This window comes from Nocardiopsis nanhaiensis (genome assembly GCF_054778635.1).
Map to the genome: position 1 here is coordinate 1 of NZ_BAAGZJ010000042.1, position 57,671 is coordinate 57,671.

At 69.4% G+C, this 57,671-nt stretch carries 45 protein-coding genes, 2 tRNA genes and 1 pseudogene (1 of these 48 running past the window's edge); 22 read left to right on the forward strand and 26 right to left on the reverse strand.

Annotated elements, in window-relative coordinates:
- Positions 1 to 395: 395 nt before the first annotated feature.
- The 4 genes from ACYVD1_RS19925 to ACYVD1_RS19940 all read right to left on the reverse strand — a co-directional run bounded on the left by ACYVD1_RS19925 (position 396) and on the right by ACYVD1_RS19940 (position 3,078).
- Positions 396 to 471 (reverse strand) — tRNA-Lys (locus tag ACYVD1_RS19925).
- A gap of 230 nt (positions 472 to 701) precedes the next feature.
- Positions 702 to 777: transfer RNA gene (locus tag ACYVD1_RS19930), tRNA-Lys, on the reverse strand.
- Positions 778 to 959: 182 nt separating this feature from the next.
- The gene (locus ACYVD1_RS19935; protein WP_460762268.1) at positions 960 to 1,145 is read right to left on the reverse strand and encodes a hypothetical protein; all 186 of its coding nucleotides are present in this window, start codon (positions 1,143 to 1,145) and stop codon (positions 960 to 962) included.
- Between the two features lie 184 nt (positions 1,146 to 1,329).
- A complete protein-coding gene (locus ACYVD1_RS19940; protein ID WP_460762271.1) occupies positions 1,330 to 3,078 on the reverse strand; it encodes an AfsR/SARP family transcriptional regulator in 1,749 nt (582 codons plus the stop codon).
- Positions 3,079 to 3,280: 202 nt separating this feature from the next.
- Here ACYVD1_RS19940 and ACYVD1_RS19945 point away from each other — a divergent pair, with 202 nt between their 5' ends.
- Both ACYVD1_RS19945 and ACYVD1_RS19950 read left to right on the forward strand, forming a co-directional pair.
- Complete coding sequence (locus ACYVD1_RS19945) at positions 3,281 to 4,273, forward strand: MurR/RpiR family transcriptional regulator (protein ID WP_460762275.1); 993 nt, start codon at positions 3,281 to 3,283, stop codon at positions 4,271 to 4,273.
- Between the two features lie 72 nt (positions 4,274 to 4,345).
- Positions 4,346 to 5,344, forward strand: coding sequence for an N-acetylmuramic acid 6-phosphate etherase (locus ACYVD1_RS19950; RefSeq protein WP_460762279.1), 999 nt, complete (start codon positions 4,346 to 4,348; stop codon positions 5,342 to 5,344).
- 58 nt (positions 5,345 to 5,402) lie between these two features.
- Here the strand turns inward: ACYVD1_RS19950 and ACYVD1_RS19955 are convergent, their stop codons facing one another.
- A complete protein-coding gene (locus tag ACYVD1_RS19955) occupies positions 5,403 to 6,968 on the reverse strand; it encodes a DUF885 family protein (protein ID WP_460762282.1) in 1,566 nt (521 codons plus the stop codon).
- A 119-nt stretch (positions 6,969 to 7,087) separates the two neighbouring features.
- Between ACYVD1_RS19955 and ACYVD1_RS19960 the strand changes: the two genes are divergently transcribed.
- On the forward strand, positions 7,088 to 8,305 hold the full coding sequence (locus ACYVD1_RS19960) for a flavin monoamine oxidase family protein (protein WP_460762286.1): 1,218 nt from the start codon (positions 7,088 to 7,090) through the stop codon (positions 8,303 to 8,305).
- 49 nt (positions 8,306 to 8,354) lie between these two features.
- Positions 8,355 to 9,122 carry a SanA/YdcF family protein gene (locus ACYVD1_RS19965; protein ID WP_460762291.1) on the forward strand — a complete coding sequence of 256 codons (768 nt, stop codon included), beginning with the start codon at positions 8,355 to 8,357 and terminating at the stop codon, positions 9,120 to 9,122.
- A gap of 19 nt (positions 9,123 to 9,141) precedes the next feature.
- On the opposite strand, the gene ACYVD1_RS19970 is transcribed toward ACYVD1_RS19965, so the two are convergent.
- From ACYVD1_RS19970 to ACYVD1_RS19980, 3 genes are all read right to left on the reverse strand, one after another.
- Complete coding sequence (locus tag ACYVD1_RS19970; protein ID WP_460762294.1) at positions 9,142 to 10,587, reverse strand: hypothetical protein; 1,446 nt, start codon at positions 10,585 to 10,587, stop codon at positions 9,142 to 9,144.
- Between the two features lie 77 nt (positions 10,588 to 10,664).
- Positions 10,665 to 11,297, reverse strand: coding sequence for a SanA/YdcF family protein (locus tag ACYVD1_RS19975; RefSeq protein ID WP_460774950.1), 633 nt, complete (start codon positions 11,295 to 11,297; stop codon positions 10,665 to 10,667).
- 166 nt (positions 11,298 to 11,463) lie between these two features.
- Positions 11,464 to 12,105, reverse strand: a complete 642-nt coding sequence (locus ACYVD1_RS19980) for a DUF1707 SHOCT-like domain-containing protein (protein ID WP_460762302.1) — start codon at positions 12,103 to 12,105, stop codon at positions 11,464 to 11,466.
- A 730-nt stretch (positions 12,106 to 12,835) separates the two neighbouring features.
- On the opposite strand from ACYVD1_RS19980, the gene ACYVD1_RS19985 reads away from it, so the two are divergent.
- Complete coding sequence (locus tag ACYVD1_RS19985) at positions 12,836 to 14,683, forward strand: UvrD-helicase domain-containing protein (protein WP_460774952.1); 1,848 nt, start codon at positions 12,836 to 12,838, stop codon at positions 14,681 to 14,683.
- A gap of 121 nt (positions 14,684 to 14,804) precedes the next feature.
- On the opposite strand, the gene ACYVD1_RS19990 is transcribed toward ACYVD1_RS19985, so the two are convergent.
- Together ACYVD1_RS19990 and ACYVD1_RS19995 are read right to left on the reverse strand one after the other, a co-directional pair.
- A complete protein-coding gene (locus ACYVD1_RS19990) occupies positions 14,805 to 16,238 on the reverse strand; it encodes a DUF6114 domain-containing protein (RefSeq protein WP_460774954.1) in 1,434 nt (477 codons plus the stop codon).
- A gap of 4 nt (positions 16,239 to 16,242) precedes the next feature.
- Positions 16,243 to 16,890, reverse strand: coding sequence for a DUF6230 family protein (locus ACYVD1_RS19995; RefSeq protein WP_460774957.1), 648 nt, complete (start codon positions 16,888 to 16,890; stop codon positions 16,243 to 16,245).
- A 217-nt stretch (positions 16,891 to 17,107) separates the two neighbouring features.
- On the opposite strand from ACYVD1_RS19995, the gene ACYVD1_RS20000 reads away from it, so the two are divergent.
- On the forward strand, positions 17,108 to 19,048 hold the full coding sequence (locus tag ACYVD1_RS20000; RefSeq protein WP_460774959.1) for a GMC oxidoreductase: 1,941 nt from the start codon (positions 17,108 to 17,110) through the stop codon (positions 19,046 to 19,048).
- 176 nt (positions 19,049 to 19,224) lie between these two features.
- Here the strand turns inward: ACYVD1_RS20000 and ACYVD1_RS20005 are convergent, their stop codons facing one another.
- Positions 19,225 to 20,025 carry a MerR family transcriptional regulator gene (locus ACYVD1_RS20005; RefSeq protein WP_460774962.1) on the reverse strand — a complete coding sequence of 267 codons (801 nt, stop codon included), beginning with the start codon at positions 20,023 to 20,025 and terminating at the stop codon, positions 19,225 to 19,227.
- Positions 20,026 to 20,196: 171 nt separating this feature from the next.
- Between ACYVD1_RS20005 and ACYVD1_RS20010 the strand changes: the two genes are divergently transcribed.
- From ACYVD1_RS20010 to ACYVD1_RS20035, 6 genes are all read left to right on the forward strand, one after another.
- Complete coding sequence (locus ACYVD1_RS20010) at positions 20,197 to 21,108, forward strand: AurF N-oxygenase family protein (protein ID WP_460774965.1); 912 nt, start codon at positions 20,197 to 20,199, stop codon at positions 21,106 to 21,108.
- A 264-nt stretch (positions 21,109 to 21,372) separates the two neighbouring features.
- Complete coding sequence (locus tag ACYVD1_RS20015) at positions 21,373 to 22,227, forward strand: SDR family NAD(P)-dependent oxidoreductase (RefSeq protein ID WP_460774968.1); 855 nt, start codon at positions 21,373 to 21,375, stop codon at positions 22,225 to 22,227.
- Positions 22,228 to 22,253: 26 nt separating this feature from the next.
- A complete protein-coding gene (locus ACYVD1_RS20020; protein ID WP_460774972.1) occupies positions 22,254 to 23,168 on the forward strand; it encodes an AurF N-oxygenase family protein in 915 nt (304 codons plus the stop codon).
- Between the two features lie 229 nt (positions 23,169 to 23,397).
- Positions 23,398 to 24,924 carry a flavin-containing monooxygenase gene (locus ACYVD1_RS20025; protein WP_460774975.1) on the forward strand — a complete coding sequence of 509 codons (1,527 nt, stop codon included), beginning with the start codon at positions 23,398 to 23,400 and terminating at the stop codon, positions 24,922 to 24,924.
- Positions 24,925 to 24,989: 65 nt separating this feature from the next.
- Entirely contained in the window at positions 24,990 to 25,334 is a 345-nt protein-coding gene (locus ACYVD1_RS20030) for a DUF4873 domain-containing protein (protein WP_460774978.1), read from the forward strand.
- 170 nt (positions 25,335 to 25,504) lie between these two features.
- Positions 25,505 to 26,419, forward strand: a complete 915-nt coding sequence (locus tag ACYVD1_RS20035) for an alpha/beta fold hydrolase (protein WP_460774982.1) — start codon at positions 25,505 to 25,507, stop codon at positions 26,417 to 26,419.
- Positions 26,420 to 26,559: 140 nt separating this feature from the next.
- On the opposite strand, the pseudogene ACYVD1_RS20040 reads toward ACYVD1_RS20035, so the two are convergent.
- Positions 26,560 to 27,228: pseudogene (locus ACYVD1_RS20040) on the reverse strand (GntR family transcriptional regulator); the annotation flags it as partial.
- Between the two features lie 275 nt (positions 27,229 to 27,503).
- Here ACYVD1_RS20040 and ACYVD1_RS20045 point away from each other — a divergent pair.
- Together ACYVD1_RS20045 and ACYVD1_RS20050 are read left to right on the forward strand one after the other, a co-directional pair.
- Positions 27,504 to 28,670: an enolase C-terminal domain-like protein gene (locus ACYVD1_RS20045; protein ID WP_460774985.1), complete on the forward strand. Its 1,167-nt coding sequence runs from the start codon at positions 27,504 to 27,506 to the stop codon at positions 28,668 to 28,670.
- Positions 28,671 to 28,768: 98 nt separating this feature from the next.
- Positions 28,769 to 30,466 carry an SLC13 family permease gene (locus ACYVD1_RS20050; protein ID WP_460774987.1) on the forward strand — a complete coding sequence of 566 codons (1,698 nt, stop codon included), beginning with the start codon at positions 28,769 to 28,771 and terminating at the stop codon, positions 30,464 to 30,466.
- Positions 30,467 to 30,623: 157 nt separating this feature from the next.
- On the opposite strand, the gene ACYVD1_RS20055 is transcribed toward ACYVD1_RS20050, so the two are convergent.
- From ACYVD1_RS20055 to ACYVD1_RS20090, 8 genes are all read right to left on the reverse strand, one after another.
- Positions 30,624 to 33,890, reverse strand: coding sequence for a family 43 glycosylhydrolase (locus ACYVD1_RS20055; RefSeq protein ID WP_460774991.1), 3,267 nt, complete (start codon positions 33,888 to 33,890; stop codon positions 30,624 to 30,626).
- Between the two features lie 409 nt (positions 33,891 to 34,299).
- The gene (locus ACYVD1_RS20060) at positions 34,300 to 35,658 is read right to left on the reverse strand and encodes a four-carbon acid sugar kinase family protein (protein ID WP_460774993.1); all 1,359 of its coding nucleotides are present in this window, start codon (positions 35,656 to 35,658) and stop codon (positions 34,300 to 34,302) included.
- 108 nt (positions 35,659 to 35,766) lie between these two features.
- Positions 35,767 to 36,825 (reverse strand): Gfo/Idh/MocA family oxidoreductase, encoded by a 1,059-nt coding sequence (locus ACYVD1_RS20065; RefSeq protein WP_460774997.1) that lies wholly within the window; start codon positions 36,823 to 36,825, stop codon positions 35,767 to 35,769.
- A 46-nt stretch (positions 36,826 to 36,871) separates the two neighbouring features.
- A complete protein-coding gene (locus ACYVD1_RS20070; RefSeq protein ID WP_460775001.1) occupies positions 36,872 to 37,804 on the reverse strand; it encodes a fructosamine kinase family protein in 933 nt (310 codons plus the stop codon).
- A gap of 4 nt (positions 37,805 to 37,808) precedes the next feature.
- A complete protein-coding gene (locus ACYVD1_RS20075; RefSeq protein WP_460775003.1) occupies positions 37,809 to 38,336 on the reverse strand; it encodes a low molecular weight protein-tyrosine-phosphatase in 528 nt (175 codons plus the stop codon).
- Between the two features lie 108 nt (positions 38,337 to 38,444).
- A complete protein-coding gene (locus ACYVD1_RS20080) occupies positions 38,445 to 38,879 on the reverse strand; it encodes a response regulator (RefSeq protein ID WP_460761798.1) in 435 nt (144 codons plus the stop codon).
- A gap of 8 nt (positions 38,880 to 38,887) precedes the next feature.
- Positions 38,888 to 40,891 (reverse strand): sensor histidine kinase, encoded by a 2,004-nt coding sequence (locus ACYVD1_RS20085; protein WP_460775006.1) that lies wholly within the window; start codon positions 40,889 to 40,891, stop codon positions 38,888 to 38,890.
- Entirely contained in the window at positions 40,888 to 42,147 is a 1,260-nt protein-coding gene (locus ACYVD1_RS20090) for a PP2C family protein-serine/threonine phosphatase (RefSeq protein WP_460775059.1), read from the reverse strand. Before ACYVD1_RS20090 ends, ACYVD1_RS20085 begins: the two co-directional genes overlap by 4 nt.
- 447 nt (positions 42,148 to 42,594) lie before the next feature.
- On the opposite strand from ACYVD1_RS20090, the gene ACYVD1_RS20095 reads away from it, so the two are divergent.
- The 3 genes from ACYVD1_RS20095 (at position 42,595) to ACYVD1_RS20105 (ending at position 44,656) form a co-directional block, all read left to right on the forward strand.
- Positions 42,595 to 43,272: a biliverdin-producing heme oxygenase gene (locus ACYVD1_RS20095; RefSeq protein WP_460775010.1), complete on the forward strand. Its 678-nt coding sequence runs from the start codon at positions 42,595 to 42,597 to the stop codon at positions 43,270 to 43,272.
- A gap of 94 nt (positions 43,273 to 43,366) precedes the next feature.
- Positions 43,367 to 44,026 (forward strand): TetR/AcrR family transcriptional regulator, encoded by a 660-nt coding sequence (locus ACYVD1_RS20100; RefSeq protein ID WP_460775013.1) that lies wholly within the window; start codon positions 43,367 to 43,369, stop codon positions 44,024 to 44,026.
- A gap of 375 nt (positions 44,027 to 44,401) precedes the next feature.
- Positions 44,402 to 44,656, forward strand: a complete 255-nt coding sequence (locus tag ACYVD1_RS20105; protein ID WP_460775015.1) for a hypothetical protein — start codon at positions 44,402 to 44,404, stop codon at positions 44,654 to 44,656.
- Between the two features lie 54 nt (positions 44,657 to 44,710).
- On the opposite strand, the gene ACYVD1_RS20110 is transcribed toward ACYVD1_RS20105, so the two are convergent.
- Positions 44,711 to 45,634 carry a 3'-5' exonuclease gene (locus ACYVD1_RS20110; RefSeq protein WP_460775017.1) on the reverse strand — a complete coding sequence of 308 codons (924 nt, stop codon included), beginning with the start codon at positions 45,632 to 45,634 and terminating at the stop codon, positions 44,711 to 44,713.
- A 192-nt stretch (positions 45,635 to 45,826) separates the two neighbouring features.
- Here ACYVD1_RS20110 and ACYVD1_RS20115 point away from each other — a divergent pair, with 192 nt between their 5' ends.
- Together ACYVD1_RS20115 and ACYVD1_RS20120 are read left to right on the forward strand one after the other, a co-directional pair.
- On the forward strand, positions 45,827 to 46,837 hold the full coding sequence (locus ACYVD1_RS20115; protein WP_460775020.1) for an asparaginase: 1,011 nt from the start codon (positions 45,827 to 45,829) through the stop codon (positions 46,835 to 46,837).
- Between the two features lie 54 nt (positions 46,838 to 46,891).
- Positions 46,892 to 48,157 carry an NAD(P)/FAD-dependent oxidoreductase gene (locus ACYVD1_RS20120; RefSeq protein WP_460775022.1) on the forward strand — a complete coding sequence of 422 codons (1,266 nt, stop codon included), beginning with the start codon at positions 46,892 to 46,894 and terminating at the stop codon, positions 48,155 to 48,157.
- Here ACYVD1_RS20120 and ACYVD1_RS20125 read toward each other — a convergent pair.
- Positions 48,141 to 48,332 carry a ferredoxin gene (locus tag ACYVD1_RS20125; RefSeq protein WP_460761763.1) on the reverse strand — a complete coding sequence of 64 codons (192 nt, stop codon included), beginning with the start codon at positions 48,330 to 48,332 and terminating at the stop codon, positions 48,141 to 48,143. The genes ACYVD1_RS20120 and ACYVD1_RS20125 overlap by 17 nt on opposite strands.
- 214 nt (positions 48,333 to 48,546) lie before the next feature.
- Here ACYVD1_RS20125 and ACYVD1_RS20130 point away from each other — a divergent pair, with 214 nt between their 5' ends.
- Positions 48,547 to 50,598 (forward strand): DUF4153 domain-containing protein, encoded by a 2,052-nt coding sequence (locus ACYVD1_RS20130; RefSeq protein ID WP_460775026.1) that lies wholly within the window; start codon positions 48,547 to 48,549, stop codon positions 50,596 to 50,598.
- Between the two features lie 68 nt (positions 50,599 to 50,666).
- On the opposite strand, the gene pip is transcribed toward ACYVD1_RS20130, so the two are convergent.
- Both pip and ACYVD1_RS20140 read right to left on the reverse strand, forming a co-directional pair.
- The gene (gene pip, locus ACYVD1_RS20135; protein ID WP_460775031.1) at positions 50,667 to 51,623 is read right to left on the reverse strand and encodes a prolyl aminopeptidase; all 957 of its coding nucleotides are present in this window, start codon (positions 51,621 to 51,623) and stop codon (positions 50,667 to 50,669) included.
- 102 nt (positions 51,624 to 51,725) lie between these two features.
- Positions 51,726 to 52,610: a DUF4429 domain-containing protein gene (locus ACYVD1_RS20140; protein WP_460775035.1), complete on the reverse strand. Its 885-nt coding sequence runs from the start codon at positions 52,608 to 52,610 to the stop codon at positions 51,726 to 51,728.
- Between the two features lie 189 nt (positions 52,611 to 52,799).
- Here ACYVD1_RS20140 and ACYVD1_RS20145 point away from each other — a divergent pair, with 189 nt between their 5' ends.
- A complete protein-coding gene (locus ACYVD1_RS20145; protein WP_460775039.1) occupies positions 52,800 to 54,515 on the forward strand; it encodes an AMP-binding protein in 1,716 nt (571 codons plus the stop codon).
- Between the two features lie 208 nt (positions 54,516 to 54,723).
- Positions 54,724 to 55,785 (forward strand): 3-deoxy-7-phosphoheptulonate synthase, encoded by a 1,062-nt coding sequence (locus ACYVD1_RS20150; RefSeq protein WP_460775042.1) that lies wholly within the window; start codon positions 54,724 to 54,726, stop codon positions 55,783 to 55,785.
- A gap of 84 nt (positions 55,786 to 55,869) precedes the next feature.
- Here ACYVD1_RS20150 and ACYVD1_RS20155 read toward each other — a convergent pair whose 3' ends face one another.
- Together ACYVD1_RS20155 and ACYVD1_RS20160 are read right to left on the reverse strand one after the other, a co-directional pair.
- Positions 55,870 to 57,108: a metal-dependent hydrolase family protein gene (locus ACYVD1_RS20155; protein ID WP_460775046.1), complete on the reverse strand. Its 1,239-nt coding sequence runs from the start codon at positions 57,106 to 57,108 to the stop codon at positions 55,870 to 55,872.
- 91 nt (positions 57,109 to 57,199) lie between these two features.
- Positions 57,200 to 57,671, reverse strand: the 3' portion of a protein-coding gene (locus ACYVD1_RS20160) for an AbgT family transporter (protein ID WP_460775050.1). It continues 1,136 nt past the right edge of the window; 472 of the gene's 1,608 nt are visible here — the last part of the coding sequence; its start codon lies beyond the right edge, outside the window; it ends in the stop codon at positions 57,200 to 57,202.

Below are 57,671 nucleotides of genomic sequence, written 5' to 3' on the forward strand. Positions count from 1 at the left end.
AACCCGCCGTCGTAGCGGAGCGGGTCAAGGTGGAGCGCCGTTGACGCGCGAAGCGCTCGATGGCGACGACCTTGAGGCGCGCAGCGGAGACGGCCACAATCACGCGGCGGGAAAGGAGGGAACCCCACCCCGAAAGGCAACCCCAACCGCAGGAGAACACCCCACCCCCGCCTCTCCATCTCCACCGCCACTACAGAAGCTGTGGACATGGAGCTGGCATGGAGCCTGGCACTAAGCTGACACGGAGCTGCCACGGGGCGGGGACGGGGCACCATGTCCAGATACCGACTGTCGAGGGGCCGAATGCCGAGAACCCGAGGTCGAGGGGCCGACCGGGGCGCGCACGACAACGGCCCCGGCGGGACGGATGAACCGTCCGGCCGGGGCCGTTTGGGTGGTGCGTCATCAGGGACTCGAACCCCGGACCCGCTGATTAAGAGTCAGCTGCTCTGCCGACTGAGCTAATGACGCCCGATCACCGCCCGAACCCCCGGAATGCTTCCGGCTCGCTGCGGCAACGGAGATAACTCTACCGGAACTTCGGGGGAGCCTGAGCCATCTTCGGGCTGATGTGCGCCAGAACACCGGACTGGAAAAAGGCGCGCGCGACGCCATGCTGGGCGGACGCGGGAGCGGGGCGGGGGCGCGCACGACAACGGCCCCGGCGGGACGGATGAACCGTCCGGCCGGGGCCGTTTGGGTGGTGCGTCATCAGGGACTCGAACCCCGGACCCGCTGATTAAGAGTCAGCTGCTCTGCCGACTGAGCTAATGACGCCCGATCACCGCCCGAACCCCCGGAATGCTTCCGGCTCGCTGCGGCAACGGAGACAACTCTAGCAGGGCCGCGGGGTGGTCGCGAACCGGTTGTGGGGTCGCCCAGGGGTCGTCCCCGTCACATACCGAACGCCACCCGAAAGGGTCCTTGCGGCCTCCCGGATGGGGTTCATGCAACTTGTCCTATGAGAAGGCCATAACCAGTGCGACGATGATGCCGATGGCGAGGACGACACCGACACCAGCCAGCACTAGCGGCAGGATCGGGCGCCGCGGAGCCACCTCGGGCTCGGGGTTCTCGTCGACGAAACGGCGGAAGTGCTGCGTGGTTCCCGCCGGGTCCTGGTTGGGCTCGTTGTTCTGCGTCATGATCATGACACTAGCGACTCATCAGACCGCTGAGCACCCCCCAAAGCACATCTGGTCGATCTCACGACCGTCCATTGGCGGGACCGGAACCCGGATTTTCCGTTCGGTCCGTATTGTCGCTGTTCCAGGTGTGCGGTCGGTCTCCTCCCGGCTGAAAGCCGCACGTAAGAGCGGTGGCGGAGACTCAGCCCCGGTGGTCGGAGCCCGGTCGGTACTTCCCCGCGGCCGTGCCCGCCCCCAGGGGCCCGGCGCGCAGCACGGCGGCCATCCGGGCCGTGGGCGAGACGCCCTGCGCCGGGTCCACCCTCTCCACCAGCCGAACCAGCTCCGCCGCAGACCGGTCCGGGTGTGTGTCCAGCCAGGCCACCGCCATCCGCAGGGACAGTGGCAGGCAGCCCGCGAGTTCGGAGAGCCGGCGCAGCACATCCGGCGGGCAGCGGTCCGGGCCCAGGAGGGAACCCAGCAGCGAGACCGCATCCTCCTCGGACAGGGCGTCCAGCGGGAGGGCGCGCAGACCGTCCCGCACCAGGAGGTCGGTGAGCCAGTGGCGGCTCGTCACCACCGCCGCGCTTCCCGGACTGCCCGGCAGCAGCGGCCGCACCTGTCGGGCGGTAACGGCATTATCGAGCAGGAACAGCACCCTGCGCCCCGCCATCAGGGAGCGGGCCCGGGCGGCGGCCTCGTCGGGCTCGGCGGAACCGTCGTCCAGGTTCCCGGTGTCCACCGCGTCGGCGGACAGGGAGCGGACGAGACGGTTCAGCACCACGCCGGGTTCGCGCGGGCTGCCGTCCGCGCGGCGCAGGTTGACGTAGATCTGGCCGTCGGGGAAGTGCGTGGCAACCGAGTGCGCCCATCGCGCGGCCAGTGCGCTGCTGCCCGCCCCCGCCGGTCCCCGCACCAGGACGCTGCCGGGGGCCGGTGAGCAGGGATCGACGAGGCGGTCGAGTTCCGACATGGCTTCGGCACGGCCGACCAAGGCGCGGGGCGCCGCAGGCAGCTCGGCGGGGACCAGGGCCTCGGTCGGCCGGGGGCTCTCGCGGACGGCGCAGGGCCGGGTGTCGTGGTGGGCACGCTGCCGGGGGACGAGACCGCCCGGCCCGGTGACGAGCGGCCCGTGGCCGAGGCGGCTGTCCAGGTCACCGCGCAGGATGCCGTGGAAGGTCTCCTGGAGTTCAGCACCGGGGTCCGCGCCCAGGCGCTCGGACAGCACCGAGCGGGTCCGGGCATAGGCGCGCAGGGCTTCGCTCTGTCGACCGGAGCGGTAGAGGGCGATCATCTGGACCCGGATGAGGGGTTCGCGTTCCGGGTGTTCGGCGGCGATGCGTGCGACCCTGGCGGCGACCCGCTCGTGGTCGCCCTTGGCCAGCGCCGCCCCGAACCCCCGCTCCGCCACGCGGAGCAGCTCCTCGTCCAGCACCGCGACGTCCCGTTCGTGCAGGACGGGTGCGACGACGTCGCCCAGGACCGGCCCGCACCAGAGGCCCAGCGCCCGGGAGAGGTGGTCGGCGTGGGTGTCGAGGTCCCCCCGCGCCGCGGCGTGGTCGGCGGCACGGACCAGCCCGCGGAAATGCAGGAGGTCGGACCGGTGCTCTTCGAGGTCGATCCGGTAGCCTCCGTCGGCGCCCTGGATGAGCGGATGTCCCACCTGCTGCTCGAGGAGGGCCCGCGCCCGTGCCACATGGACCTGGAGTGCGCCGCGGGCGGCCTGCCCGCCGGTCTCCCAGACCCGCTCGATGAGGGCGTCGGTGTGGACCGCCTTCCCTGCGTTCAGGAGGAGTGTGGCGAGCAGCGCGCGCCGCCGGTCACCGCGCAAGCGGAGGGGTACGCCGTCGACCTGGACGGTGAAGTGGCCCAGGAGGCAGACGTAGAGGCCCTGGGAGGGGGGTGCGGCGGTCGCCTCGCCCCGTGATTCCTGCGGGTCGAACAGCGACACAGCTCCATCCCCTCTGTGAGGCGGGCACCGGTTCGTCGGGTGGGACGGCGCCGCCCCGCCTTCAAGAGTGCCGCTTGAGCTGGGATCCCGCAATCAGAACGGGGGTACTTGCCGCGCAGGCCGTCCCTTGAAATCCTTGAATCTCCCGGTTTTTCCTGTCGGTGCGTTGACTCTGCACCACGACCGAAAGAAACTTTCCTCCATGGCGCAAATCCCGAAGCCGTCTGGTGACCGCACGGACCGGGGTGACGGCCCTCCGTCACCGGTCCCCACAACGGTTCTCCGGATCAGATCGCTACTCCCCTCACTCGCCCCCGCCGAACAGCGGGTCGCCCAACGGGTCGTCGACGACCCCGAACGAGCCGCTGCCTCCTCCATCACCCAGCTCGCCAAGGACTGTGCGACGTCCGAGGCCACCGTCATCCGGTTCTGCCGCACCATCGACTTCAGCGGATACCGCGAACTGCGCCTGGCCCTGGCCACCGAGGCAGGTCAGGCCAGGGGCGCGCGGACCAACACCCCCGAGCTGGCCAGCGACATCAACCCGGACGACACCCTCGTCACCGTCGTCCAGAAGATCGCCTACACCGATGCGCGCGCCGTGGAGGAGACCGGCGCGGCTTTGGACGTCGAGGTCCTGCACACGGTCATCGGCGCCATGGCCAACGCGCGCAGAATCGACGTGTACGGGGTGGGCGCGAGCGCGTTCGTCGGCGCCGACCTGCAACAGAAGCTGCACCGGATCGGCCTGGCGTCGTTCGCGTGGTCGGACGCGCACGTGATGCTGACCAGCGCGGCACTGTTGGAAAAGGGCGACGTCGCGATCGGTATCTCGCACAGCGGCACGACCATCGACACCGTGCAGGCGCTGTCCGAGGCGGGACGGCGGGGCGCGGAAACCGTGGCGATCACCAACTATCCCCGTTCGTCCATCGGCTTCGCCGACCACGTGCTCACCACCGCGGCGCGGGAGACCATGTTCCGTTCCGGGGCCACGGCCTCGCGGCTGGCCCAGCTCACGGTCGTGGACTGCCTGTTCGTGGGGCTGGCGCAGATCCGCTACACAGACAGCAAGACCGCCTTGGAGACCACCTACGAGGCGGTTCGGGGGCTGCGGCTCAACGACGACCGCAGACGCAGACGGAGCGACCCCGCACGGAGCACCACCGACAGTGACAACGGAAACCACGACTGACCCGCTATGCGCGTCGGCACCGTGGTCCGCTGGGCAACGGCCCGGCGCGACCGGACGGAAGGACGAGCACGGTTGCGGACCGAACAGGAGCAGGAGAGCGCAGTGCGCGGCGGCAGGGAACAGGCCCCCGAAGGCCCGGAGAACGGTGAGGCCGTGATCGTGCGGGCGCCCACCGAGGCCCGTAACTCGGGCACGTACGACATCGACCTGCTTCCGGCGCTGGACATCCTGCGCCAGATCAACGCTGAGGACACCACGGTCGCGGCGGCCGTGAACGCGGTACTGCCGGAGCTGGCCCGTGCGGTGGAGCTGGGCGTGGCCGCCTTGGAAAAGGGTGCGCCCATCCACTACTTCGGTGCGGGCACATCGGGCCGGATCGCGGCCCAGGACGCCGCTGAGCTTCCGCCTACCTACGGCGTCCCCGCCGAGTGGGTGGTGGCCCACCACGCGGGCGGCGGCGACGCGCTCGTGCGGGCCGTGGAGGGGATCGAGGACGACTGGGAGTCCGGCCGAACGGACGCGGCCGCGCTACCCGCGGGGTCACTGGCGGTCGGCCTCGCCGCGAGCGGGCGGACCCCGTACGTGGGCGGGGCGTTGGAGGCGGCCCGTGAGTGTTCGGCCAGCACGGTGCTCATCAGCGCGAACCCCGACGCTCCGCTGGCGCAGAGTGCCGATGTGCACGTGGGGGTGGCGACCGGGGCCGAGGTGATCGCCGGATCGACCCGCATGAAGGCGGGCACGGCCCAGAAGCTGCTGCTGAACGCGTTCTCCACGGCGGTGATGGTGCGCATGGGGCGGACCTACTCGAACCTGATGGTGGGCGTGGACGCCACCAACGGCAAGCTGCGCGGACGGGTGGTGACGATTCTGGTCGAGGCCACCGGTCTGGACGAGGAAGAGTGCGCGGAGGCGCTGACCGCGGCGGACGGCGACACCCGGGTCGCTCTGGTCTCGCTGTTGGCCGAGGTGGACGCCGGACGGGCCGCGCGGGCCCTGGAGAAGGGCCGGGGCCGGGTTCGGGTGGCCCTGAACGAACTGGGGCTGCCCGGTGAAGGGCCGGAAAGCGCCTGAGGGAGCCTTGGGCCGGTTCCCCACCCGTGGGAACCGGCCTGTGGGAACCGGTCCCGCGCTATTCGTCGAGGATCGCCCCGATCAGGCCGATCGGCGGCGAACCCAGTTCCAGCAGGGCGCGGTGGAAGCGCGGCAGAGTGAACTCACTCCCCCACCGTTCCCGGGCGCGCTCGCGCAGCGCCAGGATCTCGAGCTTGCCCCACGTGTACCTTCCGTAGGTGGGGTCGAAGGTCGCCCGCCGGGCCTCGGACAGCGCCGACGGTCCCTGCAGCGGGGTGTCTTCGGAGAACCTTTCCGCCGCTGCCCCGACCGTCATCGTCCCGGTGTGCATACCGATGGCCACGGACAGCCGGGTGACGCGGATCAGTGCCTCCAGCCAGACACCGATCTCGTAGTGGTCGGCCGTCCACTCGGGATCCCCGAGCCGCGCGGCGGCGTACTCGCCGAAGCCCTCCTCCAGGCACATCTCCTCGGCGTAGTGCGCCCAGCCTTCGGCGAAGGTCATGGACTCCAGGGCCCGCCGCACCGGGCTGGCGACCCGGCGAAGCGCGCGTCCGTGTGAGTAGTGGCCGGGCGCCGCCTCGTGGACGCTCACCGCGGGCAGGGTGGTGTGGCTGAACATCTCCAGCCATTCCTCGGCCTCCGCCTCGGACAGCTTCGGGTCGGGCGGAGTGATGTAGTAGAAGGACGGGGTGTCCCGCTCCCACGGCCCGGACCAGACCATCATCGCGGTGGCCCAGCGCATGGCGGGCGGCGGCACGTCGACTCGGCACTCCCCGTCGCTGTAGGGCGCGAGCTGACGCTCCTCGGTGAAGTCGACGGCGATCCGGGTCCACGTTCGGGCGGCTTCGAGGACCCCGTCGGTGTCGGGGTGCCGACGGGTGAGTTCGCGGCTGAACTCCATGGGGTCGCGTCCCGGGGCCAGCCGCTCGGTGGCCTCGGCCAGGTTGGCCCGCAACCGGTCCCGCTCGGTTTCGGCCCGTGCGGCCAGGTCGTCGAGGTCGACCTCCATGGCCTCGCCGATGCCCATCAGCCCGCGGAGCACCTCGGCGCCCAGCTTCGCGCTCTCCGGACCGCTCTCCGCTGCCCTCTCCACGTGCGCGACCAAGCGGGCGTGCGCTTCGAGGGCGTCCCGCCGCACGTCCTCGGGCAGGTCGTCCGGCAACCCTTCCGCCACCCCGACGACCGCGCCGAGGAGGGAGGCCGCGACCGGTGCGGGGATCCGGTCCAGTGCGGCCAGCGCGTTGTCGACCAGAGCCGGCCAGAGCTTCAGGTGCTCGATCCGGGCGGCGGCGCGCTCCGCCTTGGGCGCGTAATCGCGCTCGTAGCCGGAGACGTCCATCTGACCCGCGTGGTAGAGCGGGTTCGAGCGGTACAGCTCCAACTCCTCGAACTCGTAACGCAACGCGCTCTCGAAGGCGGAGAGGTGGGCCTCGTCGTGCGCGTCGTCCAGGGGTCGGCCCCCGATCCGGAGGAGCCCGTCGCGCACACCCTCCGGGGAGAGGTCAGCGGCCTTACCGTCGTACTCGTGCATCCCCGAACTCTCACGCATGGACCCGGGCAGGAGGTCTGCGAGGACCCGCAGTCGCGCGGGGAGTTCGTCATGGTGTGGCTGTGCAGGCATGCGGCGACTCTAACCGGCCCGGCCCGACCCTCCGGTCGACCGGCCCGGTAATACGATGGCCCGACTGCCCGCGGTCCGGGACGTTGTCCGCGTCCCGCCCCAGCGAACAGAGGACTCTCGTGATCCCCGCACCCACACGCCACCTGCGCACTTCCTGGTCGTCCGACCCCTTCGCCCTGGGCTCCTACTCCTACCTCCCGCCGAACCCGCTGGGTACCGCCGTCCGCGGTCACCTCGCCGCTCCCGTCGGACGGCTGCACTTCGCCGGCGAGGCGACGTCCGACGAGGCCCCCGCGACCACTGCGGGCGCCCTCCTCAGCGGCCGGCGGGCCGCAGCCGAGGTGCTCCGGACTGCGGGGCAGGGGCAGACCGTCACCGTGGTCGGTGCCGGGTTCGCCGGACTGGCCTGCGCGCGGGCGCTCGCGGACGCGGGTCTGCGGGTCACCGTCCTCGAGGGTCGCCAGCGCACCGGCGGCCGCGTGTGGACCGAGCGGGTCGACGGCATGGCCGCGGACATGGGCGCCTCCTGGATCCACAAACACGAGGGCAACCCGATCACAGAGCTCCTCCAGGCGAGCGGCGGGCGCCGGATCCGCTTCGGCTACGACGAGGTCTTCGGCCAGGACGACGGCGCCTACGAGGAGCTGGAACAGTACACCGAGCGCATGGACCTCGTGCCCGACCCCGACTCCACACCCATCTCAGCGGTGTTCCCCGACAACCCCTCCGCGCGGCTGCTCAACGCCGCCAACGCGGTCTACACCCAGGAGTACGGCGCGGAGCCCCACCAACTCTCGATCACCGCCGACAACGAGGGCGTGGGCGGGCACGGTGACGACCTCCTGCTCCCTGACGGCTACGACCAGCTGGTCGAACAGGCCCGCGGCGGGGTACCGGTACGCCTCGGTGCGGTGGTAACCGCCGTCGAGCACGGCGCCGAGGAGACGATCGCGCGCCTGGCGGACGGAGAGGCGGTTCGGGGCGAGTACTGCGTGGTCACGCTGCCCTTGGGGGTGCTCAAAGCCGGCTCCGTCACCTTCCACCCGGAACTGCCGAGTGAGAAGCGGGCGGCCGTCGAGACGCTGGGCATGGGCCTGTTGGACAAACTGTGGCTGTGGTTCCCCAGCGTCTTCTGGGACCGGGAGGCGCACCTCCTCGAATGGTCCGACCCCGACACCCCCGGCCTGTGGTCCTGGTGGGTGAACGGCCACAAGGCCTTCGGGCAACCGGTCCTGCTCGGCTTCAACGGCGGCGACCACGCGCACCGGCTCGCCGGATACAGCGACCAGGAGGTCGTCGACAGCGCCATGGACGCCCTCCGCCGCATGCACGCCTGAACCCCGGATCGCGGGGAACTCCCGTCCCACCCCGGTCGTCTCCCCCTGTGTGACGACCTCGGACCCCGCCCCCGGCCAGACGCCCGACGACGTTTCCGACGACCGGCCCCGCGGCACTGCCCGCCGTCGGCGCCGACTCGTCCTGTTCGCCGCGGCCACCCTGGTGCTGTTGTGCGCGCCCTTCGTGTGGATCCTGACCGCCACCAGCGAACAGCGCCACGCTGCGGACGAGGTGCCCGACCGGCCCGTGGCCATCGTCCTGGGCGCGGGTGTGCGCCCCGACGGCCTGCCCAGCTACATCCTGGCCCAGCGCTTGGACCTGGCGGTCGAGCTGTACGAGGCGGGCAGTGTCCAGGCGGTCCTGGTGACCGGCGACAACGGTGCCGATCACTACAACGAGACCGACACCATGCACGACTACGTCGTGGCGGCGGGGGTGCCCGAGGACCGGGTGGTCGGCGACTATGCGGGGTTCTCCACCTGGGACTCGTGCGCCCGGGCCAGCGAGATCTTCGGGGTGACCGAGGCGACGGTCCTCACCCAGGAGTTCCACCTTCCCCGCGCGGTGCGCCTGTGCCAGGCCGCGGGGATCGACACGGTGGGCGTAGGCGGCTCCAGCCTGGAGGAACGCGGGTTCGCCACGGTCTACGGGTGGGCCAGGGAGGTCCCCGCCGCGGTGGCGGCACTGCGCACGGTGCTCTTCCAGCCCGACCCGACCCTGCTCGGCGACTACGAGAGCGGCGTGGACGACGCCCTGGCCGGGGCTGCCGAGGACTCCTCAGACCCGGACGGTTCCGGGGAGCCGCGCGACAGCTGACCGGCCAGGGCCGGGACACCTACCGGCCGCCGAACAGGCGGCCGAGGAGACCGGTGGGAACATGCTGCTGGGGCTCCGCGAACTGCTGGGGCTGCGGGGCGGCGGCCTCCGACTCCTCCTCGGCCTCCGGCTCGGGCTCGACGCCGACCAGGGCGCAGAACTCCTCGGCGTTGTCCGGAAGCGACCAGGCGCTGAGCGTCGAGGTGAACTCCTCGTCCTCCCATGCCGAGGCGGGCAGCTCCGCGATGGCCCACAGGACCTTCAGGGTCTCCTCGTCGTAGTCGGCCTGGGCGTGCTCTTCGGCCGAGTACCCCTTGCTGCGGGGGCCGAGGACGATCTCCAGGCCGACCCCGGTGACCAGGGCGCGCGAGTCGTCCTCCCCCTTGATGAGGCCGGGCAGGATGTCCAGGCGCAGGCGGCGGGCGCGGTCACCGGCGCGTCCCAGCGCCAGGAAGCCCAGGACCTGCGGGGAACGGCTGCCGCAGTGCGGCCACGACTCGTTGAACAGGCCTTCGTAGCCCACGGACGTGCCGCCGCCGCGGCCGATCCGGCGCAGACCCTCGCGCGGGGTGTTCTCGCCGTGGATCAGGACCGCGGCGACCGAGGCGGCGAAGGAGTTGTAGAGGTTGCCGCCGGCCATCTGGTGGGTGAGGCCGATGGTGGTGTCGACGTCACTGGGGTCGGCGACCAGTCCGAGGGCGAACAGTTCGGCGGGCAGCGGATCACCGTTGTCCGTCGCCTGGTTCATCGCCTCGCGCATGGTGGTGGGTGCCTTGGGCGCGGGGCGCAGGTCCTTGGCGAGAAGCATCTGGGAGGCGCCGGTGATCTCGGCGGCGATGCGCTCGGCGTCCGCGGTCAGGAAGCCCAGCAGGTAGCTGACCCACTCCCCCGCGCGGTCCAGGCCGCCCCGGTTGGCGCCGCCCTTGAGCAGGGTGAGGAGGTCGGGAACCCGGGCGATCACCGCCTCGTAGGTGTCCAGCTCGGCTTGGATCAGCTCGGCGCCGTCGTCGGACTCCATGACGGCGAGGCGGTTGCGCATCCGGAGGTACTGCTGCTCGTCTGGCGCCTCCTCCAACCAGGTGCGGTACTGCGCCCGGACCTTCTCCGCGTCGTTCGCGCCGACCCAGGCCACTTCGTCGCGCCACTGGCCGAGGTCGCGCTGCTGTGGGAAGCGGTCCTCCGCGTGCGCGCTGACCAGCTCGAGCAGGAGGCTGAGCGGACGCCAGCGGTCGGACGGCGGGGTCTCCTCCGCGGTCGCGATGTCGATCAAGCGGCCAGCGGCCTTGGGCGCCGCCCGGTGGCCCGGCGCGGGGAAGTGGATGATGTCGTGGAGGTCGGACACGGCACTGTCACTGGACGCGACCTGTTCGAGCAGCTGAGGGATGCGGTCCCCGCCTTCGGGGGCCAGAGCTGCCCAGTCCACGTTCTCCGTGTTGTCTTTGTCTTCGTTTCCCGTCGCGTTCATGGGGCGATTATCCCCGCTATGCGCCGCTGCGCGAATCGGCCTCCGGGCCGTCCTTGTCACGGGCCCGCCGGGAACGGTCAGGGCTCCTGTGGGTCCCTCGGGTCGGGGCGGCCGTCCTGGGCAGGAGCAGGCCGCAGGAGGGCGTCGCGCAGTGCTTTGGCGGCGGCCGGGACCTCCCGTGCGTAGCCGATCGCGGTGGACCGGCGGCGGGCGCCGAGGCTGTGGTCGCCCACACCCACGGCGTCGATGCCCGCGGCGCGGGCCAGGGCGATGGTCCGGGGCAGGTGGAAGGACTGCGTGACCATGACCGCCGCGTCCACCCCGTAGAATCCCCGGACCCGCACACAGGTGTCCCAGGTGCGGAAGCCGTACGGGTCCGCCTCGACCAGGCCTGCGGGGACGCCGTGCTCCACGAGGTAGTCGGTCATCGTGTCGGTCTCACGGCGGGAGACCTCGCGGTTGTCACCGGAGACGACGACGCGCTCGACCTTTCCCGCCGCTACCAGCTCCACGGCCAGGTCCAAGCGGCGGGCGAGCAGCGGGGAGGGGCCGTCGCGCCAGGCGGCAGCGCCGAGCACCACCGCTGCGGGCCGGGATGCGACGGAGTCGACGGTTCCGCGGCGGCCCGCACTGGCGAGGCGGGTCCAGGTATAGGGTCCTGCCGCCAAGGCGCACACACCCGCTCCGATCACCGCGATCCAGATTCCCAAAGCCCCGTGTCCTCCCGCTTTCTCGCACGGCCCCTGCGGCGTGCCCCACCATCATGGCGTACGGCGGAGGCAGGCGGGTCGGCCCTCCGCTCCCCTGCGCGGGGCGGGAGGGGTGGTGCCCCGTGGGCCCGGGCACCGGTACGCGTACGGGCCCGGCGCCGGTACCTCAGCCGAAGATGCCGGCCCAGCCGCCGGACTTCTTGTGGCGCACCCGGAGGCTGCCGCCCTGGCAGGCACCGGTGATGACGAAGTGGGGGGCGTTGGCCTTGCGGATGGAGTCGATGTCGGAGCGCAGCGTGCCGAACCAGGAGGCGTCGACATCGACCTCGGCGGTGGCGTCCTCCGGCAGGATCAGGTCGGCGCCGCCCCAGGAGGTGTCCACCCACACCTCGATCACGGGGGTGGTGAGCCGGGCCTGGCGGAAGTCGAGCCTGGTGCTGCCGAAGCGGGCGTCGACCTCGACGCGGTGGGGGACGGTCCACTCCCCCCTGCGGACCACGGGGCTGCCTTTGGCCTTGATGACCAGGGGCTGGCCACCCGCGACGGGGTTGTGGGGCACAGGTGAGACCGTGCCGCGCCCGCCCGCGGCCCCGGAGGCCGAGCCTCCGAACCCTCCGGCGCCGGCGGGAAGGTCGGCCACGATGGGTTCCAGGTCCGCGTAGGTCTTGGCCGCGTAGACGGCGGTGAGGCGGTCGTCGAGTTCGTCGAGGTCGAGGCGTCCCTCGCCCGCCGCCTCACGCAGGATCTCGGCGACCTGGTCACGCTCGGTGTCCGAGATGCGCATCCGGCTCATGTCATTGGGGGCCACGTGCTCGTCCCGCTCCTTCCGCCCTGTTTGTCACACCCACGTTAGAGCATGCGGGGTGGCTCACACAGCGGCTGGGAGAGGGAAGACGAAGGTTGCCGAAGCTGTCGCGCTTTGGACGGGAGGGGGACTGGGTAACGCTTCTCTAGGGTGGTTGAGGACTCTGCCGGGGTAGGACGGACCCCGGCAGAGTCCTGAACCACGCGTGTACCTCCCCCAGGTAGGTACACGATCCCCCAATGCCCAACGCCCTGCACAGAGCGTGTCCACATCCGGCCAGAACGTCAGCCCGGCGCGGACTGGGTTTCGGTCTCACCCGACCCATCTCCCAAGTTCGCCCCCGGCTCCCCAGCAACCCCGGTCGAACCACTCGAACCAGGGGGATGGCTGCCAGTTCCCCCACTTTCGGTCGGATACCTAAACCATGTTTCGGACCTTGGGCGTCGGGACAGAACCGCAGGTCGCGCAGCTACCGCCCCCGCCGCACGAAAAACGCGGGAAACCTCTTCGAACACCCCTCCGGAAAGACCGCTTCGAGCTGCATAGACACAGCTCGAAACACAACCAGGCCACCTGTCGGCAATCGCCCCCTGAGCTGCGTTTGCCCAAATTCCGCCGGGAGCATGTTTCCAGTGCAAGCGAAGCCCAGCCGGCTTCCCCGAACACGACACCATCCGCTCCGACCACCCACGGAAAAGCCGCCATCAGGTCGAAGACCGGAGGAACCCACGACGTGTCCGCCCTCGCGATCGCCCCGACGTTTCTCAGCGACTTCACCCGCCTCACGCCCGACGTCCAGCTCGACACCCTGGCCGTGATGCGCGCCTACCAAGCCGGTGACCACACCGGGCTGGAGGCCGTCGCGGGCGCCGCCGACCCCCGGGTCCGGGTCGTCAGCATCGCCCCCGACTGGTCCGGCGTCGTCGTCCCCAGCCCCGAAGCCGACCCCGATCAGGACGGGGAGACCGGTACCGGGGAGAACAGTGCCGAGGATCCGCCCTACCGTCTGCTCACCGTGCGGCCGCACGCCGAAGCCGTTCGCTACGCCCAGAACCTGCGTCCGGACACCCTGACCGACATCTTGGCCGGACCACTGGCCGGGGCGGGCCACGGCCACGCCGACCCCACACCCGCCGGGCCGCCCGAACTCGCCGGCGCGCTCAACTCGCCCTTCGCCCAGTGGCAGATCACCCTGCACCCGGACCAGTACCGAGTGGTCGAAGCGCACTTCAACGGCTCCGTCCAGGTCACCGGCGGCCCCGGCACCGGCAAGACCGTGATGGCCCTCTACCGGGCCGCACACCTGGCCGAGCTGGACGCCGCGGCCCACCCCGAGGACACCGCCGAGTCCGTCCTCCTCACCACCTTCAACCGCGGCCTGGCCCAGTCCCTGGCCGACCGCCTCGACCAGCTGCTACCCGACCCCGGCACGCGCTCCCGGGTCCGGGTGGCCACCATCGACAGCCTCGCCAGGTCGGTCGTCCAGGCGCACTCCAGCATGGCCCCGCGCATGGCGGGCAAGGACGAGCTGGCCCAGCGCTGGCGCGCGGTCGCCCTCGCCGACGGCCTGCCCTTCTCCGGGCGCTTCCTCGTCGACGAATGGGAACAGGTGATCCTGGCCAAGGGCCTGGACATGCTGCCCGACTACATCCGGTGCGAGCGCAGCGGCCGCGTCCAACACCTGGCGCCCGAACACCGGCGACAGGTGTGGGAGACGGTTCGGCGCTACGTGGGCGCGATGCGGGTGGAGGGCCTGTGGTCCTATCCGCAGCTGGCCGGTGAGGCGGCCCGTCTGCTGTCGCGCTCCGGCCCGCGGTACCGGCACGTCGTGGTCGACGAGGCCCAGGACCTGCACCCGGCGCAGTGGCGGATGCTGCGTGCTGCCGTACCGGAGGGCCCCGACGACCTGTTCATCGTGGGCGACCCGCACCAGCGGGTGTCCGACAACCGGGTGTCCCTGGCTTCGCTGGGCATCAACGTGCGCGGCCGGGGCCACCGGCTGCGGGTGAGTTACCGGGTGACCCAGGAGATCCTGGACTGGAGTATGCCGATCCTGGGGCGGCGGGCCGCTCTGGGGATGGACGACGATGCCGACACCCTGGCGGGATTCCGTTCGCTGCTGCGCGGTCCGGTACCGGTCGTGCGCGGCTGTGACAGCCGCGCCGAGGAGCTCACCGCGCTGGGCGAGTGGGTTCGGGTGTGGTTGGAGGCCGGGGTGAACCCGAGAGAGATCGCGGTCGCCGGACGCAACCACTGGGTGGTGCGCGGCCTCGCGAAGGAGTTGGAGGCGCGCGGTGTGGCCACCACGCCGTTGGAGGGTGCCGGTGGCACCTCGGCGGTCCGGGTCGGCACGATGCACCGGATGAAGGGACAGGAGTTCCGCTGTGTGGCGTTGGTCGGGGTGAGCGACCACCTGCTCCCGCCCAAGGCGGCCCTTGAGGCGGCCGACGGCGACCAGGTGGCGCTGGAGCACGCCTACCAGCAGGAGCGGACGCTGTTGTTCGTAGCCTGCACCCGCGCCCGGGACGCGCTGTACGTCTCACACGTGGGTCGGCCGAGCCGCCTGATCGCGGAGCGCTGACCGCAGCAGTGCCGCCTCCTTAGGGCTGGGCACGGCAACGGGGGCGCCGCTGGGTGTGCGGCGCCCCCGTCCGGTGTCTCTGTGCCCTCCCCTCGGGTTCGCCGGGGAGGGCGGGAAAGCGCTAAGCGCCCCCGTTGTGCTGGGCGTTGAGGTTCGGGATGGTCATGGACTCGGTGGAGCCGAGCGGGCTGCTCACGTCGACGTCGGTCACGATCATGAACGGGAGCAGGAGCGGGGGCGGGAAGTCCGGGGTGAAGGTCAGCGGGATACCCAGGATCCGCACGTGCATGCGGGTGACATGGAGCTCCACGTCACCGGTCATGTTCATGGTGGGCAGTTGGAGGGACATCCGGGATCCGGCGTCCTCGAACCACAGTTCACCGCCGCTGAGATCGCTGCTGCTCATGGTGAGCCGGATGTAGCGCTCAGGGCCGTCCGTCGTCGGGCACTCCACCACGCCCTCGTAGCGGGCTCCGCGCATCGTGAGCCGGTCCGCGGTGAGACCGGACTCCCGTACCGAACCGGTGAAGCAGTTGTAGTCGGAGTCGACCGGGACGTCCGGCAGTTCGCCTTCCTCCTCGGCGTCCTGACAAGCCAGGACCGCGGCGAGGAACTCCTCCTCGTCCTCGATCTGGGCGGCGTCGCCGATGCGGTACTCGCACTCCTCGAGGCTCTCCAGATCGTCCTCGTCGACGCTCTCCTCGTCCTCTTCCCCCTCGTCGTCCTCGTCGTCTTCCTCTTCGTCACCCTCGTCCGGGTCGGTCTCGTCCGGATCGGTCTCGCCCGGGTCGGTGTCGTCGGAGGCATCGTCAGAGGGTTCCTCGGACGGCGCCTCCTCCGACTGCTCCTCGTCATCGCCGGGCCGGAACCAGTCCCAGGGCCAGCCCAGGGCGGGGGCGGGTGCCGAGGCGATGGTGACGACCGCCGCGAGCGGCAGGGCAAGGACGGCGAGGGGCCGTGGCCCCCTGCGCGGGTCCTTGACGGGCTCGCCCTGGTCGGCCTCGCCCCTGTCGGCCCCGGATCCGTCGGCGTCGGCGGGTGCCTCTGTGCGGGTGCCGGGGCCGTCCCCGGCGGAGGTGTCGCTGTCCTTCTCCTCAGCGTCCTCGGTGGCTTCGGCGGTCTCGGACGTGTCCGGCGCCGTCGCCCTGCGGCGCTTTCGTGAGCGCCGCTGGACGTTGGGCGCCCACGCGAAGACGAGCGAGCCGCCGACGATGCCGAGCAGCATCCCGATGGCGAACCCGCCGAAGTTGGAGGTCACGAACGACACCAGCGCGAGCATGATCCCGACGATGCCGAAGAACACGTGTTGTGCGGGCTGGAACCAGCTCAGCACGCCGAGGGTGATCAGCAGGACCGCGATCAGGGTGCCGGACACCCCGGCGATACCCGCGTAGATGATCAGGTCGATCGGCAGAATCAGGCTCTGCGCGGCCGGAGCGACCAGCAGCTCGATTCCGGCAACGATGAGGAGGAAGCCGCCCCAGAACGGACGGGTCCGACGCCAGTTGCGGAACCGTCCCCATCCCGAGCGGGCCGAGGTCAGTGCGTGGGCCATGGGATCAGAAGCACTCGTGGTTGCCCGGCCTGATCGCCAGGTTCAGTCCGGACAGGCGCAGGGAGCCCGAGGTGACCGCCCAAGAGGTCAGCTCCTTGTCGGTCACAGTGATGGAGTCGGACTGAAGACCGAAACCACCCTCGGGACCCTGACCGTTTTCCGCCTTGTCCAGGGTGCTGGCGTCGCGGCCGATCTCGATGTCGCTGAAGGCGGCGTCACCCTGGAGCTGCTCGATGTCGATGACCATGTTGGTGCCCTCGACCGGGGAGTTCTCACCGGCGTTGATCACGAGGGTGGCCTCACCGATGGGCAGGTCCCAGAGGGAGGACATGCACAGGTTGTCGAGTTCGGCACTGTCGATGGTGGAGAGGCCCACCGCTCGACTGGATCCGTCCACGGAGTCGGCGACATCGCCGTACTGCGTGAACCCCTGCCCCTCAAGGCGGTCAGCGGACATCTTGAAGCTGTCGCCGGAGACCGCGAAGGAGGCCGCGAGAAGGCCCTGCGTGGTCATGCCGCCGAGAACCGCGGCCGCCACGAATCCTGGAACCGCGACGAGGGCGAACTTGCGCCAGCGTGTTCCACCACTGCCTTCGTGCTGCTCAGGCGCATCCTGAGACGCCGCGGGCACCTCATCGGAAGCCTTGGGCATGTGTACCTCCAGTGTTCCGTCGCCGGGGGCGACGAGGGGGGGAACGAAACTTGCGCCGACGCACGCCACGCGTGTTACATGGAACACACCTTACTCGGCGGTAGTGTCGAACATTACAATATGAAATGTCACATTTCTAGATGGCGCATTCATCGTTGCGGACTCGTATCCGGCGCATTACGGGCAACCGCTTCTGACCTGGAGAGAGAGCCTCACCATGGCCCCTGAGCGCACAAGAGACACCGCCGCCGACAGAGCCAGCACCTCCCCCGGCCAAGCCGGGAGCTCACCCGACCAGGACGGATTCGACTACGACGTCCTGGTTGTGGGTTCCGGCTTCGGCGGTTCGGTCAGCGCCCTTCGCCTCACCGAGAAGGGGTACCGCGTCGGCGTCCTCGAAGCTGGCCGACGATTCACGCCCGAAACCCTGCCGTCATCCTCCTGGGACGTCAAGAACTTCCTCTGGGCCCCGCAGGCGGGCATGTACGGCATCCAGCGCATCCACCTGCTCCGCGACGTCATGATCCTGGCCGGGGCGGGCGTCGGCGGCGGCTCCCTCAACTACGCGAACACGCTCTACCACCCGATGGACGCGTTCTTCGAGGACCAGCAGTGGAAGCACATCACCGACTGGAAGTCGGAGCTCGCCCCCTTCTACGACCAGGCCCACCGCATGCTCGGTGTGCGCACCAACCCCACCGTCACCCCCTCCGACGTCCACCTGAGGGCGGTCGCCGAGGACATGGGCGTCGGGGACACCTTCCGGTTGACTCCGGTCGGCGTGTGCTTCGGTGACGGCGCCGACGGCGACGGCAGCAAGGCCCCGCCCGGGCAATCCGTCGGCGACCCCTACTTCGGCGGCGCGGGCCCCGACCGCAAGGCCTGCACGGAGTGCGGCGAGTGCATGACCGGTTGCCGACACGGCGCCAAGAACACCCTCACCGAGAACTACCTGTACTTCGCGGAGCGTGGCGGCGCCGACGTACACCCCCTGACCACGGTCGAGCGGCTGCGGGAACTGCCCGAGGCCAAGGGCGGCGGTTTCGCGGTCGACACCCTCCGGACCGACGCCCCCCGGCGCAAGGCGAACGCCCGCACGTTCACCGCGCGCGAGGTCGTGGTCGCGGCGGGGACCTACAACACCCAGAGCCTGCTGCACCGGATGCGCGACAACGGGATGCTCCCCCGACTGTCCGCTCAGCTGGGCACGCTCACCCGCACCAACTCCGAGGCCCTCGTCGGCGCGATGAGCAAGCAGGTCCCACCGCCCGAGGACCTCACCCACGGTGTGGCGATCACGTCCTCCATCCACCCCAACGACAACACGCACATCGAACCGGTCCGGTACGGCAAGGGTTCCAACGCGATGGGCCTGCTCACCGCGATCCAAGTACCGGGCGGCGGGCGGATCCCCCGGTGGCTGCGCTTCCTCGGCCTGGCCGCGCGGCACCCGTACGTGTTCATGCGCAGCTTCTCGAACCGGCGCTGGTCCGAGCGGATCATCATCGGTCTGGTCATGCAGTCCCTGGACAACTCCCTGACCACCTCGGTCAAGCGGGGGCTGTTCGGCGGGAAGAAGCTCACGTCCCGCCAGGGCCACGGCGAGCCCAACCCCACCTGGATCCCCGAGGGCCAGGAGGCGGCCACCCGCCTCGCCGAACGGATCGACGGTTACCCGGGCGGAACGGTCGGCGACATCTTCAACATCCCGATGACCGCGCACTTCCTGGGCGGCTGCCCGATCGGCGACAGCGCCGAGAACGGTGTGATCGACCCCTACCACCGGCTGTACGGCCATCCCGGGCTGCACGTGGTGGACGGCTCCGCAGTCACCGCGAACCTGGGGGTCAACCCGTCCCTGACCATCACGGCACAGGCCGAGCGTGCGATGTCCCTGTGGCCGAACAAGGGCGAGCAGGACAGCCGCCCGGCGCAGGGGGAGGCGTACCAGCGCGTCACCCCGGTCTTTCCCCAGCACCCGGCGGTCCCGCGCGGCGCCTTCGCCGAACTGCGCTTCACGAAGTCCCTGCCGCTGTCGGTGGTCGATCCCACGGCCCCGTCCGGAGACGCGGTCGTCGAGCAGGTCGAGGAGAAGGCCGCGGAAGTCGACCAGGCCAAGCATGAGGCGGAGACCACCACGGACGAGCCGAAGGCCTAGGTGCTCTGACCTCAGAGAGGTGAGGAGCAGCCCGACCACACAGGGCCCGGACGACCGTACCTGCGCGTCCGGGCCCTTGGGTCGCTGTCAGGGGGCTCTGGAAGTTCGTGGCTGCTGGCCTTGGATGCTGAGGGTCTCCGGGGCTGGGGGTTGGGGCTGGGTCAGAGGTCTCGGGTTCAGGAGGGGTTCGGGAGACCGTCCGCGTCCTGGCCTCCGGCGCTGCGGGCCGCTTGCTCCTCGGCCTTCAGGTGCTCCATGGCTTCGGCGAAGTGGTCGCCCATGACGTTGGTGAGGTGGTGCGCCATCTCCTGGGCCAGGACGGCGTCCACGGCCTGCTGGGCCAGTGGGCGCACGCGCCGGATCAGTTGGGCGATTTCGTCGACGTCCTCGGCACGTATCACGGTGCCCGGGGCGTGCTCGTGGATGATGTGGTCGGAGACCAAGCGAACCATGTGCTCGGAGACGTCGCCGACCTTGGCGCGGAGGTTCTCCGCTATGTCGAGCACCGAGCTCACACTCATCCCGAGCTTGACCAGCTCGGCCCCGGCGTGCAGCAGACGGGGGCTGGGAACGCGGAAGCGCAGGCCGTCCCGCTCCAGTATGCGGAGTTCGAGGGAGCGCTTTATCGTCCTCGGGGTGACCCCCTTGCCGAACAACTCCCTCAGCTCGCCGAGGCTGATGTAGTCGGCGATCTCATCGCTCCAGGCGTCCCCGACAGCCGACTCGAAGCCGAGGATCTCCGACAGGTCGCCGCCGCGCTCCCACACCTGGAACATCTCGCCGATGTTGGCGAACGTGTAGCCCCTGCGCAGTAGCTGGCCGATCAGCCGCAGACGCGCCAGATGCGCCTCGGAGTAGATGCCCACCCGGCCTTGGCGCCGGGGCGGGGCGAGAAGCCCCCGGTCCTGATAGACCCGGACGTTGCGCACCGTCGTGTCGGCGAGCCGGGCGAGTTCGTCAATGCGGTATTCGGCCATGGCACCAGCCTAGAGACCCGTAAGAGTCGTACTCATCAGTAAATCGTGCCTCTCTGTGCAGTTGAACCATGTCAACAGACATTGTAACGTTTGTAGAAATCGGAGTGAACGGGGTCACATCACCACCGTTCGGCGCGCCTCCGGGACGGAACACTCCCTTGGAGGGATCCCATGCCCGCGGGAACTGCCCCAGCACCGAAACTCACCCATAGAGAAGACATCGCAAAGCGCCTCCTCCGCGGTTCAGCGAAGGCCTCCTACGACCCGCTCGTCGAAATCGACTGGGACGCCCCGCTCGAGGACCGGTGGGGCATGCGCCCCGAGCGGGTCTCCCTCTACGGCACACCCCTGTGGGACCGGCTCGACGAGGAGCAGCGCCGGAAACTGTCCCGCCTGGAGATGGCCAGCACCATGGCCACCGGCATCTGGTTCGAGACCATCCTCATGCAGATGCTGGTGCGGCACGCCTACCACAACGACCCCACCACGCTCCACGTCCAGTACGCCTACACCGAGATCGCCGACGAGTGCCGCCACACGGTCATGTTCGCGAAGGCCATCGAGCGGCTGGAGTCGAAGGCGTACCGGCTCGACCCGCTCGCGCACGTGCTGGGCCGGATCTTCAAGGCCCTGGCCCACGGGCCGCTGATCTTCGGCGGGGCACTCTTCGTCGAGGAGATCCTCGACCAGCTCCAGCGGGAGATGATCGAGGACGAGAGCATCGAACCGGTCGTGCGCGCCACCTCCCGCATCCACGTGATCGAGGAGGCCAGGCACATCCGCTACGCCCGCGAGGAGTTCCACCGCGACTGGGCGCAGCGCAGCGAGCTGGACAAGGCCTACACCCGGCTCGTGCTGGGCGTGGTCACCTACTTCTCCGCCACCCGGCTGGTCCACCCGAAGGTCTACGCTCAGGTCGGCCTCGACCCCAAGGAGGCCTCCCGGACGGCACGGCGCAACCCCAGCTTCATCGACAGCAAGACCGAACTGTCCCGCAAGGTCGTGAAGACGCTCGACACCGCCGGGGCGATCTCCGGCCTCGGCAAGTACTTCTGGAAGAAGGCCGGCCTCCTCGGCCGCTGACCCCCCTTCCTCGGCCGCCAACCCCCTTCGACCCCCTCTTCGCCCCTGACCTGCACGCCCGGGGCCGCACACCCGAGTGCGCGCCCCGGGAAACTGCTGCCCGCGGGCAGCCCCCACCCTCGGACCCCAGCCGTCCCAGGCGCTGTGGCGCGCAACGCCGTACGGACACCCTCAACTTACTCGCGAGTAAATTCCCGACTACAACCCATTGCATTGTGACAATGCTCGTTGTAATGTTCCGGCAATGACTGTGGAGGAGATCACATGACGACCCCCTTGCCGCGCCACCTGCGCCGCCTGCCGGGCCAGAACGCCATCGTCACCGGCGCTTCCGGCGCGTTCGGCAGTGCCACCGTGGCGGTACTGCGCCACCTCGGCGTCAACGTCGTGGGCATCGACCGCAAGGCCGCGCCCGGCGTCATCGCCTGCGACATCACCGACGACCGTCAGGTGCGCGAAGGGGTCGCCGAAGCCATCGAGCAGCTGGGCGGAAGCCTGGACCTGCTCATCCACTACGCGGGTGTAGGCCCGTCAGTGGACATCGGGCACCTGCCCGACGCCCACGCCCACCAAGCCCTCGAAGTCAACCTCCTGGGCACCTGGCGGGTCACCGCGGCCGCGATGCCCGCCCTGGTCCAGAGTCAGGGCCGGGTGATCGTCACCGCCTCCCTGCTGGCCAACCTCCAGCTGCCGCTCGCCGGCGCCTACACCGTCTCCAAGCGTGCGGTCACCGCCTACGCGGACTCCCTGCGTGCCGAGTACGGCACGCACGTCGGAGTGACCACGGTCTACCCCGGATACGTCGACACCCCCATCCACGAGAGTTCGCGCGCCACCGGCGCCTCGCTCGACGGCATCGTCCCCGCCGAGACCGAGCGCGACACCGTGATGACCGTCGTCCGCGCCGCAGGCGCCAAGCACCCCCCGCGCGACGTCGCCTGCACCGCCTTCGGGACCGCGGCCCTCCACCTGACCAAGCACTTCCCGGGCACGACCGAACAGGTCGTGGCTCTCCAACTCGGGCTGTTGCTCACCGACGGCGCCTTCAAGGACGCCGAAATCGCCCAGGGGCTCCACGCAAGACACGGCTCCCCGCACGCCCCTACCAGCACTTCTTGAGTCAGCACTGTCTGAGGAGGAACGAGATGACCGCCGAAGTCGTCGCCAAACCCAAGGTCACTGACCGCGAGGACATTGCCAAGCGCCTCCTCCGCGGCTCCGCGAAGGCCTCCTTCGACCCGCTCGTCGAGATCGACTGGGACGCCCCCGTCGACCCCGACATGTGGGCGATCCGCCCCGAGCGCATCTCGATCTACGGGACCCACCTGTGGGACCAGCTCAGCGAGGAGAAGCGCAAGGAGCTGTCCCGGCTCGAGGTCGCCAGCGTCGCCACCATCGGGATCTGGTTCGAGACCATCCTCATGCAGATGCTGGTGCGGCACGCCTACCACAACGACCCCACCACGCTCCACGTCCAGTACGCCTACACCGAGATCGCCGACGAGTGCCGCCACACGGTCATGTTCGCGAAGATGGTGCAGAAGCTCGGCTGGGAGGCCCACCGGCTCGACCCCGTCGCCTACCACCTGGGCCGCCTCTTCAAGGCGATCGCGCACGGCCCGCTGATCTTCGCCGGTGCGCTCTTCGTCGAGGAGGTCCTCGACCAGCTCCAGCGTGAAGCCGTCCCGGACGAGCAGATCGTCCCGCTGGTGCGCGCTGTCTCCCGCATCCACGTGACCGAGGAAGCGCGCCACATGCGCTACGCCCGCGAGGAGTTCGCGCGCGACTGGCCGCAGCGGGGCGCACTCAACAAGGCCTACAGCCGGATCGTGCTCGGCCTGATCACCTACTACTCGGCCACCCGACTGATCAACCCCAAGGTCTACGCGCAGGTCGGGCTCGACCCCAAGGAGGCCTACAAGGTCGCCAAGGCCAACCCGCACTGGGTCGAGACCAAGACCTGGGCGGCCCGGAAGGTGGTCGGCACGCTCGACACCGCGGGCGCGATCTCCGGCCTCGGCAAGTACTTCTGGAAAAAGGCCGGCCTCCTCGGCCGTTAGGGCGCCAGGGCCGCTGATCCAGCAGGCCCTCCCAAGAACGCCGCCGCCGGAAGGCGAAACGCGCCACGCCTTTCGGCGGCGGCCCCAAAGCGCCGGGGACTGAGGTCGTACGCGCCGCGCTCTCAGGCCCCGGCACCCTCTCCCGGGGGCGAAACGCGCCACGCCCCCGGGGGCCATACTTACCGGTCGGTATGGACTCTCCACGCCGACGCACGAAGGGAACAGCATCGTGACCGAAGCAGCACCGCACTACCGGGTGGCCGTCATCGGTTCCGGGTTCGCCGGGATCGGTATGGCGGTCCGCCTCAAGCAGGCCGGGCTTCAGGACTTCGTGGTTCTCGAACGGGCCGACGGCCTCGGCGGCACCTGGCGCGACAACTCCTACCCCGGTGCCGCCTGCGACGTCCCCTCACACCTGTACTCGTTCTCCTTCGCGCTCAACCCCAACTGGAGCCGGACCTTCTCCCCGCAGCCCGAGATCTGGGACTACATCAAGCGGGTCGCCGGCGAGAACGGGGTCGACCGGCACATCCGCTACGACAGCGACGTCAAGGCCGCGCACTGGGAGCCGGAGAACAACCGCTGGCGGCTCGAGACCAACAGCGGCACCGTCACCGCCCAGTTCATGGTCAGCGGCGCCGGTCCGCTCGCGGACCCGTCCTACCCGGACATCAAGGGCCTGGGCACGTTCGAGGGCAAACTCTTCCACTCCGCCGAATGGGACCACGACCACGACCTCACCGACCGCAGGGTCGCGGTCATCGGCACCGGAGCCTCGGCGATCCAGTTCGTCCCGAAGATCCAGCCCAAGGTCGGCAAGCTGTCGTTGTTCCAGCGCACCGCACCGTGGGTGATGTTCCGCCACGACCGCGACATTACCAAGCTCGAGGGCTGGCTCTACCGGAACGTCCCCGGCGCCCAGCAGATCGCCCGTAAGAGCATCTACTGGGGCCGCGAAAGCTACATCTTCGGTTTCGCGAAGAACCCCAAACTGCTCAGTGTCGTGGAGCGCCTCGGCCGCGCCAACATCAACCGCAGCGTCAAGGACCCGGTCCTGCGGGCCAAGCTCACCCCGACCTTCCGGGCCGGGTGCAAGCGCATCCTCATGGCCAACGACTACTACCCCGCGCTGGCGCAGCCCAACGTGGACGTGGTCACCGACGGGATCGTCGAGGTCCGCCCCAACTCCGTCGTCACGCGGGACTCCTCCGGGACGGAGACCGAGCACGAGGTCGACACCATCATCCTCGGAACCGGATTCCAGGTCACCGACCCGCCGATCGCGCACCGCATGTACAACCCCGAGGGGCGGTCCTTGGCCGAGCACTGGGGCACCGACGTCCAGGCGTTCCGCGGCACCACCGTCAACGGCTTCCCCAACGCGTTCGTGCTGGCCGGGCCGAACACCGGACTGGGGCACACCTCCCAGGTCTTCATGATCGAGGCGCAGATCCGCTACACGATGGAGGCGCTCAAGTTCGCCTGCAAGAACCGGATCGACCGCCTGGAGCCCCGCCCCGAGGCCCAGCGCGCCTACAACGAGATGGTCCACGAATCCATGCAGGGCACCGTATGGGTGACCGGCGGCTGTGACAGCTGGTACCTGAACGACCAGGGCCGCAACACGACGCTCTGGCCCACCTTCACCTGGAACTTCGCCCTGCGCACCCGCTGGTTCGACCCGCACAACTACGACCTGCGTCGCATCCGTTCCGCGAAGAAGCGGAAGGAGCGGAAGGAAGTGGTACCGGCCTGACCTGGCGGTTCGGCCGACACCACCGAGGAACAGCGCACGAGAGCGGATCAGGGAGAGCGACAGACATGAGCGGGTTCGGTGACGAGGAAGAGGAGTACCGGGGCACGGTCACGGTGCTGCCCAAGCAGAAGGGCACCGGGAAAGTGGATGCCGAGAGCTTCGAGGTGCAAGCCCACCTGGCGGGACACTTCGAACCGCTGACCGGCGACTACCGCTGGAAGGGCCGCCTGTCGGCCGCCCCCGGCATCACCGAAGCCTACGAGCGCGGTGTGCGCACGGTCGTCGTGCGCACCCCCGAAGGCCACGAGGGCGTGGGCACGCTCGACGCCCCCAACCTGTGGGGCGGGCACCCGGTCAACGGGGCGGGCACCCCACCCTTCGCGGTCCCCCAGATCGACCTCGACGACTGAGTCAGCCCCCAAGGGCGACTGAGCCGCCCCCAAGAACGTCCCTCCAGGTCACGCGCCGACCTGGAGGGACCCCCGCTACCGGGCCGCGGCGACCCCCTGACCGCCGCGGCCCGGTACTTCACTCCACTGACTCCCCTCTGTTCCCACCCCCTGAGTGAGAGGTAACCCCGATGGCGACACGACACGTGGGCCACGCACAGGAACTCACCGTGCGTTCCGCCGACGGCACCCAGCTACACGTCGAAGTACGCGGCCCCGCCGACGGACCGACCGTGGTCCTCGCGCACTGCTGGGCCACGTCCCTGGCCTCCTGGGGGCCCGTGGTCCGGGAACTGGACCCCGGTCTGCGCGTGGTCCTGTACGACCAGCGCGGCCACGGCCGCACCCAGACCCCCATCACCCGTGCGGGGTACGGAACCGACAAGCTCGCCGACGACCTGTGCGCGGTCCTGGAGGAGACCGTTCCCGAGGGTCAGAAGGCCCTGGTCGCCGGGCACAGTATGGGCGGCATGACCATCATGGCCGCGGGCCCTAGAGACACCTTCAAGGAGAAGGTCGGCGCCGTCCTCCTCACCAACACGGGGTGCACCGACCTCGTGAACAAGGCCAGCGCGATCCCCCTCCCCGGCCCCTTGGGCAAGCTGGGGTCCAGGATCTTCCTGACCGCTCCCCTTCCCCTGGGGCCGGCCAACGCGGTCTCCGCGTCGATCTTCAAGTACCTCGTCATGAGCAAGAAGACCGACAAGGCCACCAAGACGCTCTGTGCCAAGCTCGTCCACGACTGCGGCAGCATCCCGCGGGGCGAGTGGGGGCGGGTCATGACCAAGCTGGAACTGGACGACTCCGTCCGCGAGATCACAGTCCCGACCGTGGTCGTCGGCGGCAGCGAGGACAAGCTGACTCCCCCGTGGCACGCGCACCACATCGGCGGCCTCCTGCAGAACTGCGAAGAGGTCCGCGAGATCCCCGAACTGGGCCACATGGGCCCGTTGGAGACCCCGGGGGTGCTGGCGGAACTGGTCAGCAAGATGGCGGCCAACCACATCAGTGAGAGTGCTGCTTCGGGTTCGGGGGCGAACACCTAGGTGTTCGGGATGCCCCGGGACAGTTGACCCGGCGGGCACGGTGGGCGGTGCGCCTGACCTGCAGGCGGTGCGGTTCGATCGCCCTGAAGGGGCGCGGTGCGCAAGGAGCACCGCGCCCCTTCGTTCTGCGATCGGTCGTTCCGTTCCCCTTGCTCGAGAGAGCTGGGAACCGCCGCGCCGAGGCTGTTGTGAATGTGGGCATGAACGAGTTCGCCAGCTCTGGCGCTCTCCCCGCTGATGACCAGCTCCAGGATCTCGTAATGCTGACTCAAGTCCAAAGTGCGGGGCTCATCTCCTGCGGGCAGTTTCAAGCCGATGCGGCGGTAGCGGTCTGACTTGTCCCACAAGTCGTCCAAAAACCTGATCAGCACTTTGTTGTGTGAAGCCACGTAAATCGCCCGGTGGAACCCCCGGTGTGCTGTTATGGCTTCCTCGCCCCAAGTGCGGGTGACCGGCAGGAGTTTGTCTGCGGCCGCCTTCATGTCAGCTATTTCACCGTCAGTTCTGCGTTCTGCCGCAAGCTCGGCGGCCAGAGGTTCCAGAGAGAGGCGAACCTCCAGTAGTTCACGGGCTTCGGCGGCGTTCACCGGCGCGACACGGACATCCCGGTGGGTGTCCATCTCCAACCATTCCTCGCTGGCCAATCGCCTCACCGCCTCGCGCAAGGGGGTGATACTCATGCCCATTTCATCCGCGAGCTCGTACTGGGACAGGCGGGACCCCGGGTCGAGTTCGCCTGAAATAATTCGGCGCCGCAGCTCACTGTAGGCCGACTCACCCTTGCTGGAAACACTTTTCAAACCGCCCATCGCACTCTCCCGAAGATTGTCGTTCTGGCCTGATCCAGGAGGTGTGGCCCCTGAGCCTCCACGGCCTCGAGCAGCACTCACGGCACCTGGCCCGGATCCTTCTCGGGACCGCCGTCGAGGGTGGAACGCCGAGGCAGCGCCCTCTCCAGGGAGGACCGGAACCAGACCGCTGAACAGCGTCCACCAGGGGAGACCCACCCCCGGTGTTGTGCCCTGGATCACCCTTGGGTAGCCTTGCCAAGATCTTATAAGACTGCGATCCACGGGGCAAAACCTTGAAAATCGTTTCCACCCACGTAGGCACCATCCCGATCAGCTCGTCAATGCGCAACGCGTATATCGACTTCAGTAAAATGGACTGCACCATCGTTGCACTCGTCAGCGACATGGTTGTCGACGGAAAACCGTTGGTCGGGTACGGATTCAACTCAAATGGCCGATACAACGCCACAGCCATTTTGGAAGAGCGCATGCTTCCCAGGCTACGGAGCGCACCTAGCGAAAGCCTGCTGGACGAGCACGGGGAACTCTGTCCAGAGAAGGCCTGGGCCATCATGATGTGCAACGAGAAGCCCGGAGGCCACGGTGAAAGATCGGTGGCCGTCGGCGTGATGGACATGGCTCTGCACGACTTGGCCGCCAAAGCATCCGGGGTTCCCCTGTACCGCTGGATCTCGGATCATTACGGAGACGGCGATCCGGACTCCGACGTCTTCGTCTACGCTGCCGGCGGCTATTACGCCCCCGGTAAGACCCACGCCGATCTGCAGGACGAGATGCGGGCATTTATCGACGGCGGGTACGAAGTCGTCAAGATGAAGATCGGCGGCGCGGACCTCGCCGAGGACCTTCGACGGATCGAGTCCGTTCTTGATGTCCTCGACGGTGACGGGGGCCGGTTGATGGTTGATGTCAACGGCAAGTTCGACCTGGACACCGCACTGGAATACGGCCGGGCCATCGACGGGTACGGCCTGTTCTGGTACGAGGAAGTGGGAGACCCGCTCGACTACCGTCTGAACGCGGTCCTCTCGGAGAACTACACCAACCCCATCGCAACCGGGGAAAACCTGTTCTCGCTCCAGGACGCGCGGAATCTGATCCGCTACGGCGGCATGCGTCCGGACCGCGACTTCATTCAAGTCGACCCGGCCCTGAGCTACGGCCTGACCGAGTACCGCCGGGTCTTGGACATGCTGGCCCAGCACGGCTGGTCCTCCCGCCGCTGCATCCCTCATGGCGGCCACCAGTTCTCCCTGCATATCGCCGCAGCCCTGAAGCTGGGCGGCAACGAGTCCTACCCGGGGGAGTTCCAGCCCACCGGCGGCTTCACCGACGGCGCCGTGATCACCAAAAGCCGTGTGGCCCCAGGCGACTTGCCGGGGATCGGGCTGGAAGGCAAAGCGGACTTCTACAGGGTCCTCCGGGGCCTGCACAGCTGAGCTCTGAGTCCGTGAAGGCTTTCCACTGGACCCGACACCCCGCGAAAGACCCGTCACGGTACATCAGAAATTGATCTATACCCTTGAGAAGGTCGGACATGACGGCATATTCCCTCGGAAGGGTCTGGGATGAACTATGGGTTTCCCATCATCAAATCAAGAAACTTCTGACATTCTCCATTAACAAAGGATCCCGGAAACCCGAACGGGAAAAATCCCGGCAGGGAACAAGCTCCAGCGCCTCCGCGCACCATTCGGGGCAGGATGAGTCCGGATCATCGGGAAACAAGCATGGACCGCGAGGCGGTTACACACCCGCACGACTCGTCGGGCTGGCCCTAGGGCCCCTGCTCTTCGTGATGACGCTTCTGTTCTTCGACCCAGAGGGCCTCTCCTCGGAGGGGGCGGCCGTACTCGCCGCCACCCTGTGGATCGGGACCTGGTGGATCACTGAAGTCGCACCCATCCCGGTCACCTCTCTGCTCCCCATCGTTCTCCTGCCGCTGACGGGAGCGATGGGCGGGGACGCCGTCGTATCGTCCTACGGCAACGATATCGTCTTCCTCTTTCTCGGAGGATTCGCGCTTGCGATCGCAATGGAGAAATGGAATCTGCACAAGCGGATAGCCCTCTCGATTGTCCTGATGATCGGCACGAGCCCTCGTCGCATCATCCTCGGGTTCATGGTCGCAACCGGATTCCTTTCGATGTGGGTCTCCAATACGGCTGCGACGATGATGATGATCCCCGTCGGCCTGGCCGTGGCCTACCAGGCCGCGCAGGCACTGCGCAACGGGGAGCATGCGACGGAGGTTCCGAAGTTCGAGAAGTGCATCATCTTCAGCATCGGCTACGCCGCGACCATTGGCGGCCTCGGGACGCTGATCGGAACGCCGCCACTTGCGATCCTCGCGGCGACAACCGGTGAGATCTTCGGGCAGTCGGTCTCCTTCGCGGGATGGATGCTGTTCGGAGTTCCGGTCGCCATCCTTCTTCTGGCCTTCGCCTGGTTCTACCTCACGTTCGTCAAGTTCAGGTTCGGCTTCAAACACCTTCCCGGCGGCAAGGAAGTCATCAGGGGCGAGAAGAAGTCCCTCGGCGGCCTGTCGACTGAGGAGAAGGCCGTACTAGCGGTCTTCAGCGGCGCCGCATTCATGTGGGTGACTCAGACATTCATCTGGGAGAGCCTGTTGCCGGGCATCAGCGACGGCGTCATCGCGATTACGGCAGCAGTGATCCTGTTCCTGTTGCCGACGCGTCATTCGGAGGAACCCCGAATCCTGAGATGGGAGGACTCGAAGAAGATTCCGTGGGGGATTCTGCTGCTGTTCGGTGGCGGTCTCGCAATTGCAGCCGGGTTCACCGATACCGGCCTGTCGGCTTGGATTGGTGACCAGCTCCTCGTACTCGACGGGGTCAACATCATCCTGACCGTCCTGGTGGCAGCCGCCCTTGTCTTGTTCTTGACCGAGATCACCTCCAACGCGGCGACAGCGACCATGATCATGCCGGTCATGGCCGGTCTCGCACTAGCCCTGGGCGTCCATCCCTTCGCGCTGATGGTCCCCATCGCGATGGCGGCGAACTGCGCTTTCATGCTCCCCGTGGGAACACCACCGAACGCGATCATGTTCGGAACCGGAAAAATTACCATTATGGAAATGATCCGCCTCGGCTTCTGGCTGAACCTTGCGGCACTTTCCCTCATCGTTGCCGCAGTATTCCTCGTACTGCCGCACCTATGGGGAATCGACCTCCTGACTACGCCCACTGAATTCCAACCGACTGGCGGCTGACCTGGCGGTCCGTTGAGCTTCTCCCGGTTACCCCGGAGCCCGGGTCGCCGGCCGGTCAGCATCATCGCCGCCGCAGCAAACAGAGGGACACGGTGCGGAACGTGCCCCGTGTCCCTCTGGAGTTCCGTCCGGTCGTTCGAGCGTCAACCCACCGGTACTACTCCACCGGAAGCCCGTCCACCCACGCTTCCGGGCCGTCGAGGAACGGCTCCTCACCCTCCCAACGCAACGGGGTGACCCACATGCTCCGTCCGTACTCAGGGTCGCCGACGTGGTCCGGCGGCCAGGCATGGTGCACGTACCAGGTGCGGTCGTTCACCTCCAGAACCATCCCGTGTCCGGGTCCGGCCGCGACCTCGTTGGACGACATCAGCGGCTCGTCGGAGGGTTTGGTCCACGGACCGAGAACACTGTCCGCCACCGCGTAGCCGACCCCGTACTCCTCGGAGTAGTAGCCGTTCGCGGAGTAGAACATGTAGTAGCGGCCCTCGCGCTGCCAGATGCTCGCGCCCTCGACCAGGTGACCCTCCCAGTCCTGGTCATGGGTGACCAGCCGGTGGGATTCACCCACGAGGGAAAGCCCGTCCGCGGCGAGTTCCTGGACGTAGATCCAGCTCCGCTCGTCGATGTGGTTGCCGTCGTTCTTCCAGAGCAGGTAGGGCGTGCCGTCGTCATCGACAAAGGGGCTGGCGTCAATGGATCCGCCTTCCTCGGTCTGACAGACCAACGGCTCGTCGGCGGTGTCCCCGAACGGCCCCAAGGGCTCCGAGGCCTCGGCCACTCCCAGGCACTGGAGGTCCAGCTCGGGATCTCGGGCGGTGTAGTAGGCCAGGAACCGTCCCGGCTCGGCCTCGATGATCTCCGGGGCCCAGTGCCACCCCTCCTCCGACCACGGGGCCGGATCCGGCATGGCGTCGCCGGCCAGTTCCCAGTCGACCAGGTCTGCGGAAGTCAGCACCGGCATGTTCCCATGCTCGCCGTTGGTGGCGTAGGCGTAGAACGTTCCGTCCCGTTCCAGGACGAACGGGTCGGGGAAGTTCTCGTCGAAGACCGGGTTCGCGAACCCCGCCGGGTCCTCCTCGTCCTCATCGTGCACGGAGTGGATCTCGACGCTGTGGAACACCGCCTCCGCAGCGGGTTCCGCGCCCCCGCCCGCGTACAGGCCGATCCTGGGTTCGGCTTCGGCCGGGAAGGTCCACACTGCGCCCCAGCGCCAGTTCTCGCCGTCGGTCGAGGTCGCCGAGCGGTAGTGCAGCTCACCGGTGTCGGGGTCCACCCTGTGGTGCAGCCGCAGCCACATCTGCGGTGCGGTGGGGCCTCCCCAGTGGGAACCGCTGTCGACTCGGCCGTCGGTGGTCAGCTCACGACTGAACTCGGCCTGCCGCGTCTCGTGCAGCGCGAGAGTCCCGAGTCGGGCGAAATCGTCATCGTCGACATAGGCGACCAGGCCAGCCTGCTGGTAATTGCGCACGGTGTCCTCACCGAGGTCCAGGGTGAGTTGGGTCTGCACCATCCACTCGCCCTCGGGTGCGTCCCGTAACAGGAGTGTGCCGTCGTTGTCATCCCCGCGGACGTCACCGTCGTCGAGCGGCCAGGTCAGGCCGTCCTCCCCGACCGAGATGTCGTCCGAGCCCCGGACCCACTCCCAGCCTTCGTCGAGCTCGCCGTCGAACTCCTCGGACCAGATCAGTTCGTCCGCCCGCGGCTCCTCGACGGATTCGGTGACGGGCGTGTGCACTGCCGCCACGCTCGGGTTGGCGATCTGGACCGGTGCCCCGGCGGCCTCCCAGGCCACCGGCCGTTGCTTGACCACGGGACGCGGCGCGTCGACCGCCACCTCCGCCATGTGGTCACCGAGGCGGCTCTCGCTGAGGGCGGCCCACACCTGGCCGTCCCGGATCTCCACCTCCAGGGCGGTGAAGGTCTCCGGGTCGAAGATCTCCGGCAGCTCGACGGCCTCGGTGACCGGGTCGGCAGAGGGCGCCGCGACCTCGGCGCGCAGCTCTCCGGCGTCGGTGTCCACCTCGACCGCGATCCCCTGGCCGCCCATCCGAGCCAGGTCGAGCCGGAACGTCCCGGTGCCGTCGGGGAACCTGAGGTCCGATTCGAGCCGGGACTCGGCCGCCGCGGGGCGCACGGTCTCGACCCGGGCCGCCTCGTCACCTGTCCGGGTCGGGTCAAGCAGGCCGACGGTTCCGGCACCGTTGTGTTCCTCCTCGACGGAGGACCAGTCGCCCGAAACGGTGCGGAGGGACTCGCTGGCGGCGGGATCGTTCATGTCGATGTCCAGCGCCGAACCGGTCGTGGGGCCGGTGAGCTCACCCTCGGTCGGGCCCTCGCCGGCGTTCGCGACCGGCCAACCGTCGACCCAGTCGAGCCGGTCGATGAAGGTCGGGCGCTCGTTGATCCCGCCCGGCTCGTCCAGCCAGGGGTCGTCGCGTTCGATGCCGTGATAGAGGATCCAGTCCTGACCGGTGGTGTCGGTGAAGAACGCGTGGTGCCCGACCCCGATGACGGCGTTCCCGTTCTGAGCCAGCACCTGGGTGCCGCCGACCCGGGACTCGTTCATGGAAACGCCTTCGTGGTCCACGAACGGGCCGGTCGGGGACTCCGAACGGCCCGCGTACACGCTGTATCCGGTGCCCGGGCCGTCACAGCACATCGCGGCGGAGGCGGTGAGGTAGTAGTAGTCGCCGTGCTTGACCACGAAGGCACCCTCATAGCGGTCCGAGACGGTCAACCGGGTCGGTTCGCCGACCGCCCGCAACCCGTCCTCGTCCAGCTCGGTGACCCAGACACCGCCGATGTGTCCGCCGAAGTACAGGTACCGGGTCCCGTCGTCGTCGATGAACAGCGCGGGGTCGATCGAGTTGAAGTACCCGCCTTCACCGTCGGGGCGCGGTTCGACCACAGCCCCACCGGTGTCTGTCCACGGCCCGGCCGGGGTGGGCGCGGTGGCCGACCCGATGGCGTAGTCCATGTCACCGTCGCCGTCGGCGGTGTGGGTCATCGAGTAGTACAGGACGTACTGACCGTCCACGTACCGGATGTCAGGGGCCCAGAACATCGAGTCCTCGTGGGCCCAGTCGGGCTGGTTGTCGTCGTCGAAGATCGTGCCGAGGTACTCCCAGTCTTCGAAGTCCGCGCTGCGGGCCATATGCATCAGCCCGAACTCGCTCGGTTCCTCGGTGAGCGGGTCACTCGTGGCGTAGAGGTACCAGTAACCGTCCTTGCCCCGGATGACGACGGGGTCGGCGTAGGTGTCGGAGAACTGGTCGGAGACGGGGTTCTGGACGGTCGCGGGTGTCGGCTCGGCCGCCCCGGAGCCCCGGCCGGAGGTCTCGTCCGGGGAGGCCGAGGCCGGGGAGGCTGTGAGAAGGGCGAGCATCGTACACAGGGCGATCATGGTCGCCGAAGGTCTCATGGGGGGTCGCACCTTTCCGGGCCGCGCGGGAGCGGCCTCATACGGCGAGACCGGCTCCGCGGCAACCCCGGTACGAGCCCCTGGGTGATCCGCGAACCGCACCCGCCGGTTGTCAGGGGGGCGTTACCGGGCGGTTCGACAACGGACAACGACTGGTTCATTCCTAGCCGAGTCTTACATCGTTGTAAAGATCCCTTCGGCATCATCCACGCCCCGGGACGACGGCCATATATCCCTATAAGAGGTGTACGGGCATGTCGTCCTCTTGGAATCCACCAACTTCGCCGAGTTCTGTCCGGCGCGATCCTCCAACGTTGTGAAAGGCCGCCCAAGCGCCGGTCCGGGTCCCGGTGTGGGGAGCCGGGCGGCCCGGATACCCGTCCTCCCGACTGTCCGGAAGCCGGATGGTTCAGTCTTCGCGGACCAGGGTGGGGATGACGTGTTCCGACACTTCCGAGTGGACCTGGTGCAGGCGGGTCTGTACGGCCCTTCTCAGTTTGGCCAGGCATTCCACCAGCGTGATGTCGTCGCCCACCAGGCCGCCCTTGGCCACGACTGGGGTTCCGTCGAGGGGGCCGCCGCTGAGGTGGCCGTGGACCGCGAGCGGGACGACCTCGCCGCCCACGTCGAAGGCGTGCACGTCCAACTCGTCGAGCAGGCTGGCGACCAGGTCGCCGCCGGTCAGGTACAGGCCGCTCGGTAGGGCCTGAGCACCCACCGTGTCGGCGAGTTCGTTGACCACGTCGGCGACCAGTCCGGCGATCCTGCCCGGCAGCTCGGCCCTGGCCTGGGGTGGCAGTTCGCGGACCTGCTCGGCGGTGCTGACCACCCGCAGGGCGCACAGTTCCGGGAAGCCCGACGAGGACAGCTGCGCGGTCAACTCCTCGGCGACCTCGTCGGCGTGCTCGCTGTCCACATCGCTGATCGCCGTCGCGTCGACGTCCACGAAACGCACGGCGCCGGTGCGGGCGACGGTGGCGAGCTGGCGGCGGGTCAGGTCGGTGGTGCTGCCCGCGACCGCGAGCAGCGGACCTCGGGAGCCCGCCTGGCCGCGCAGGCGGAGGGCGTAGGCGAGCAGGGCGCCCGTGGGCCCGGGGTCGACCGCCACCCAGACGGTGCCGTCGGAGTGGTGCGCGGCAGCCGCGGCCTCGGCGATGTCGGTGAGGTGCTGCTCACTGCTGGCGTCGCAGACGACGATCGGCTCGTCCCCGGAGAGCAGTTCGGCCGTGAGCATCTCCTGGGTGACCTGGCGGACGGGGACGTGCCGGGCTTCGAGGTCGGTCTGGGTCGCGAGGATGTCGGCGACGACGCTGGTGGTCATCGGGAACAGCGGGTCCATCGCGAGTTGGGTGCGTTCCAGCGGCATCCCGTTGAGGAGCTGAACGCCGTCTTCGGTGATCCGTCCGGAGCCGGGGAAGGCCGGGGTGAAGAGCACCCGGACGCGGGTGCCTGCGGGAACCCGGTCGCGGACGGCTTCGTAGGCTGCTTCGATCTCGGCGCCGACGTTTCCGCGCAGCGTGGTGTCGGTGCGCTTGACGACCAGGCCGACCGGCCAGACAGCTTCGATGACGTCGGTGACGAGGTCGGCGGCCTGCTCTCCGGGGACGTGGCGGCTGTCCAGGTTGGCGACCACCACGTCGTAGTCCCCGGAGACCCGGCTGACGTGTTCGGGGGTCACCGTGGCCACGCGCATGCCGGTGCGGGCGAACCGGGCCCCGGTGGCGTTGGCACCGGTGAGGTCGTCGGCGACCACGAGAACCTGGGCCACGGAGCTTCTCCTTCGGTATGCGAAAACCCTGGACCAACCACCATCCAACATAGGCCCATGCCGGAGGGGGTGGGGCGTTGTCCACAGGGTGGGTCACTACGGTCGGTTTCAGGCCCCGGGCAGCTCCACGACCGTGTTCGTGCGGGCGCTCAGCTGGGCCGCCTCGATGACTTCCAGCCCGTGGACCACCTCGTACAGGTCCACCGGCAGCGGCTCTCCCTCGCCGACCGCGTCGCGGACCCCCGCGTAGAACTCCGGGTAGGCGCCGCGCACACTGGGGACGGGTGCGGCCTCACCGTCGACGGTGAGGACCCCCCATTCGTTCTCCGGGACCGTGCCCCAGTCGGCTGTGTCGGGGCGCTCGCCCGCCACCAGCCTGGCCTCCTGGCCGTCCAAGCCCCAGACCGTGAAGGCGGCCTTGTCGCCGAGGACGCGGAACCGGGGGCCGTTCTGTGCGCTGAGCGCGCTCATCCACAGGTGTGACCGGGTGCCGCGGGCATGGTTCAGGGAGAGGAAGACGTCGTCGTCGGCGTGCACGCCCTCGCGCAGGGAGTCGACCTCCGCGTATACGGAGGCGACCGGGCCGAACAGGTTGACCGCTTGGTCGATCAGGTGCGGACCGAGGTCGTACAGCAGGCCCGCGCCGACCTCCGCTCCCCCGCTCTCGCGCCAGGTCCCCTTGGGTTGGGGGCGCCACCGCTCGAAGCGCGACTCGAACCGGTGCACCCGGCCGAGGGAGCCCTCCTCGATGATCTGCCACAGGGTGAGGAAGTCCGCGTCCCAGCGGCGGTTCTGGTAGACGGTGAGGACGCGCCCGAGCTTGTCCGCGAGGTCGGTGAGCTCCCTGGCCTGGCCCGCGGTGAGCGCGAAGGGCTTGTCCACGACCACCGCCATCCCCGCCTCCATGGCGGCGCGGGCCAGCGGCGCGTGGGTGTCGTTGGGGGTGCTCACGACCGCGATCTCGTAGCGTTCGGCGTCGGCCCACAGGTCGGCGGCGGTGGGGTACACCGCGATCCCCGGGTAGCGCTCCCGCGCGGCCCGCTGGCGTTCGGGGGAGCGGGTGACCACGGCGGAGAGACGCAGCCCGGGCACCGCGTCGATGAGGGGAGCGTGGAACACCTCGCCGCCCTTGCCGTAACCGATCAGGGCAACGTGCAGTTCAACCATGCCCCCAATGTACGGCGCCCTGACCGTGGCGGCGTCCACGACCTGGTCATCCTCGGAAAGCGACCCGCGCGGCCTCCAGGGCGGTGGTCCGGTAGGCGGCCCCGAACAGGCACACGTGCACCAGCAGCGGGTGCAGTTGGTGCAGGGCCACTCGACCGCGCCAGCCCGACGACAGCGGAGCCACCTCGTTGTAGGCGTCGCGCACCCGGTCCAGGTAGGGCAGGCCGAACAGCGCCAGCATCGCCAGGTCCGCCTCACGGTGGCCGCCGTGCGCGGCGGGGTCGATGAGGACGGCGTCGCGGTCGCGCCAGAGCACGTTGCCGCTCCACAGGTCCCCGTGGATCCGGGCCGGCGGTTCGGGCTCCCCGGCCAGGTCCTCGACCGCGTCCACCACCTTTTCGACCGCCCGGGCGTCGGCGGGCGTCAGCGCACCCTGGTCGAGAGCTCTGCGCAGGTAGGGGCGGAGGCGCTGCTCGGCGTAGAAGCGCGGCCAGGTCCGGGCGGGGGTGTTGTCCAAGGGCAGCGGCCCGATGTAGCCGGGCCAGTCCGCGCCGAAGGTGTCCGCCCCGGTCAGGTGGGTCCCGGCGAGCTGTCGGCCCAGCCTCTCGGCCGCGGACGCTGAGGGCTCGCGCTGCTCCACCAAGGGCAGCACCAGCAGGTGGTCGTCCCAAGCCACCGGGGAGATCACCGGCGATCCGAAGCACCTGCCCAGCCACTCCAGGCCTCGTGCCTCCGCGGTGAGTACGCCCGTGGGCCCGTCGCCCCGCGACATCGACTTGACGAACAGCCTGGTGCCGTCGTCCAGCTCCGCGTAGGACAGAGTCCAGTCGTGGCTGTCCCCGGCCCGGGCCGCGCGCCGGACCTCCCTGCCGAGCAGGGCGGAGACGCGTTCGGCGAGTGTGCCCGTCAGCGGATCCCGGCGCGGCCGGTCCTCCCCGCCGCCACCGGGTCTCCAGGACCTCACGATCGGCTCGTCCACGTACTCAGGTCCGCAGCCGGGTGACGAGTTCTCCGGTGAGGCCCTTGGCGGCCGCCTCGACCATGTTCAGGACGGCGGTGAACCCGTCGTCTCCCCCGTAGTACGGGTCAGGGACCTCGGGGTTGGGGCCGCTCGCGGGCGCGAAGGACCGGAACAGCCGCAGTCGGGAGGGGTCGAAGCCGAGCGCTGGGCCCTCTTCCTCGACGAAACGGCGCACGTCGGCGAGGTTGTCCAGGTCCATGACCAGGACCAGGTCCCGGGTCGCGAGGTCCTCGGGGTCGAACTGGCGGGCGGTGTGGTTCGTCAGGTACCCGTGTACGCGCAGTGTGGAGGCGGCGCGGGGGTCCATGGCACCGCCCACGTGCCAATCGCCCGTGCCGGAGCTGTCGACCTCGACGAGATCGTTCATTCCGGCGCGTTCGAGGTCCGCGGCGAGCACCTTCTCCGCCATGGGCGATCGGCAGATGTTTCCCAAGCACACGACGCTGACGCGGTAGGGGCCAGTGGGGTCACGCGGTTCCGGCAGGCTCATATCCCCAACCGTAACGAAAAACCTCGCCACACACCCGGTCCGGCGCGGTGCGTGCGGTCCCCGTCCCCCAAACACCGGCCCGGGCCGCCCCCTGTTCCTCGCCCGGGGTCAGCTCTTGGGGAGGCGGACCACGGTCACGAAGAAGTCGTCGATCTGCCGCACGACCCGGATGAACTGTTCGAAGTCCACCGGTTTGGGAACGTAGGCGTTGGCGTGCAGGCGGTAGCTGCGTAGCACGTCCTCCTCGGCCTCCGAGGTGGTGAGGACCACGACGGGGATGTGCGCGAGGTCGTCGTCGCTCTTGACCTCCTCCAGCACCTCCCGGCCGTCCTTGCGCGGCAGGTTGAGGTCCAGAAGGATCAGGTGGGGGCGCGGAGCCTCGGCGAACTCGTCCTCCCGGCGCAGGAAGCGGAGCGCTTCGACGCCGTCCGAGACCACGTGCAGCCGGTTGCCCAGCTTGTGTTCCTCGAACGCCTCCTTGGTCATCAGGACGTCACCGGGATCGTCCTCGACCAACAGCACCTCAATGGGATGCACCAACATGACCTCGCTCAAGCTTCCAGACCCCTATACGGGCCCGCCCCACGATCGGGGGGAGCCGTACCGCCAGTTCCACCGGGCAGGGGACGCTCGTCCCCCTCTGGTTCGTGACCATGGGGGACCCCGGTCGCCGGCCCGACGGCGCTGGACTCTCGTGTGGCCGTCGGAGCCTCGTCCGCGGGGGCGGACTCGGCAGCCTCGGTTCCCTCTTCACTGTCGACGTCGGCGACCGTCCCGGTCTCCTCGGCTTCCACGACGGCAACCGATTCGCTCGCCTCCGCCTCAGTGTCGACGGGCAGGGTCCAGCATATGCGGGTTCCGGCCCGCCCTGAGTCGGCCCCGTCAGCGGTTTCGGCGTCATGAGCGTCCTCCGGGCCCGTGTCCAGCCACATCCGGCCACCGTGGAACTCGATGATCTTCTTGCACATGGCTAGGCCGATGCCGGTCCCGGTGTACTTCTCGCGGGTGTGCAGGCGCTGGAAGATGACGAAGATCCGCTCGGCGTACTGCGGTTCGATACCGATCCCGTTGTCCGCACAGCAGAACACCCACTCGTCACCCTGGCGCGCCAAACTGATGTTGACCTCGGGTGCCTCCTCGCCGCGGAACTTGACGGCGTTGCCCACCAGGTTGAAGAACACCTGGGTGAGCAGGGTGCGGTCACCCTGGACGGTGGGCAGGCCGTCGCCGGTGACTTCGGCGCCCGCCTCCTCCAGACGCCTTTCCAAGCTGCTCAGGGAATCGTCCAAGGCCACGTTCAGGTCGACCGGAGCGAAGTTCTTGGTGCGTCCCACCCGGGAGAAGGCCAGCAGGTCGTTGATGAGGGTCTGCATACGCTTGGCGCCCTCGACCGCGAAATCGATGTAGGAGTCCGCGCGTTCGTCCAGCTGTCCTTGGTAGCGGCGCTGGAGCAGCTGGCAGAAGCTCGCGACCTTGCGCAGGGGCTCCTGGAGGTCGTGCGAGGCGACGTAGGCGAACTGCTCCAGTTCGAGGTTGGAGCGGCGCAGCTCCTCTGTCTGGTGTTCCAGGAGGGTGGACTGTTCCTGGAGCTTGCGGCGTGCGGAGGCCACTTCGTCCAGGTCCTGCACGATGCGCTCGCGCATGGCGTCCACGTCCTGGCCCAACTGGACGATCTCCGGTGGTCCGTGCAGCGAGATCCGGTGGGCGTAGTAGCCCTCGGAGACCTGGCGCATGTGGCCGGCCAGGTCCTCCAGCGGGCGCAGCACCCACTGCTGGAGCATCACCCAGAGGAAGACCGACAGGAACACCACCACGAGGCCGACCAGCACCAGGAGTGCCACGACCTGCTGTGTGGCCAGAGTGAGTCCGCTCTGGGCCTCCTCGATCTCGCTCTCGAGGTGGTTGGTGGTGGCGTCGGCGGCCCGGTTGAGCTCCAAGAAGAGCACGCGGCCGCGCTGGAGGTCCTCCTGGCTCGGGCTCTCCCCGACGCGGACCTCCTCGAGGATCGGCTCTGCGAACTCCTCGCTCCACACGTCTCCGGCCTCGATCAACTCCTCGACCTTGGGCGCGAAGTCCTCGTTCTCCTCGGCGAGGGTGGTGAGCTCCCCTCGATACTCCGCGAGGGACATGCGCTGCTCGACGAAGGGCTGGAGGAACTCGCGATCGCCGGTGAGGATGTAGCCGCGCAGGGCGTGGTCCTGGCTGAGGTAGGCCGAGCGGGTCTGCTCGACGGTGCTCAGTCCGGGTGTGAGGGAGTCCACTTGGAGGGCCAGGGAGTCTCGGGCCTGGAAGGCGGCGACGGTGATGACCGAGACGGCCACGACCAGGACGACGGCGACGACGGTCAGAAGGCTGGTGACCCGGCGCCGCAGACTCCAGGAGTGCCGGTTGGAGTGCAGGCGGTGGCCCGTGGCGCCGTTGACGAACGTGGTACCGCCGACGGACCCTGCGGCCCCTTCTCCCTCACCGGGGCCCGGGGCCGACCCCTCACCAGGCTCGGAAGCGGTGTCGGACTCGGTGTCCATGGTGCGGTGTTCCTCCCCGGTGGGGCTCACTCCGGCTCTCCGTGGGTGATGAGCAGCATCGCCACGTCGTCCTGGAGCGGGCCTCCGTTACTGCGCTCCGCCTCGTCCACCAGGTGTTCGGGCAGGTTGTTCAGCGCCACATCGTGGGCGAGCGCGCCGTTGACCATACGGCGCAGTCCCGCGACCTCCAGCCGCGCGGGCGGCCCGCCGTCGTAGGCGTCGACCAGGCCGTCGGTGTAGAAGAGCATGCTCGTGCCTTTGGGCAGCACGACCTCGGTCGACTCGTGTTGATCGACCGGGAAGACGCCCAGGGGCGGTTGGGGGACGGCCTGGATCTCCTCGGCGGTGCCGCCCGAGACGATCATGGGCGGCGGGTGGCCGAGGACGCGCACGCGGGCCCGGTCGCTCCCGGTGTCGAGGCTGGCCATGCACAGCGTCGCGTACATCTCCTCCTGCGCGCGTTCGCTGACCAGGAGCTCCTCCAGATTGGGCAGGACGCGCTCCTCGGGGACACCGCTCATAACGAGGGTGCGCCAGGCTATGCGCAGGCTGACCCCGAGCGCGGCCTCGTCGGGGCCGTGCCCGCTGACGTCGCCGATGATGACGTGCGTGGTGCCGTCCTTCTCGACCGCGTCGTAGAAATCGCCGCCGACCAGGGCGCGCTTGCGGCCCGGGCGGTAGTAGGCGCGGTGGCTGAGGGGTGAGCGGGCGAGCAGGACCTGGGGCAGCAGGCCCCGCTCCAGGCGCATGTTCTCGCGGGCCCTCATGCGCGCTTCGCGCAGCTGGCGGGCGTTCTCGTCGGCGCGGCGCCGTTCCAGGGAGTAGCGCAGGCTGCGGGCGAGGAGGGAACCGTCCACCTGGCCCTTGACCAGGTAGTCCTGGGCGCCGGCGGCGACCGCGGCGATGCCTTCGTGTTCGTCGTCGAGGCCGGTGAAGACCACGACTGCGGCGGAGGGCGCGGTACCGAGGACCTCGCGCAGGAGGTCGAGTCCGTGCCCGTCGGGGAGGTTGAGGTCGAGCAGCACGCAACCGCGGAAGTCGGAGAGGTGTTCCCGGGCCGCTTTGAGGGTCGACACCCAGGTGATGCGCGTGGCAAGTGCGGTGTCAGCAAGGAGTTCCTCGGCGAGGAAGGCGTCGCCGGGATCGTCTTCGATCAGCAGGACATCAACTGATTCGACGGTTGCCTCCACCCGGTCGTCCAGGACGGTGTCGTCACCCAGGGCGGCGCTGCCGGATGTGGCAGCACCGTCAGCGGCTCGGGCCGCTCCGTCGCCGATCACCGTCACGGGGTCGTGCCCTGTTCTCCTGGTATCCACTCATCGCCTCAAGGTCCGTGGGTCCGTGGGGCGCGCTGTCATGCCGGGGTCTGAGGCGGCCGCCTCGACTCCTCCCGGCGTTTCGGACCGCACGACAACCAAACGATAAACGCCCTGACGACCAGTTGACCAGCAGTCAAGACGAGACACATCCAACGCCGGGGGGTGGAACCGCCTATTGGCGCGCGCGTCGGAAAGCCCGGCCCGGTCGGTGCTCTCGGCGCGGCAGGCGGTTGCACACGTGGTCAGAGCGTGCGCGTGCGCATGCGGGGACACACGCAACCTGTGACGCAGGGCACCCCGAATGGGCCTTATGCCCCTTTTTAAATGACAGTGTGTCGTATCCACCTTGACAGCACCGACCACCTAAATGACATGATGTCATAAAGCCCGGCGAACGGAAGGTGGAGAGAGCCGATGAGCGCCACGGCCGAAGCCGTCACGACTGCGGAACCCACAGCCCCCCAGCTGTTCTCCGAACGGCTCAAGGCCGCCACCTGGGGTGGCCACCAGGCCGCCGAGCACCACGGATTCACCGAGGCCCTCCTCGAAGGCGAGCTCCCCCTCGCCGGATACACCGCGATGGTCGCCCAGCACTACTTCGCCTACGTGGCACTGGAGCGCGTCGGCCGCGCACTCGTCGACGACCCCGCCGCGGGCCGCTTCCACCAGCCCCAGCTCGAGCGCGTACCCGCGCTGGAGGCCGACCTGGAACACCTGCTCGGCCCCGAGTGGCGCGACCGGATCTCCCCCAGCCTCCCCACCAAGACCTATGTGGCACGCATCGAGCAGATGGCCGACCAGCCGGCCGGGTTCGTCGCCCACCACTACACCCGCTACATGGGGGACGTCTCCGGCGGCCAGTTCATCCGCCGGATCGCCGCCAAGGCCTACGGCCTCCCCGACGGCGCGGGTGTGGCCTTCTACGACTTCGGCGCCCTGGGCAGCCTGCCGAAGTTCCGCTCCGGATACCGCGAGCGCCTTGACTCGCTCCGGCTCGACGAGGCGACCGCCGACTTCCTCGTCCGCGAGACCCGCCTCGCGTACCAGCTCAACACCGAGGTCCTGGCCGATCTCGGCAAGCGGCACATCTGAGCCGGCCCCGGCCCTCCCCAAAGCCGGGCCGCACCCCAGGCCCTGGAGGTCCAGCGTGCCGCTCGGGCCTCCTTGACGTGCCACCATTGGAGTCATGCCCAAGATCACGGCTCCGACCATCGCCGCTCACCGTGCCCGCACACGGGACCGCATCATGGACGCCGTCGACGAGCTGATCAGGTCACAGGGGATCGACCGAGTCTCCATGACCGACGTGGCCAACGCCGCGGGCATCACCCGAACCGCGCTCTACAACTACTTCCCGGACAAACCCGCGCTGCTCCTGGCCTTCACCGAGCAGGTCAACAGCGAGTTCGTCGAGCGGTACAAGCGCGAACTCCCCTCGGGGGTGTCAGCGGCCCGGCGACTGTCAGCCTTCGTGCGCCTCCAGCTGGAGGGCATCGTCGCGCATCCGCACCCGCCCGCCGCCGAGCTGGGCGCCAGTCTGGGCCCGGACGCCTACCAGGCCCTAGCCGCGCACGTGGCCCCCATGCAGCGCCTGCTCACCGAGATCCTGGAAGAGGGGACCGGGGCCGGGGAGTTCGACCCGCTGCCCGCCGAACGCGTCGCGGGGCTCACCCTGTCCATGGTGGGGTCCCAGCGGCTGCCGCTCGTGAACGGTGACATCGACGTCAACGACACCCACGAGCTGGTCACCCGGTTCGTGCTCCGCGCACTCGGGGTGGCGCCCGAAACCGTGGACACCATCCTCCCCAAACCCGACAGCGACACCACCCAGGGTTGTGGCCCCTGAACCCTCGGCGATAAGGGTCCGGCCCTAACCGGATCTGACCGGGAACGGTCACCGGAGACCCGCATGAACGCAGGGGGCAAGGGAACGACCGGCTCTGCCCGACCCCGCACGGGCTAGGGCGTGTTCGGTGGATGCTGCCCGTCGCGAGCGGCGCATCCAGTGGTGCTGGCACAAGGCCGAAGAAGGAGTTCCCCTACTGTGCACTGCCTCGCAAGCTCGGCAGCATCGCACAGCGGGGGCCCGCCCGGGTTCGGCTGTCGACTGAGAGATGCGCAGTGACAGTGCCGCTGGGGCGACGCGCAGCAGGGTAAGTGTCCGCCGAACACGCCCTAAGTCCACCCGACCGTGACCGAGCCCCGTTAGGCCCTCCTCTACGTGTCCCTCATCATGATCGCCGTCGGCGCCGCCCTGGTGTCGCTCGCCATGTTCAACAAGGTGCCCCGCTTCGTCCCCGGAACCCCGAACGAACCACGATCGGGCGGCGGGGTCGCCACCGCACAGCGCACCGGCGCGCCGCCGCGGCTGCGCTTGGTCTCCGCCCGGCTCACCGAGCAGGGCCGCGCCGTGTTCACCGCCGTGGGCGGTAGCGCGCTGATCGTGGCGTTCTTCCTCGGCCTGTCCGGGCTCTGACCGGCAGCTCCGGAGGTGCTTCCGCGCCGAGGGCCGTTCACCTCCGGGGCCTGTTCACCACCGGGACCAAAGGCGCCTGGGGCCGACTGCCCGGCCGCGCCCACCCGCCCTGCGCAGCAACAGGCTGCCCACGGCCGTGGCCGCGATACCGCCGGTGACCGCGGCGACCGCGGCCACCCGCTCCCGCAGCTGGGAGTTGCGGTGCGCGGTGATCTCCGCGACCGCCCGGTCCGTGGCGTCGAAGGCGCCCCCGCACAGCACCGCGTCGAGCTCGGTAGCCCGCCAGCGTGCGTTCCAGCTGCTCAGGTTGGCCAACCCGCCGGGGCTCGGTGTCGTGCGCGGTTTCCAGCGCACCGGCTCGCCCTCCGGCACGTCGCCTTGGAGGAAACGCGGCGGCGGCCCCGAGTAGCGCAGCTCGCCGGGCGCGTTCGCGATCATCTCCACCAACAGCTTGGCGCATGCGCGCGCGTCGCCCAGGGCAGTGTGCTGGCCGGTCGGCCACTCCCCGCTGAGCAGGTGGGAGGCGCGCGGCAGCGAGTACCGGTGGAGGTCGAGCTGGGAGCGCAGCGCCCTCAGAGTGCACAGCCCCGACTGGCCCTTGGGCAGGCCCGCCGCCACCAGCTCGGAGGCGAGGAAGCGCTCCTCGAAGTCCAGGTTGTGGCCGGCCACCACCGCGCCGGAGATCAACCGGGCGACCGCGGGAACGACCTGCGCCACGCGCGGGGCGCCGATGACGTCGCCCTCGGAGATGCCGTGGAACTCCTGGCCGCTGATGGGCGCCCGGGGGTCCACCAGGGTGCTGAACTCCGCCACGACCTTCCCGTCGCCGCGCACGCGCACCACGGCGATCTCGACCAGCCGCGCGCCGTCTTCCGGTGCCAGACCGGTCGTCTCGACGTCGATGACCGCGTACTCCAGGTCCGCCGCCCGCGTGCCGACCCTTCTCCGGGTCAGTGCGCCCTTCCGCAGCGTTCCCATGGTTCGTCCCACTCCCTGTGTTCCGCCCGGTCTCCGGGCAGCTGTCACCACCGGCAACGACCTTACTGCCCGTGTCCGACAACGTCGGACCACACACCTACCGACGGGAAGAACGCACGGTGTGTGTACGTTTTGATCCGTGCCCGCAGTCAGCGGGCGAGTACAACGGCCTCAACGGCGAGGAGATGCCCCATGACCCAGGTCCCGCTTCCCAGCTACGTCCCCCTCGCGGAGGTCATCCGCTCCGGGATGCGTGAGAGCGTGCACTACGGAGCGGTCGTCGGGCTGTCCGCCGACGGCACGATCTCCTACGCGCGCGGGCCCGTCCACGACGCCATGTTCCCCCGCTCCTCCGCCAAGCCCTTCCAAGCGCTGGCCATGCTGCGCGCAGGAGCCCCCCTGAAGGGCACCTCCCTGGCGATCGCCGCCGGCAGCCACGGGGGCGAGGACTTCCACGCGGCCGAGGCAGAGAGCATCCTGTCCGGCGCGGACCTCACCGCTGACGACCTCCAGTGCCCGACCGACATCCCGGGCGGCCCCGTGGCCCGCAAGGCCTTCCTCTCCGCCGGGCGCTCCCCGGAGCGCCTGCTCATGAACTGCTCCGGCAAGCACGCGGGCATGCTCGCCACGTGCGCTGCCCAGGGGTGGAGCACCGCCGACTACCTCGACCCCGAACACCCCCTCCAGGTGCTCGTGCGCGAGACCATTGAGGACGTGTGCGGCGAGAGGGTGGCGCACACCGCCGTCGACGGATGCGGTGCGCCCCAGCTCGCCGTGAGCCTGGTCGGCCTGGCCGAAGGGGTGCGGCGGATGCGCCAGTCCCCCGAGGGCAGCCCCGAGCGGACCGTCATCGAGGCGATGAGCGCCCACCCCGAGTACGTCTCGGGCACCGACCGCATCGACACCGTGCTGATGACCCGCCTGCCCGGCCTGGTCTCCAAAATCGGCGCGGACGGCGTCCTGGTGCTGAACGCGCCCACGGGCGAAACCGTCGCCGTCAAGATCGGCGACGGGGACGCCGAGACGCGCTCGCGGGTCCTCGTGGCCCTCACCGCCCTTCAAGCCCTCGGCGTGGACGTCGCCCCGGTCAGCGAGTACCTGACCACCGATGTGCTGGGCGGCGGCCGACCCGTCGGCGAGGTCCGCGCAGTTGAGGACTCGGGCCTCCGAACGCCGCCCGCGGCGGGCCCAGCAGTCCCCTGAGCCAGCGAACAAGCCAGAGTGCGCAGTCGAAGTGGAAGAGGAAGAGGAAGCACGGTGTCGGATACCCCGAACGAGATCGTCATCGCCGGAGCGGGCATGGCCGGGCTGCACGCGGCGGAGGCCCTGCGCGAGCACGGGTTCGAGGGGCGTCTGACGCTGGTCGGTGAAGAACCGCACCGGCCGTATTCGCGCCCCCCGCTCTCCAAGGAGGCCCTCACCGGGGTCGGGATGGACCCCGCGCCCGGGGGTCCCGGCTGGTTGGTCGGGCACCGGGCCCTCCGGCTGCGCGACGACGCCGTGATCGACGACCTCGACCTGGACTTCCGTCCTAACACCCGGGCCGCCGGGCTGGACCCGGCCGCCCGCGAGCTGCGCGTGGCCGGGCCCGACGGTGAGGGTGCACTGCACTACGACGGGCTGATCGTTGCCACGGGGGCGCGGGCCCGGCGCCCGGGGACCGACCTGGCCGGCGTGCACGTCCTGCGGACCTTGGACGACGCCGAGGCTGTGCGCTCGGCCTTCGGGTCCAGCGGACACCTGGTGGTGGTCGGCGCCGGGTTCGTCGGCGCGGAGGTCGCCGCGAGCGCCCGCGCGGTGGGCATGGAGGTCACCCTGGTCGAGGCCGCGGCCACCCCGATGACCAGGGTGGTCGACCCCAGGATCGGGGAGGTCCTCACCGACCTGCACCGCGAGAACGGCGTGGACGTGCGCCTGGGTGCGGGTGTGACCGCGTACGAGGGCGCGGGCCGCGTGGAGCGGGTGCGCTTGGCGGACGGCTCCGCGATAGAGGCCTCGCTGGTGGTGGCAGGTGTGGGTGTGCACCTCAACACCGAATGGCTGCGCGGTTCGGGAGTCGAACTCTTCGGCGACGGTGCGGTGGTGTGCGACGAGTTCTCCGCCACCTCCGTGCCCGACGTCTACGCGGTCGGCGACCTGGCCAACTGGCCGCACCCGCGCTACGGCGGCCGGATCCGGCTGGAGCACTGGACCAACGCGAGCGAACAGGGTGAGGCCGCCGCCCGCAACCTGCTCGCCGGGTCGGGGCGGACGCCCTTCACACCTGTGCCGTATTTCTGGTCCGACCAGTACAAGAAAAAGGTTCAGCTCCTGGGGCAGGGTGCGCCCGCAGATCAGGTCGCCTTCGTGCACGGGTCACCGGAGGACCGAAAATTCGTGGCGTTCCTGGGGCGCGGGGGGATGCTCACCGGTGTCCTTGGGCTGCGGTCCACCCCGCGCACCATGCGTTACCGCGGCCTGCTCGAGAACCCCACCACCTGGGATGAGGCCCTAGCCGCCGCAGAGGTTACTCAGTCACGGTGATGGCGGCCTTGGGGCACATGCGCTCCGCCTGGCGGACGCGCTCGTGGAGCTCCTCGCCGGGCTCCTCGGTCAGAAGGTAGAGGAAGTCGTCGTCCCTCACCTCGAACACCTCCGGGGCCACCCCCATGCACAGGGCGTTGCTCTCACACTGGTCGAAATCGACCTCGACTCGCATACTGCCTTCTTTCGTCCGAGGGCTGTCGCCCTGGGGTCTGCGGGTGGCCCCACCTTAATGAAGGGTCGGCCGAACCTCTCGAACCACGGGGGTTCCCGGCCGTCCCCGCAGCGGTTCGCCCGCGACATTTTCCGGCCAACGGGCGAACCGGGGCCGATCCTGCGCTGTCGTATCCGCCAGACACCCCCGGCGGGAACAGCAGGGAAGGCGTGGCATGGACGGCTACCGAATAGACCGGCAAGAAGTGGCGGACCAGGCGGACTCGGCGGAACAGTTCGACGAGGACCGGCAGGGACCGGACGGCGCCCAGGCACCGGACGAAGCGCGGGAAGGTTGGCCAGGGGGCGAACAGTGGGCCGCGGACCCCGAAACGGACTGGCGCGAACACCCGTACTTCCAGGAGCACTACACACCGCCACCGCACTACGCGGAGCCGCTGTCCCCTTGGCCCTGGCCCCCGCGGCCCAAGGCCCCGCTGCCGCAGGCACCGGTGTGGCTGCCCCTGGCGGTGCTCGGTGTCGGCACGGTGGCGCTGTTCCTGGCCACGCTCAGCCGACCTGGGCTCGGGCTGGTGATCACCGGCGTGGTGGCCGGGCTGACCGCGCTCACCGCGCTGCTGGTGCGTCCGGCGATCCCCGAGGGCGCCGAACCCACCGCCGACTCCGCCGACGGCTCCGGCCCTGAGGAAGAGGACCGGGCCGAGGACGCCCGTGAGGACCGGACCGGCGACGTGGACCAAGCCGAATCCGAGGGCGCGGAAGAGCCAGAAGTCGAGGACCGGAACCAGGCCAAGGACGAAGTTCAGACCGAGGACGCGGCCGCTGGGCCGGACGGGGACCCGGACACGGACACGGACGCGGGCCCGAACGAGGACCGGGACGCTGATGCGGGCCCGGAATCCGACAACCGCGAACCCGGACCGAACACCGACCGTTACCGGTACGCGTGGTCGGCGGTCTACGGGGTCCTCTCCGCGGTCCTTCTGGCCACCGCTGCCGTGCGGGACGCGGGTTGGGTCCTCGTGTGGACCCTGCTCGGCTCGTTCGTCCTCGCCTCACTGGCCTTCGCGGTGCACAACCCCGCCGCGCGACGGGGCCCCGTCGCGGTGGCAGCGGGGGCGCTGGCGCTGCTCCGCAACGCCCCGGCCGTCCCGGCCTTCCTGGTCCGGCCTCTGGCCCGCCTGAAGGCGTCGAACCGGACTTTCGTGCCCGCACTGGCCACCGCGGGTGCGACCTTCGGCCTCCTGGTGGTCTTCGGAGCCCTGTTCGCCTACGCGGACCCGGTCTTCTCCAGCCACGTGGAGAACCTGTTCACCTCGTTCTCCTTCGACGTGAGCGCCCTGCACCCGGTCGGGGCGGTGCTCGTGACGCTGTTCACCGGGGCCGCGGTCCTGGCCACCCGACGCCACCCGAACCCCAAGCCCGTCCCGGCCTCCGCGCCCAAGCCGGAGTGGACCGCCCAGAAGTGGCCGACCTGGGCGTGGAGCTTCCCGCTCGGTGCGCTGGCCGTCCTCTTCACTGCCTTCCTGGTGGTCCAGGCCACCGCCATGTTCGGCGGTGAAGACCACGTGCAGCGGGTCGCCGGGATGACGTACGCGGAGTACGCCCGCCAGGGCTTCTTCCAGCTGGTGGTGGTAAGTCTGCTCGTATTGGGTGTGGTGGCGCTGGTGGTGCGGTTGGTACCGGACCGCCCCTCGGGCACCCGCTCGCTGCGCAACGCCGTGCTCGGTGTGCTGTGCGTCCTGACCCTGGTCATCCTGGCGTCCGCCATGATGCGGCTCCAGCTGTACATCGACGTGTTCGGACTGACCCGGATGCGGGCCACGGCCGAAGCGTGGATCGCGTGGAGCGCGCTGGTGTTCGGGCTGGTCATCGCGGTGGGGGTGCTGAACACACTCGGCCGTCCAGCCCGTTGGCTGCCGCGTGTCACGGTCGCGGTGGGGGCCGCGGCCCTGGCCGTGTTCGCCTACAGCAACCCCGACCTGCGGGTCGCCGAGAGCCACCACGACCTCGACCTCGCCGACATCGACACCCGGTACCTGCAGGGAATGTCCGCGGACGCGGTTCCGGGACTGCTCGGTCTCGAGGGTGACGACCAGGCCTGCGCCATGGAGCGGCTCGGGGCCCGGCTTGCGGAGCCCGACCCCCTCGCCGAGCTGAACCTGTCCCGTGAGCGCGCCAGGGGGCTGCTGTCCGACGAGGAGTACGCCCATCTGCAGACCGACCGCGACGAGAACCCCTGTTCCTTCACCGTCAGGGGTTATTAGCGGCACGCCGGAGGACACGCACGAGGGCCCGTAGCGCTCAGGGCCCTCGTCCGTGTGGTGCCGGTCCGCTACGCGTCGAAGCGGTCGGTGGCCTCGAGGAGCCGGTCGAGGATCCCGGGCTCGCTGAATGCGTGGCCCGCGTCGTCGACGATGTGGAACTCCGCCTCCGGCCAGGCGCGGTGCAGGTCATAGGCGGTGCGCACCGGGGTGCACACGTCGTAGCGGCCCTGAATGATCACGCCGGGAATGTGGCGGATGCGCTCCGCGCCCTCGATGAGCTGTTCCGGGGTAAAGAAGCCCTTGTTGTGGAAGTAGTGGTTCTCGATCCGGGCGAAGGCCAGCGCGTAGTCCTCGTCCGCGTGGTGTTCGCGCAGCGCCGGGTTGGGCCGCAGGGTGATCGTCGAGCCCTCCCACACGCTCCACGCCCGGGCGGCCTCCAGCCGCACGTCGCGGTCCGAGGAACCCAGGCGCCTGGCGTAGGCGGAGATGAGGTCGCCGCGCTCGTCCTCCGGGATGGGGGCGAGGTAGTGCTCCCACAGGTCCGGGAAGAGGTTCGAGGCGCCCTCCTGGTAGAACCAGCGCAGCTCCTGCTCGCGCAGGGTGAAGATGCCCCGGACGATCAGCTCGGTGACGCGCTCGGGGTGCTTCTGGGCGTAGGCCAGGGCGAGGCAGCTTCCCCAGGAGCCGCCGAAGACCTGCCAGGCGTCCGCACCGATCATTTCGCGCAGGCGTTCCATGTCCTCGACCAGCGCCCAGGTGGTGTTGGTGGACAGGTCGACGTCCATGCGGCTGGCGTGCGGGGTGGAGCGGCCGCAGTTGCGCTGGTCGAACAGGAGGATGCGGTACTTCTCCGGATCGAAGAGCCGACGGTGGTCGGGGGTGCAGCCACCGCCCGGGCCGCCGTGCAGGAACACCACGGGTTTGCCCGCGGGGTTGCCGCACAGCTCCCAGTAGACGCGGTGCCCGTCGCCGACGTCGAGCATGCCCGTGTCGTACGGCTCGATGGGCGAGTACAAGGTGCGCAAGGCGTGGACCCTTTCGTGCTGTGGTTGGTCTCCGAGATGGTCCTACCGGGACGGAACCGGAACCGGTCCGGAACCGGGCTCAGTGCCGCCGTGGGGCCGGGGTCAGAGCCGTTCCAGGAGCTCGGCCTTCTTGGTACCGAACTCGTCGTCGGTGAGCAGGCCCTCGGCGTGCAGGCGTCCGAGCTCACGGATCTTGGTGAAGATCGCGTCGCTGTCCTCGGCGGGGGCGGCGGCGGGGGCGGCGGGTTCGGAATCGGCGTGCGCGGCCAGCCCGATGTGGGTGTTGACGGTCGCCGCCATCAGGAGTGTCTGCTCACTGCCCTTGGTCCCGTGCGAGGCGAGGGTGAAGAAGTCGTTCTCGATGTCGGCCGCCTCGGGAATGGTCACCCCCCGCAGGACCACACGCAGGAACCCCTCCGTCAGGTCGACCGGCGGGTTCCACCGGAGGGACTCGATCTCTGAGAGCGGGAACTCGCGGGACTCCTCCTGCCCCTTGGCGGTGCTCGCCATCCAGCCGTCCCATTGGAACCGCACGTTCTTTCCGTCGAAGGTGGCCGAGCCCTCTCCGGTGCGGGCCTGGACCGGCAGCCTCGCCACCAACCCCTGGGCGACCTGTTCCGGGCCGGGCGGAGCATCGAGGGTCTCGCGGGCGTAACGTGCGGACTCGGCGATCCGGTCGGCGTGGTACTCGGCAACCAGCTCCCGGTCGTGCGGCCCGGTCAGCACCAGAGGTGTGGGGGTGGTGGCGACACCCGTCGTCACCAAGCGCACGTAGGGGTCGGCCCCGTCCATCAAGTGAAGCCGGAGCCGCCACCCGTGCTTGCGGTCACCGGGGTCGAACTCCACGTCGCGCACGGCAGCCAGCGGCACGGAGCACTGGCCGAGGGCCTTGAGCAGGGCGGGAACCCTGCGTCCGACCCCGAAGGTGAAGCGCACCGTCTCGTCGTCGAAACGCCAGATCCCGTGGTGTCCGTGCAGTTCCTCCATGGATCATCATCCTAGACGGACACGCAGCCCCCGGAGTAACCCCGCGGGCCGCGCCCTGGCGCGCGGCCAGGGGTCGAGGCGCCCCGGAACGGGTAGAACCGCAGAGGCACACCCCGTCCCGCCGCCCTCTCGTGGTGGGGGCCCGTGGGCGGCGCGCTCGGCGCCCCGCCCCCGAACCGGAGGTCTTCGATGTCGAAAGAGCTGTCCGAGGGAGCACGGGAGTTCCGCGCCGCACGGGACCTGCTCCTCAAGCACCGAGAGGACCAGGAGACCGCCCGCCGGGAGTTCGACTGGCCCCGGCCGGAGCGGTTCAACTGGGCCCTGGACCACTTCGACCTGGTGGCCGCCTCCCGCCCCGACCGGACCGCGGTGTGGCTGGTGGAGAGCGACGGCACCGAAGCCCACCACACCTACCGGGAGCTGTCCGAGCGCTCCAACCAGGTCGCGAACTGGCTGATCGGTCAGGGCGTGCACCCGGGCGACCGGATCATGCTCATGCTCGGCAACCAGATCGAGCTGTGGGAGACGATGCTGGCCGCGATCAAGCTCGGCGCCGTCATCACGCCGACCGCGACCAACCTGTCCGAGGGCGACCTGGTGGACCGGCTGGATCGGGGCGACGTCGCCCACGTCATCTGCTCCCCCACCGAGACCGAGCGGTTCGAGCACTTGAAGGGCCACTGGACACGCATCTGCGTGGGATACATGGACGGGTGGCTCAGCTACCCCGATTCCGAGCACGCGGGTCTGGACTTCCACCAGCCGCATAGCACGGGACCCGAGGACCCCCTCCTGCTGTACTTCACCTCCGGCACGACCTCGCGGCCCAAGCTGGTCACGCACACGCAGAGTTCGTACCCGATCGGGCACCTGTCCACCATGTACTGGCTCGGGGTCCAGCCCGGAGACGTGCACCTGAACATCTCCGCTCCCGGCTGGGGCAAGCACGCGTACAGCAGCGTGTTCGGGCCGTGGAACGCCGAGGCCACGGTGCTCGTGGTCAACCAGGAGCGCTTCGACCCCGCCTTCCTGCTGGACGCGGTGGTGCGCTGCGGTACCAACACCATGTGCGCGCCGCCGACGGTCTGGCGGATGCTCGTCCAGGCCGACCCGGGCCGGTGGGAGGTGGGGCTGCGCGAGGTGCTGGCCGCGGGCGAGCCCCTCAACCCGGAGATCGTGGAGCGGATCCGGGAGGCGTGGGGGCTGACCGTCCGCGACGGGTTCGGGCAGACCGAGACGACGCTGCTCATCGGCAACGGCCCCGGACAGGAGGTCGTCCCGGGTTCCATGGGGCGCCCGATGCCCGGCTACGACATCGTCCTCGCGGATCCGGTCACCGAGGAGCGTGCGGACACGGGGCAGATCTGTGTGGACCTAGCCAACGAGCCCGTGGGCGCGATGCGGGGGTACTCGGACAATCCCGAGCGCACGCGCGAGGCGACCCGCAAGGGCCTCTACCGCACGGGTGACATCGCCACCCGGGATTCTCGCGGCTACATTACCTATATCGGCCGGATCGACGATGTGTTCAAAGCCTCCGATTACCGGATCTCACCATTTGAACTGGAAAGTGTTCTTCTGGAACACGAATTCGTGGCCGAGGCGGCGGTCGTCCCCTCCCCCGATCCGCTGCGCCTGGCGGTCGCCAAGGCGTACGTGGCGCTGGTCGAGGGCGCGGCCCCCGACAGCGAGAGCGCGCGGGCCGTCCTGGCGTACGCGCGCGAACGACTGTCCCCGCACAAGAGGGTCCGCCGTCTGGAGTTCACCGAGCTACCCAAGACCGCCTCGGGTAAGATCCGACGTGTACAGCTGCGGCAGGCCGAGGCCGAACGCGGCACGGTTACCGACGGCACGCGCAACCCGCGCGAGTTCTGGGAGGACGACCTCCCCGGGTTGAAGGACTGACCCCTCGATCCCGGCAGGACCCTCGGCGGGAATGGCCACCACACAATTTTCGTCTCACAGGATGAGACGTTCTCTGCGGCAATGCTCCGGTGTGGCTTTTCCCATCACCCGTGCCCCGTCGAAATGCCGACGCGAACGCTTCGAGCGTGCCCGGCCGCGCTACGGTTTTGATGCCACACGAACAACTTGACGGGACCTAGGGGAGACGATGACGAGCACGAACGACACGCGGGTGGCGAGCTACAGGCCGCTCATCGCACCCCAGGACCTGCTCTCCGAGCTGCCGATGAGCCCCGAGAGCACTGCTCTGGTGGAGAACTCGCGCAACGAGGTCAAGCGCGTCCTGGACGGCGAGGACGACCGCCTCCTGGTCGTGGTCGGCCCCTGCTCCGTGCACGACCCCGAGTCCGCCCTGGACTACGCCCGCCGCCTCCGGGACCTGATCCCGTCGGTCAGCGACGAGCTGTGCGTGGTCATGCGCGTGTACTTCGAGAAGCCCCGCACCACGGTGGGCTGGAAGGGTCTGATCAACGACCCCGGCCTGGACGACACCTACGACGTGCACCGCGGCCTGCGCACCGCCCGCAAGCTGCTGCTCGACATCAACTCCCTGGGGCTGCCCGCGGGCACCGAGTTCCTCGACCCGATCACCCCGCAGTACATCGCCGACGCGGTGTCCTGGGGTGCGATCGGCGCCCGCACCACCGAAAGCCAGGTGCACCGCCAGCTCAGCAGCGGCCTGAGCACCCCGGTCGGCTTCAAGAACGGCACCGACGGCGACGTCCAGGTGGCCGTGGACGCCGTGGGCGCGGCTGCCGCCTCCCACACCTTCTTCGGCGTGGACCCCGCCGGAGCGGGTTCGGTCGTGGTCACCGAAGGCAACCCGGACTGCCACGTCATCCTGCGCGGCGGGCGCAGCGGCCCCAACCACGACGCCGCGTCGGTGGGCTCCGCCCTGGACGTCATCGAGGGCGCCAAGCTGCCGCGCCGCCTGATGATCGACGCCAGCCACGCCAACAGCGGCAAGGACCACGTCCGCCAGGTGGCGGTCGCCCAGGGCATCGCCGCCCAGGTCGCCGAGGGCCAGAAGGGCATCACCGGCGTCATGCTGGAGAGCTACCTCGAAGAGGGCGCCCAGAAGCTCGGCGACCCGGCCGAACTCACCTACGGCCAGTCCATCACCGACAAGTGCATGGGTTGGGACACCACCGAGGGCGTGCTCGCCAACCTCGCCGACGCCGTGCGCCAGCGCCGCAAGAACGCCGCCTGAGGCACACCGGACGCCGTGGGGCCTGACGCTGTTTTCGCGTCGGGCCCCACGCTGTGCCCACCGGGCCGGAAGCCTCCCGGCGGATCAGCCGCGGGTGTCCTTGACGACCTCGCCGCCCTGGACGACCAGGGTGACGTTGTCCCGCTCGCCGAGCAGTGCGATGTCGGCGAGCGGGTCGCCTTCGCACACCACCAGGTCGGCGAGCTTTCCGGCCTCGACCGTGCCGACCCGGTCGGCCGCGCCCACCAGCTCCGCGGCGTTGCCGGTGCCCGCAACGATCGCCGCTATGGGGGAGAGCCCGACGGACACCATCTGCGCGAGCTCACGCAGGTTGCGGCCGTGTTCGGAGATCCCCGCGTCGGTACCCATCGCCACGCGCACCCCGCGGGCCACCGCGTGCGAGATCCGCCGGTAGGTCTCCTCAGCCAGAGCCCGCTTGGTGTCGATCGCCTTCTTCGACATCAAGTGGACGCGGTCCTCGAAGTCGAACGTGGTCAGGGTCGGCACCAGGAACGTGCCGCGCTCCAGCATCAGGTCGATGCCCTCGTCGTCGATCAGGTAGCCATGCTCGATGCTGGTCACCCCGCCGCGCACCGCGTTCCTGATCCCGGCCGCGCCCTGCGCGTGCGCGGCGACCGGCCGGCCGCCGTGCTTGGCGGTCTCCGCGACGATCACGGCGATTTCCTCCTCGGTGACCCCCTCGTCGGTGGGCCCGTCGGAAGGGCTGGAGAGCCCGCCCGTCGCGCACACCTTGATCACGTCGGCTCCGTCCCGGACGAGCCGCCGCGCGGACACCCGGACCTCCTGCGGGGAGTCGGCGATCTCCGCCGCCGTGTGCTCGCAGTCGTGCGCGTTGGTCCCCGAGGGCAGCGTGAAGTCGGCGTGCCCGCCGGTGTGGCTCACCAGGCGCAGCGCCATGCTCAGGCGCGGCCCCCGGATCAGGCCGCGTTCCTGGGCGATACGGAACCCGGCGTCGGCCCCGCCCAAGTCCCGGGCGCTGGTCACGCCCGCTTCCAGGGTGGTGCGCATGCGCTCGGCCGACTCGAAGGCGTGCAGGCTGCGGGAGATCTCAGCGTTGTTGCTGGCCAGGGCCCGGCCGTCGGCGAAGCCGAAGTGCACGTGGGTGTCGACGAACCCGGGGAGGAGGGTGCGCCCTCCCAGGCTCTCCACGGTGACTTCGGGCCCCGCGGCGGGCGCGTCGGCGGCGGGTCCCGCGTAGCCGATGACGCCGTCCTCGACCAGCACGGCGGCGTCAGCGACCGGGGCGGCCCCGGTGCCGTCGATGAGGGTGAGGTCCCGGTACAGGGTCCTGGCGCCGGTCATGGGGTTGACTCCTCGTGTCGGTGTGCGTTCCGGCGGCCCGGGTGCGAGCCGACGGCTTGGTGGTCGGGTGGACTATTGGTGGTCGGGTGGACTAGATGTGCGAGTACATACCCGGGCCGACGGGCAGGCCCGCGAGGTAGAACACCGCAAGAACGATCGTCCAGAGGACGAGGAATGCCATCGAGAAGGGCAGCGCACGCGCGATGACCGTACCGATGCCGGCCTTGGGCTCGTACTGTCGCAGGAAACCGAGGATGATCACCACGTAGGGGCTGAGCGGGGACAGCACGTTCGAGGTGGAGTCGCCGATACGGAAGGCCGCCTGCACGAACCCGGGTTCGTATCCGACGAGCGCGAACATCGGCACGAACACCGCGGCGAACAGGGCCCACTGCGCGGAGCCGGAGATGATGAAGAGGTTGATCAGGAAAGCCAGCAGGATGAAGCACAGGATCGCGCCGAAGCCGGTGAATCCGGTGGCCTCCAGACCTTCCGAGCCCTTGATCGCGATCCAGGTGGACACACCGGTCCAGTTGAACAGCTCCAGGAACTGCGCCATCACG

Excerpts from the sequence above, each read along its gene's own strand:
- ACYVD1_RS19935 (WP_460762268.1), bottom strand. The coding sequence starts at position 1,145 with ATGACGCAGAACAACGAGCCCAACCAGGACCCGGCGGGAACCACGCAG.
- ACYVD1_RS19945 (WP_460762275.1), top strand. The coding sequence starts at position 3,281 with ATGGCGCAAATCCCGAAGCCGTCTGGTGACCGCACGGACCGGGGTGAC.
- ACYVD1_RS19955 (WP_460762282.1), bottom strand. The coding sequence starts at position 6,968 with ATGCCTGCACAGCCACACCATGACGAACTCCCCGCGCGACTGCGGGTC.
- ACYVD1_RS19970 (WP_460762294.1), bottom strand. The coding sequence starts at position 10,587 with ATGAACGCGACGGGAAACGAAGACAAAGACAACACGGAGAACGTGGAC.
- ACYVD1_RS19990 (WP_460774954.1), bottom strand. The coding sequence starts at position 16,238 with ATGGCCCACGCACTGACCTCGGCCCGCTCGGGATGGGGACGGTTCCGC.
- ACYVD1_RS19995 (WP_460774957.1), bottom strand. The coding sequence starts at position 16,890 with ATGCCCAAGGCTTCCGATGAGGTGCCCGCGGCGTCTCAGGATGCGCCT.
- ACYVD1_RS20000 (WP_460774959.1), top strand. The coding sequence starts at position 17,108 with ATGGCCCCTGAGCGCACAAGAGACACCGCCGCCGACAGAGCCAGCACC.
- ACYVD1_RS20005 (WP_460774962.1), bottom strand. The coding sequence starts at position 20,025 with ATGGCCGAATACCGCATTGACGAACTCGCCCGGCTCGCCGACACGACG.
- ACYVD1_RS20010 (WP_460774965.1), top strand. The coding sequence starts at position 20,197 with ATGCCCGCGGGAACTGCCCCAGCACCGAAACTCACCCATAGAGAAGAC.
- ACYVD1_RS20015 (WP_460774968.1), top strand. The coding sequence starts at position 21,373 with ATGACGACCCCCTTGCCGCGCCACCTGCGCCGCCTGCCGGGCCAGAAC.
- ACYVD1_RS20020 (WP_460774972.1), top strand. The coding sequence starts at position 22,254 with ATGACCGCCGAAGTCGTCGCCAAACCCAAGGTCACTGACCGCGAGGAC.
- ACYVD1_RS20030 (WP_460774978.1), top strand. The coding sequence starts at position 24,990 with ATGAGCGGGTTCGGTGACGAGGAAGAGGAGTACCGGGGCACGGTCACG.
- ACYVD1_RS20035 (WP_460774982.1), top strand. The coding sequence starts at position 25,505 with ATGGCGACACGACACGTGGGCCACGCACAGGAACTCACCGTGCGTTCC.
- ACYVD1_RS20050 (WP_460774987.1), top strand. The coding sequence starts at position 28,769 with ATGACGGCATATTCCCTCGGAAGGGTCTGGGATGAACTATGGGTTTCC.
- ACYVD1_RS20055 (WP_460774991.1), bottom strand. The coding sequence starts at position 33,890 with ATGAGACCTTCGGCGACCATGATCGCCCTGTGTACGATGCTCGCCCTT.
- ACYVD1_RS20065 (WP_460774997.1), bottom strand. The coding sequence starts at position 36,825 with ATGGTTGAACTGCACGTTGCCCTGATCGGTTACGGCAAGGGCGGCGAG.
- ACYVD1_RS20075 (WP_460775003.1), bottom strand. The coding sequence starts at position 38,336 with ATGAGCCTGCCGGAACCGCGTGACCCCACTGGCCCCTACCGCGTCAGC.
- ACYVD1_RS20080 (WP_460761798.1), bottom strand. The coding sequence starts at position 38,879 with ATGTTGGTGCATCCCATTGAGGTGCTGTTGGTCGAGGACGATCCCGGT.
- ACYVD1_RS20095 (WP_460775010.1), top strand. The coding sequence starts at position 42,595 with ATGAGCGCCACGGCCGAAGCCGTCACGACTGCGGAACCCACAGCCCCC.
- ACYVD1_RS20100 (WP_460775013.1), top strand. The coding sequence starts at position 43,367 with ATGCCCAAGATCACGGCTCCGACCATCGCCGCTCACCGTGCCCGCACA.
- ACYVD1_RS20110 (WP_460775017.1), bottom strand. The coding sequence starts at position 45,634 with ATGGGAACGCTGCGGAAGGGCGCACTGACCCGGAGAAGGGTCGGCACG.
- ACYVD1_RS20115 (WP_460775020.1), top strand. The coding sequence starts at position 45,827 with ATGACCCAGGTCCCGCTTCCCAGCTACGTCCCCCTCGCGGAGGTCATC.
- ACYVD1_RS20125 (WP_460761763.1), bottom strand. The coding sequence starts at position 48,332 with ATGCGAGTCGAGGTCGATTTCGACCAGTGTGAGAGCAACGCCCTGTGC.
- ACYVD1_RS20130 (WP_460775026.1), top strand. The coding sequence starts at position 48,547 with ATGGACGGCTACCGAATAGACCGGCAAGAAGTGGCGGACCAGGCGGAC.
- ACYVD1_RS20140 (WP_460775035.1), bottom strand. The coding sequence starts at position 52,610 with ATGGAGGAACTGCACGGACACCACGGGATCTGGCGTTTCGACGACGAG.
- ACYVD1_RS20145 (WP_460775039.1), top strand. The coding sequence starts at position 52,800 with ATGTCGAAAGAGCTGTCCGAGGGAGCACGGGAGTTCCGCGCCGCACGG.
- ACYVD1_RS20150 (WP_460775042.1), top strand. The coding sequence starts at position 54,724 with ATGACGAGCACGAACGACACGCGGGTGGCGAGCTACAGGCCGCTCATC.
- ACYVD1_RS20155 (WP_460775046.1), bottom strand. The coding sequence starts at position 57,108 with ATGACCGGCGCCAGGACCCTGTACCGGGACCTCACCCTCATCGACGGC.